Here is a 56,877-nt window from a genome sequence, read left to right on the forward strand (position 1 = left end):
GGTTCGTTGGCACCTGACCGGGATCGGGTCGGGCCGCAGTCACTGGCCGCGCGTCGCCGAACTCGTCGGTTCCGGGACACCGGTGGTGCTGATGCCGGACGGCCACCACTGGCCGGGCGACGACCATGAAGGCAAGGAGCACTACCACCACCACATGGTGCTGGCCCACCGGATCGACGACCGGGGGCTGCACGTCCTGGACACCGACGCCCCGGCGAAGGACGGCCATCGGCGGGTCCTGCCCGTCACCGACGCACTGCGCGAGGCGTGCACCCGGTACGCGGTCGTGGAGCGGATCGCGCCGCCGGACGCACGGCGCCCCGAGGAGACGGCCGCCGCGCTGGTGCCGCCTTCCCTGGCCCCGCTCGGCGAGGACGTCGCCGAACTGCGCGCGTTCCACGGCGAGGTGTGGTCGGGGGCGCGCCTGCCCCTGCTGCTGGCGAAGGGGATGGATGTATGGGTGCTCGGGGACGTGCAGCCGCAACTCTTCCTGCTGGGGCATGCCCTGGCCGGTGCCGAGGAGTCGCGCACCGTCGAAGTGTCCCGTGCGGCGCTCGCGGCGGCGGGGCGGGCCCAGAAGCTGGGCCTGTTGCTGCTGGGGCTGCACCGCTACCGCTCGGAGGGCGTCTACGCGATGGCCCATGAGGAGATCGCCGCGCTGGCGAACGCGCTGGAGGCACTGCTGGAGGCGATGTGCCGGCACGCCGGGACCGGGCACCCGCACGCCGAGGGGGACGGCACCCGTCTCGCACGGCGCCTGCGGGGCGAGGCCGAGTGGTGCTTCGGGGAGGGCAGGCCGCTGCCCGAGCTGTCCTTCGCCTGAGCCCCCGCAGGCACGAAAAGCCGCCCGGAAGACAACCTGAGAAAAAGCGAAAAACCCTGCGGACAATCGCCCGGGAGGCGTCCGGCCGCAGGGACGGAAAACTATTCCCCGAATAGGGGAGAAAAAATTGGACGGAGTTTTCGAAATAATTGACAGTCTTGATCGATGGTTTTAGCGTGTGGCATGGATTTCGCGTTTCCGCACGGTAAGGCACGGCAAACAGAGGGGTGGGCTTGCAGATGAGCAGCGTAAACAGTCTCGGATCCACGGACCGCACGGAACTGTTCGACGAGGTGCGCACGATTCTCGTCGAACAGTGCGAGACCCCGCCGGAGGTCGCCGGAAAACTCACCGAGAACGACCCGATGAGCCGACTCGGGCTCGATTCCATCACGCTTGCCTATGTCTTCACCTACTTCGAGCAGAAGCACGATCTGACTTTCGAGAACGACGACATCGACCCCCTGCGCTACACCACGGTCGGCGCATTGCTGGACATCCTCACCGCGCGCATCTCCGAGGCTGCCGCGGAGGCCCGGTGACCGCAAAGACCCTCGCCCCGTCCGGCGTCCCGCCCAAAGCCGCTACCCACGCGTCGGGCCCGGACGACCGGCTGCTCATGGACACCTTCATGTCGCAGTACCGGCTTCCGGCGGTCGCCGCCGCGGACCGCCTCGGTCTCTTCCCGACGCTCGCCGGGTCCCCGGCCGACGCGGCCGAACTCGCCGCGTCACGCGGTCTGGACCGGGCCGGGACGGCGGTGGTGCTGGAATTCCTCGCCGCCCTCGGATACCTGTCCGTGCACGGCGGCCGATACCACCTGACCCCGGACGCCCACGCCTTCCTGCTCCCGGACGGCGCCCGCTACTGGGGGCCCATGCTCGGACTCGGCTGGGACGAACGCTGCGCCGCCGTCCGCGGACTGATCACCACCGGCGCCGCCCACGGCTACCGGGGCAAGGACATCTGGGAGACCCATGAACGCTCCCCCCACCACGGCGAGCAGTTCGCCCGTGCCATGCACGCGCACTCCGTCGGCCCTGCCGCGGCCCTCGCCGATCGTCTGGACTTGACGGACTGCGTCGCGCTGCTGGAGGTCGGGGGCGGCGTGGGCACCTTCGCGATGGCGCTGGCGCGCCGCAATCCGCGCCTGACGGCCACTGTTGTGGACCTGCCCGTGGTGGAGCGCGAGGCGAACCGACTGCTGGAGCGGACGGACCTCGCCGAGCGGGTCCGGCTGCGCACCGGCGACATGTTCGCCGACCCGTGGCCGGGCGACCAGGACCGGGTGCTGTTCGCGGACGTGCTGAGCGACTGGGACGACGCGCACTGCCGAGATCTGCTGGAACGCGCCCGCGCGGCCCTGTCCGCCGAGGGCCGGCTGCTCGTGCACCAGGTGCTGCCCGACGACGCGGCCCGCCGCTCCCCCACCGTCACGGGCTACTCGCTCGCCCTCGCGGTCATGACCGGCGGCCGACTTCGCACATGTCCCGAACTCGTCGCGCTGCTCGACGCATCCGGCTTCACCGACTGCGACGTCACGCCGGTCTACGGTCACTACTCCCTGCTCACCGCACGCCCCTCCTGACACCGGCCCGGCCCTGCCGGACCGAAGCCCATCGGACGTCCGCACCCGAACGGGAGACCACATGGACAGCCCGCCCCGCGTCACCGCCGTCATCACCAGCCGCGAGCGCTTCTCGTACGCCGAGGAGTCCCTCAAGAACTTCTTCGCCCACACCGACGTTCCGTGCCACGTCGTGTACGTCGACGTCAACTCGCCCAAGGACCGCTGGGAACGGCTGCGCCGACTGAGCGACATCCACGGCTTCACCGCGGTGCGCGTGAACAAGTACGTCTCGCCGAACTGCGCCCGCAACATCGGACTGCGCTATGCCGAGGGCGAGTACGTGGTCTTCCTCGACAACGACGTGGAGTACACGGACAACTGGCTGGAGCCGCTGATCGCCTGCGCCGACGAGGAGAAGGCCGCGATGGTCGGCCCGCTCTACCTGCACGGACCTCTGGAGGAGCAGACGGTCCACATGGCCGGCGGCGACATGGAGTTCTCCGGTGTCTGGGGCACGCGCGACTTCACCCAGACCCAGCGGTACTTCATGAAGCACGTCTCGGAAGTACCCGCCGAGAAGATGCGCCGCCAGGCGTGCGACATCATCGAGTTCCACTGCGCGCTGGTGCGCCGCTCGGTCTTCGACCAGGTCGGCGGCATGGACGAGGGACTGCTGACCACCCGCGAGCACCTCGACTTCAGCCAGCGGGTGCTGGACGCCGGCGGCACGGTGTGGTTCGAACCGAGGTCGGTGATCACCTACCGGATGCCGCCGCCCTTCGCGCTCGGCGACCTGCCGTACTTCATGCTGCGCTGGAGCGACGCGTGGACGGCCGAGACCCTCAAGCATTTCGCCACCAAGTACGGCATCAGGCCCAGTTACGTGGAGCGGGTCGTCAAGAACCGCAAGGGCCGGCAATGGCTGCTGTTCGAACAGATCAAGCAATACCTGCCCGACGCACTCGGCCCGGCCGGTACCAAGGCCGTCAAACGGGTCTTCCAGAAAGTGGAACCGGTCGGCAACCGCCTGCTGGTGGAACTCATGACCTTCCGCGAGCCCCCACTGCGCTGGCAGGTCCACCGGGGAGGCGAGGCCGTCGCCCCCGAGCCGGCCACCGCGGGCGCCGCCCGGTGAACGCCTGCCCCCCGTCCGGACCTCGCGTCGTGGTGGTGACCGGCATCCCCGGCAGCGGGAAGTCCACCGTGGGTGCGCTGCTGGCACGCCGGTTCGACCCCTCGGTGCTGATCGAAGGCGATGTGCTGCGCCGCATGGTGGTCACCGGCCGTGCGGAAATGGCCCCCGCCCCGTCGCCGCAGGCGCTGCGCCAGTACGAACTGCGCCTGCGCCACCTGGCGATGCTGACCCGTTCGTACGCCGCGGAGGGCTTCACCGTGATCGCCGAGGACAACCTGCTGGGCGAACACCTGGAACGGTTCATCGGCATGCTCGGCGACGTCCGCCCCTGCCATGTGGTGGTGCTGGCCCCGCGGCCGGAGACGGTCCTGTCCCGGGACGCGGGCCGCGCCCACCAGGCGTACGACGGACAGGGCTGGGGGGCACGCGAACTGGACGAGGTGTTCCGCCGCGACACCGCGCGCATCGGCTTGTGGCTGGACACGACCGGCCAGAAGGAGGAGGAAACCGTCCGGGACATCCTGGACCGCCTCGACGAGAGCGCGCTGTCATGACCGGTGCGGCCCCCGCCCCGTCGCCGTGCTCCGGGACTCGGGCAAAATCCGGCGCCACGGTCCCGGACGGCCGGGTGGTCTGCGTGTACCAGGCGCTGGTGACTCCCGAGGCCGTCCGCCGCTGCGCCGGGCTGCTCGACGCCGCCGAGCGCGAACGGGCCGGCCTGCTGCCGAAGCGGGACGCCGCCCGGTTCACCGTGGCACGCGGACTGCTGCGCTCGGCGCTGTCCGGACGTCTCGGAGTACCGCCGGGCAGCGTCGCACTCGCGGCGCGCTGCCCGGCCTGCGGAGAAGCCGGCCACGGTCCGGTGCGGCTGGCCGGGGGCGGCGGCGCGGGGTGGACCGTGTCGATCGCCCACTCGGGGGTCCTGGCCGCGGTGGCGCTGGGGCGCGGGGCCGGGCCGGTGGGGGTGGACGTGGAGACCGCGGACCGCGCCGCAGAGGTCGAGACGCTGACCCCCCGGCTGTTCGGCCCGGAGCACAGCGGTCGGCTCACCCGGCTGTCCGCGCCGGTGCGGCGGGCCGTCCTGCTGCGGGTCTGGACGAGCGCCGAGTCGTACGCGAAGGCCACCGGCACCGGACTCGGTCACGCCCTGGCCCGCATGAGCGCGCGAGTCGACACCACGGGCCGGGTGACCGTGGCCGGCCCCGAGGAACTGGCGGGCTGGTCGGTGCGCACCGTCCCGGCTCGCGCGCCGGGCTACGCCGCGGCCGTGACAGTCCGGCACGGCGCACGCGTGCACACGCACGTACGTACGGATCTGACGGCCGGCACGCCGATCGGCTGAGGCACCGCCCGCCTTCCGCCGACACGGCGGTGGTGGTTGCGCACACGAGAGGACACGGATGCGGCACACCGACGACGGCCCGGCGGCACCCGCCGCCGCGCTGGAAGACCTGGTCCGCGAGCGGCTGGCCGAACGGGTCGGCAGGGATCTGGCCCGGAGCATCACCCGGGAGGACAAGTTCTTCGAACTCGGCATCGATTCGCTGGACATCGTGACCGTGCTGGCCACGCTGGAGCGGGAGTGCGCCGTCGAGCGGATCGCCGACGGCGAACTGTGGGACATCGCGGACTCGGTCGGCGCCCTCGTCCGCCACCTGTCCGCGCACGGCCGGCTTCCCTGGGAGGCCCGATGACCGCCCCCTCCTCCGTCGTCGTGACCGGCCTCGGGGTGCTCTCGCCCGGTGGCGCCGGCGTCGACGCCCTGTGGCGGGCGTGCGCGGGCGGCGTGGTCGCCTTCCGGCCGGTGGAGCACTTCGACGTCTCCCGCACCGGCGCGCACCTGGTCGGCCTCGTGCCCGAGGAGGCGACCGGGCGCGGGGTCCCGCCGCCCGGACACCCTGCCCGGCTGCCGTACCTGGTGCACCGGTCGACGGACGATGCCCTGAAGGACGCCGAGGCGCGCACCGGCCGGGGCCGGGACCGCGTCGGCCGCACGGCCCTGGTGCTGGGCACCACCGACAGCGGCGGCTTCCCGTCCGCCACCGCCTGGCGGGCGTGGCACGAGGGACGCGCCCCCGCCGCCTGGAGCCCGTACGCCCCTCCCGCGTGGGACGGGCCGGTGGTGCAGGTGGGCAACGCCAGCGCCGCGGGCGCCACCGCTCTCGGGGTCGGCGCGGACCTGTTGCGCGACGGTCTCGCCGACCGGGTGCTGGTGTGCGGGGTGGACACCATCACGGAGACCGCCTTCCAGGGCCTGGCCTCGCTGCGCACGCTCAGCCCCGGCGGCTGCCGCCCGTTCGCCGCGCGCCGCTCCGGCATCCGGATCTCCGAGTGCGCCGCCACCGTCGTGCTGGAGCGCACCGCGGACCGACCGCTCGCCCACCTGCGCGGCTGGGGCAGCAGCAACGAGGCGAGCCAGGCCGCCCGGCCGGACTTCGAGGGGGTCGCCAAGGCGGTGCGGCGGGCCCTGGCGGACGCCCGTACCCGGCCCGAGGAGATCGGATACGTGAACGCGCACGCCGCCGGAACCCGTCACGGCGACGTGGCGGAACTGCGCGCGCTGGCGGACGTGTTGGGCGACCGCCTCCCCCGCATACCCGTCGTCAGCAGCAAGGCGGCGCTCGGCCACTGCCAGGGCGCCGCAGGCACAGTGGAGGCCATCGTGACCGTACTGACCCTGCTGCGCGCGGAGGTGCTGCCGACGCTCGGCCTGCAGGACCGCGACCCGCGCTGGGACCACCTGAACCTGGGGGACGAACAGCCCGACCGGCCACCGCGGGCGGCACTCACCCTCTCGTGCGGTCTGGGCGGCTCCAACGTCGCGGTGGTGTTCGGCCGTGACGCGTGAGACCGCGCGGATCGCCGCGACCGCCGTGCGCCTGACCGAGCGCGAGTTCCCCCGCGTGCCGAGCGAGACCGCCGACCTCCCCCGGATGCCGCTCGCCGTGCGCGACGTGCTGGGCCCCGAACTCCTCGCCGCCGCCCGGGAGGCGCTGACCGCCGCGGGCATCGCCCCCGACGAGGCGCACGCCCTGGGCTGTGTCACCGCCTCCCACCGCGCCACCTGCGCCACCTCCGCGTACATCGCCGAGGTCCTGGACTCCCACGGGCCCCGCTGGCTCGCTCCGGAGTGCTTCCTGCACTACTCGGCCCACTCGCTGACCGGGCGGCTGTGCATCGAACTCGGCCTGGACGGCACCGCGGTCACCCTGACCGGAGCCTCCAGCGGGGTCGACGCCCTGGGATACGCCGCCGCCATGATCGCATCGGGCCGGCTGCGCCGGGTCCTGGTGGCCGCCGCGCACTGGCCGCCGCCCGAAGATCCGCGGGACACCGGACCGGTACGCCTGCGCACCGCCGCCGTGGTGCTGGACGGTGCCGGCGGCTGGGGGGACGTCGGCGGCTGGCGCCCGGGCGGCAGCCACCCCGCCGTGCGGGACGCGGACGACGCGGACCAGGGGCGGACCGACCCCAGCGAGGCGTTCGCCGCCCTGGCCGACTGGCACCACCGACGCCCCGCCGAGCCCGCCGAGCTTCACGGGGGCGGCTCGCTCCTCGTCCTGCGCCCGGGAGGCACCGCATGAGCGCGGCCATGCCTCACGACACCCTGCCGGGCCTGCTCGCGGCACGGGCCGCGGCCACGCCCGCGCGGCCCGCCGTGGAGTACCGGGGCACCACCGTCACATGGACCGAACTCGCCGACCGGGTGCGGCGTGCCAGGGCCCGGCTGCGCCGGGACGGCCAGGCACCCGGGGCCCGGCTCGGGATACTGGCGCGCAACGACCCCGACACGCTCGTCGCGCTGCTGGCGGCGACCGCCGAGGGACGGGAGGCCGTTGTGTACGACGGCCGGGCGACAGCCGCCGAACGGGACCAGGTGGCCGCGCTGGCCGGGCTGGCCGGATGGCACACGCCGTCGGCCGCCGACCACGCGGACGGCCCCGTCGGCGCCGAGGCCCCCGCGCCCGGCGGTTTCGCACCGGCTCTCCACCTGGGCCTGGTGACGTCGGGCACCGGCGGACTGCCGAAAGTGGTGCGCAAGCGGTGGCACACGACCCTCGCGAACGCGGCGGACTTCGCCGCACTCGCCGGCTACCGCGAGGGCGACCGCGTCCTGTGCACGACCCCGGTGCACCACGCCTATGCGTTCGGCGTGGCCGTGCTGCCGGCGCTGGTCACCGGCTGCACCCTGGTGCTGGCCCCGCATCCGGCCTCGCCCATGGCGCTGGCCCGGCTCCTTCGTGACAGCCGCGCCACCGTGGTGCAGAGCGTCCCGTTCCTCTACCGGGCCGTGCTCGACAGCGGCGAGCCGCCCGCACCGTCCGCCCTGCGGATCTGCGTCAGCGCCGGCGAGCCGCTGTCCCCCGCGCTGGCGGAGGACTGGCACGCCGCCACCGGCGTGCCGTTGCGCGACCAGTACGGCTCCACCGAGTTCGGCCAGATCGCGTACACCACCGGTGTCCCGGGCGGACCGCTGCGCCTGCTGCCCGGTGTCACAGCCCGCCTGCGCGCCGCGGACGGCACGTGGCTCGCCGCGCCGGGCCCGGACGTCTCGGGAGAACTGCACCTGCGCCAGGCCGGCGCCGGTCCCGTCACCTACTGGGGGCTGCCCGAACTGACCGCCGCCTCCCGCGCCGACGGCTGGTTCCGCACCGGTGACACCGGGCGGCTGCCCTCCCCCGGGTACGTCGTCGTGGAGGGCCGCACCACGCGGCGCATCTCGGTGGCGGGCCGCAAGGTCGACCCCGACGAGGTCCAGCGGGCCGTGCTGCGGGTGCCCGGCGTCCGCGAGTGCTGGGTCGCCGCGCCGCCCGAGGGCAGCGCCGGACACGGCGACCGGTTCGCGGCCTTCGTCGCCGTCGAGGAGGGGGTCACCGAGTCCGGTCTGCGCCGACACGTGGCGCGCTTCCTCTCCTCGTACAAGGTCCCCACCCGTTTCCACCTGCGGGAGGCACTGCCCCGCACCGGAACGGGAAAGGTGCACGCCGCCCGGCTGTGGCAGGAGGCCGCGCAGGGGGCCGTCCAGGCCCGTGGACAGGAGGACGCCCCGTGACGACCACCGTGCTCGACGCCGTGTCCCGCGGCCGGTACGCCCTGCTCCTGCCTGGTGCGGGATCGCAGCTCCCTTCCATGGCCCGGCGGCTGTGCCGTTCCTTCGACTGCGCGCGGGACGTGCTGGAGAGGGCGGCGAAGGCCACCGGGCTCGACCTCGTCCGCCTCTGCCAGGAGGGCAAACCCGCCGAACTCGCCACCGCGGAGATCTCCCACCCCGCGATCGTCGCCACCGCGCTGGCGGCGACGGCCGCGCTCCGTCGGCACCTGGGCGACCGGTGGGCACCGCCGGCCGTCGTCGGCGGCCACAGCCTGGGTCACTTCGCCGCCCTCGTCGAGGCGGGTGCCCTGGAGTTCGACGACGCCCTGCGCCTGGTGGCCCGGCGGGCGCGGCTCATGAGTGAGCAGACGCGGGCGCGGCCCGCGCTGATGACGTCCTTGGCGGGGGTGTCGCCCGAGCGGGTCGCCGAGTGGTGCGCCGCCTGCCCGTCGGAGCACGGCGTGGTGGTGCCGGCCTGCTTCAACGGCCCGCAACAGACCGTGGTGTCCGGTGACGCGGCCGCCGTGCGCTGGGTCGGCGGTCGTGCCGGGGCGCAGGAGGGGGTACGGGTGAAGGAGCTGTCCGCCGGTGTGGCGTCGCACTCCCCGCTGATGGAACCCGTCCAGCAGGCGCTGCGGCCCGGCCTGGCCGCGGTGTCGCTGTCACCGCCGGCCGTTCCGCTCCTGCTCAACAGCACCGGACGGATCGCCCGGGAGGTGGGCGCGGTGCGCCGGGACCTCCTGGAACAGCTCGCCGTTCCCGTGCGGTGGAACGACGCCATGCGCGCCCTCGTCGCCTCGGGCGTCACCACCGTCCTCGACTCCGGCCCCGGCCAGGTCCTGGCACGGGCCGCCGCCCTGCACCCGGAACTCGCCCCGGTCGCGCTGAACTTCATGCATCCGCTCGAGAAGGCGGTGCCCCTGTCATGACCCGAGGTGACCGCACATCGGGCCGCTCCGCCCTGGTGTTCGGCGGAAGCCGGGGCATCGGCCTGGCCGTCGCGCGCGCCCTGGCGGACCAGGGCCACCGGGTGACCGTCGCCGCCCGCGGCGTGACCACGGGCGGGGCGGGACCGGCGGGCTTCGAGTCGGCGCGTTGCGACGTGACCGACGCCGGCCAGGTGGACGCCGCCTTCGCCCGCACGGAGGCCCGCCAGGGGCCTGTGGAGATCGTCGTCGCGAGCGTCGGCGTCCGCTGCGACGGACTGCTCCAGCGCACCAGCGAGACGGCCTTCCGGCAGGTGACCGACGCCAACCTCACCGGGTCCTGGCGGATCGCGCGGCGGGCGGTGTCCGCCATGGCCGAGCGCGAGTGGGGCCGGCTCGTGTTCGTCTCGTCCGTCGCGGCGGTGCTCGGCACGACCGGGCAGGCCGCCTACGCGGCGGCCAAGGCCGGCCTGATCGGGCTGTCCCGCAGTGCCGCCCGGGAGCTGGGTCCCCACGGAGTCACCAGCAACGTGGTCCTGCCCGGGTTCGTCGACACGGCGCTCACCTCGGACCTGCCGCCTCGCCGGCGCGCCGCGATCCTGGCCGCCACTCCGCTCGGCCGGGCCGGGCGCCCCGAGGAGATCGCCGCCGTCGTGGCCTTCCTGGCCTCCGAGGCGGCCGGTTACGTCACCGGCGCCGTCATCCCCGCCGACGGGGGGCTGGCCATGGGTCACTGAGCGCCGCCCGCCCCCTTTCGGCATCCCGTCCGACGCCCGTCCTGGAGCCCCCATGCGCACACTGCTCGTGGACAACCACGACTCCTACAGTCACAACCTCTTCCAGCTGATCGCCCGCACGACCGGCACCGAACCCGTGGTGCTGCGCAACGACGCCGCGGCGCTGCGGTGGCTCGACCCGGAGGACTTCGACGCCCTGGTCGTCTCCCCGGGGCCCGGGCACCCGGGGCGGGACCGGGACCTCGGGCTCGCGGCGGGCCTGCTGACCGCTCCGTCGCTGCCCGTTCTCGGGGTCTGCCTGGGCCATCAGGCGATAGCCCTGGCCGCGGGCGCTCGTGTGAGCCCCGCGCCCGCGCCCCGGCACGGCCACCTCAGCACGATCAGGCATCTGGGCGACGGGCTTTTCTCCCTCGTCCCCCAGGACTTCACCGGCGTCCGCTACCACTCGCTCGCGGTGCCAGAGCCGCTTCCCAAGGTGCTGCAGGCCACGGCATGGGCGGAGGACGGTGTCGTGATGGGCGTGCGCCATCGGTCGTTACCGCGCTGGGGCGTGCAGTTCCATCCGGAATCGGTGGCCACGGAGTACGGCGAGCGGCTCATCGCCAACTTCGCGCGGCTGGTCCGCGCCCATCAGAGGTCGCGCCCGTCGCGCGCCTCGGTGGGGCACCGCGGGAGCCCCGCCGAGCCGTCGGGCGTGGGCGGCGGCCGGGCGGGGTCCGCCGACCGCGCGGTCGGTCACGGACGGGGCGGCGCGCGGCAGGGCGGTTCCCCGGAATCGCCGGTGCCGGCCGTTCGCCCCCCGTTCCGTCTGCACGTGCGCAAGCTGCCCCTGGCGCCGGACACCGAGGAGTTGTTCCGTGCGCTGTTCGCCCGTGCGAGCCACGCCTTCTGGCTGGACAGTTCACGGGTGGAGTCCGGACTCGCGCGTTTCTCCTTCCTGGGGGACGCCGAGGGCCCCCTCGCGGAGATCGTGCGCTACCGCGCGGGTTCCGGCCACGTCGAGGTGACGGCCCGCGGCGGCACGACCACCGTGCCCGGCACCGTCTTCGACCACCTGCGCGCGCAGTTGGCCCGACGCCGGATCGAAGCGCCCGCGCTGCCCTTCGACTTCCCGTGCGGGTATGTCGGCTGGTTCGGCTATGAGCTGCGCGCCGACTGCGGTTCGCCGCTGACACGGCCCTCGGCGGGGGACGACGCCGCCTGGATATTCGCCGACCGGCTGGTCGCCGTGGACCACGAGCTGGGTGAAACGTATCTGCTGTGTCTGGCGCGCGACGGCAGGTCGGACGGGGCACGCGCCGAGGCATGGCTGCGGCGGACGGGCGCGGTTCTCACCGCGCTGCCGCCGGGCGGCGACCTCCCGGCACCGCCGTCCGGCGGTTCCCCCGTGATCCGGCCGTCCCGCGGCGAGGAGCGGTACCTGGCCGACATCGGGCGCTGTCAGGCGGAGCTGCGCGCGGGCGAGAGCTACGAGGTCTGTCTGACCGACACGGTGCACGTGCCCGTGGACGCGGACGGGCTGGCCGCGCACGCCGTCCTGCGACGGCTCAACCCGGCACCGTACGCCGCGTTCCTGCGCTTCGGCGACGTCGAGGCGGTCTGTTCCTCCCCGGAGCGCTTCCTGCGGATCGCCCCGGACGGCCGGGTGGAGAGCAAACCCATCAAGGGCACCGCGCCGCGCGCGGCGGACCCCGTCGAGGACGCCCGGCTGCGGGAGGCACTGACTCTCGACGCCAAGACCAGGGCCGAGAACCTGATGATCGTGGACCTGCTCCGCAACGACCTGGGGCGGGTGTGCGAGATCGGCAGCGTGCACGTCCCGAGGCTGATGCACGTGGAGACCTACGCGACGGTCCATCAGCTGGTGTCCACCGTCCGCGGCACGCTGCGGCCCGGACTCGGCGCGATCGACTGCGTGCGCGCCTGCTTCCCCGGCGGCTCCATGACCGGTGCGCCCAAGCTGCGCACGATGGAGATCATCGACCGGCTGGAAGGCGCCCCGCGTGGCCTGTACTCGGGTTCGATCGGCTACCTGGGGCTGACCGGGGGCGCCGACCTGAACATCGTCATCCGTACCGCCGTCCGCTCGGGCGGCCACTGGTCCGTGGGGGCGGGCGGGGCGATCGTCCTCGGCTCCGACCCCGCCGAGGAGTACCGCGAGGTGCTGCTCAAGGCCGCCGCTCCGGTGCGGGCCCTGCTGCACGCGGCCGGCGGAACGGACGCACCCCCCATCACCGTGCCGGCCCTCGACGTTCCCGCCCTTCCGGGCTGATCCGCCGACGTCCGGACCGGAACGCCAGCACACCCGCAACTCACCGAAGGAGAACACCATGCCCGTCGACAGCCGCCTGCTGAACATCCTCGCCTGCCCCGTGTGCACCGCACCGCTGCGGGCCGATGACCGGGAGACCAGCCTGACCTGCACAGGAGCGCGTTGTGGCCGCTCCTACCCGGTCGTCGGAGGCATCCCGGTGCTCATAGCCGACGAGGAGCTGGCAGCCGCGTCGGTGTCCGGTTCGCTGGACAGCTGACCACGCCACGCACGCCGTCGACGGCCGAAGGAGTGAGGGGCGACATGGTGAAGACGGAGGAAGCGGCACGGGCCCGCCCGACCGGCGGCCGCCACCCGCGCGGTCTGCTGACGCTGTGGAGCGTCGAGATGTGGGAGCGGTTCAGCTTCTACGGGATGCGGGCGATTCTCGTGCTCTTCCTCGCCGCGCCCGTCGGGAACGGCGGCCTCGGCCTGGCACCGCACACGGCGGCCGCCGTCTTCGGCGTGTACGGCGCGCTGGTCAACCTGCTGGCACTGCCGGGCGGCTGGCTCGCCGACCGGCTGTGGGGCTCGTACCGGGCGGTCGTGCGGGGCGGTGTGGTCATCACTGCGGGGCACACGGTCCTCGCGATACCGGCGGGCGCCGCCTTCACGTACACGGGCCTGGTGCTCGTCGCCATCGGTACCGGGCTGCTCAAACCGGGCATCTCCACGCTCGTGGGCCGACTGTACGACGCCGAGGACGTCGGCGAGGGCCGGGCGGCGCGGCGCGACGCCGGCTTCTCGCTGTTCTACATGGGCATCAGCCTGGGCGCGTTCGCCGCTCCGCTGGTGACCGGCTTCCTCGGAGAGCGTGTCGACTGGCACGCCGGGTTCGGCGCGGCCGCGGTCGGCATGCTGCTCGGTCTGCTGCTGTGCGTGCGCGGACGCGACCGGATGCCCGACGCGCCGGACCGGCCGGTGGCCTCCCCGGGGGCACCGCGCCGTGCCCTGCTCGCCGTGGGCGGGGCGGTGGTGTTCCTCGCCGGTGTGTCCGCCGTCGCGGTGCTGTGGGGGCAGCCGCTCACCCAGGCGGTGGTCCAGGCGGTCACGCTGCTGACGATCGCCGTTCCGGTGGTCTGGTTCGCGGTCATGTTCCGCGCTCCCGGCCTGGCCCCGGTGGACCGCCGCCGGCTGACCGCCTATGTGTGGATCTTCCTGGCGGCCACCGTGTTCTGGATGATCGCCGAGCAGGGCGGTTCGCTGATCAGCCTGTTCGCGCGCGATCACGTGGACCGTACGCTGTTCGGCTGGGAGTTCCCGACCAGTTGGTTCCAGTCGCTGGGGCCGCTCTACAGCATCGTGCTGGCCACCGCGTTCGCGGCGCTGTGGCTGCGACTGGGCGAGCGCCAGCCCAGCACGGCGGCCAAGTTCGCCCTGGGTCTGCTCGGGCTCGGCCTGGCCACCTTGATCATGGCGGGGGCGGGGTGGGCCGCCGCGGACGGCGGCCGGGTCAGCCCCCTGTGGCTCGTCGTGGCCTTCTTCGTGCAGATCATGGCGGAAATGTGCCTGAGCCCCACCGGGCTGAGCGTCACCACCCGGCTGGCGCCGACTCGGTTCGCCAACCAGATCATGAGCCTGTGGTTCCTCTCGGTGGCGCTGGGCAGTGCCCTCAGCGCCCAGGTGGTGCGGCTGTCCACGGTGTGGACGCCCGGGACCTACTTCGCGATGCTGGGAGCCGCCGCCATGCTCTGTGCGGCGGCCCTCGCCCTGTCCCGCGCGCGTCTGCGCCGTCTCATGCGGGGGGTCGGCTGATACACCTGGCACCGCCCTGGCGCCGGGCACCCATGGCGGCCCCGCCCGAGGCGGCCCGGGCGGCGCCGCCCGCTCACCGCGCCCCGGCCGCCCCGGTCGCCGACATCCACGCCGCGTACAACTCGGCGTACCGCCCGGGCCGGGCGACCAGTTCCTCGTGGCTGCCCTGCTGGACGATGCGGCCCCGGTCGAAGACCAGCACGTGGTCGGCGGCCTCGGCCGTCGACATCCTGTGGGCCACGGAAACCGCCGTGCGGCCGCGGGTGGCGTTCTCCAACGCCCGCTGCAGGCGCTGTTCGGTGGCCGGGTCGACGGCCGAGGTGGCCTCGTCGAGCACGAGCAGGTCGGGGTCGGCGAGGTAGGCCCGTGCCAGCGCGACGAGCTGGCGCTCACCGGCCGACAGGGCTTCGCCGCGCTGCCCGACCGGGGTCTCCAGCTCTCGCGGCAGCCCGGCCAGCCAGTCGCCCAGATCGAGGTCGTGCAGGGCCCGCCGTACGTCGTCGGCGGTGGCGCCCGGCCGTCCGTAGGCAATGTTCCTTCCGACGGTGGTGTCGAAGAGGAAGCCGTCCTGCGGGACCATGACGACCCGTCGGCGCAGCGACGAGAAGGGCACGTCGGTCAGCGGCACCCCGCCCAGCGCGATCCGCCCCGAGGTCGGATCCGCCAGCCGGATCAGCAGCTTGACGAAGGTCGACTTGCCCGAGCCGGTCTCGCCGACCACGGCGACCCGGGCGCACGGGGCGATGTGCACGCAGACGTCACGCAGGACCGGCGGGCCGCCCGGGTACGCGTAGCCGACGTCCTCGAACCGCACCTCCACCGGCCCCCCGTCCAGGAGTGTGCCGGCCGGCCCGGGATCGGGCACGTCGACCGGCGTGTCGAGCACCGCCAGGGCACGGCGCCAGCCCGCGAGGGCGTTCTGCAGTTCGTTCAGCACCTCGGTGCTCATCTGGGCCGGTCCGATGAACAGGGTGACGAGGAACAGGAACGCCACCAGCTCGCCTGCGGTCAGTCGGCCGCCGACGCCCAGCAGCACCCCCAGGCTCACCACGCCGCCGATGGCCAGCGCGGCCGCGACCTCACCACTGGAGAGGGTGACCGCCACCAGCCGCTGGGCCCGGCTCTGTGCCCGCCGGTGCTCCTCCACCGCCGTGTCGATCCTGCGCCCGATCAGGTCGCCCGCGTCGTAGGCGTGGATGACGGCGGCGCCCACAACGGCCTCGCCGGTCGCGGCGAGCATGTCACCGCCTCGGGTACGCACCCGGCCGTACGCCTCGGACAGTCGGCGCTGCAGGCCGGGCAGGACCAGGACGAGCGGCACGAACACCGCCCACACCATCAGGGCGAGCTGCCAGGAGTAGACGAACATGACCACGCTGCCGACGAACAGCTGGCACAGGCTGACCAGGAACATGCCGCCGAACTGCAGGAAGGTGCTGAACTGGTCGATGTCCGCGGTCACCCGGGCCACCAGGTCACCGCGGCGTTCGCCCGTCAGCGCTGGTGCCGACAGGTCGTGCACCCGGCGGAACGCCCTGACGCGGAGCGTCGCGAGTCCCGCCTCGACGCTGCGGTACAGGCGGTGGTTCATCCGGGAGGTGATCCAGGCGGTGGCCAGGACGGCGGCGGCGCACACGCCCGCGATCACCAGCACCAAGCCGGTGCGCGGGCCGCCGTCCGCCTGGAACCCCTCGTCGAGGGTGAGTTGCACGGCGATGGGGACCACGACCCGGCCGGCCGCGGCGAGAAGGGCCAGGAGCAACACCGTCAGCAGCCCCTCGCGCAGCCCGGGCGAGACCTCCAGCGCCCGCCGGAGCGTGCCCAGGCTCCCCCGCCGCTCGCCCACGACGCGGCTGTCCCTCCGGTCCTCGACGCGGTTGTCCGTCCGGTCCTCGACGCGGCTGTTCACGCGGTCCTCTCCTCGGGGTGCTGTTGCTGTTCCCGTCGTTCGTAGGCGGTCACCAGGCCGCGGTAGCCGGGACAGCGCTTGCGTAGTTCTTCATGCGTGCCGCTGTCGACCACCCGGCCCCGCTCCACGTACACGACGCGGTCGGCGAGCGCGATGGCGGACTGGCGGTAGGCGACCAGAACGAGGGTGGACGGTACCCGCGCGTCGCGCAGACCACGCAGGATGCGGCCTTCGACCTCGGGATCGATGCTCGACGTGGCGTCGTCCAGCACCAGCAGGCGGGGACGGCGCACCAGCGCCCGCGCGAGTGCGATCCGCTGACGCTGGCCACCGGAGAGCGTCGCGCCGCGCTCCCCGACGCGGGTGTCGAGGCCGTGCGGCAGCGCCCGGACCACATCGGCGGCCTGGACCGCCTCCAGCGCCTCCCAGACCCGGTCGTCCGGCACGTCCAGCCCGAGCAGGACGTTGCCGCGGACCGTGTCGTCGAACAGCAGGGTCTCCTGGGGGACGAACGCCACCGCCGACGACACCTCTCCGGAACGCATCTCGCGGGCGTCGAGACCGTCCATGAGCACGTCGCCGCTCACCGGATCGACGAGCCGCACCATCAGTGTCGCCAGGGTCGACTTGCCCGCGCCGGTGGGCCCGACGATGGCGACGGTCCGCCCGGATTCCACGCTGAGGCTCACGTCGTGCAGGACTGCGTTGTCGTCGTAGGTGTAGCTGACGCCGCGGGTGTCCAGGCTGATCGGGCCTGCGTCCGACAGCTTCAGCCGCCCGGTGGGCAGGTCGCCCTCGGCGTCGAGGACGTGCCTCACCCGGGCCCAGCCGACGGAGCTGCGCGGCAACTCGGCGAGGACCCATCCGAACGCGCGCACCGGAAAGGCGATCATCGTGAAGAGGTAGGAGATCTGGACGAGTTCGCCGACGCTGACGGCTCCCGCGGCCAGCCTCGCCGTACCGACCGCGAGCACGCTGAGGATGCCCAGGTTGGGGAGCGCGTCGAGCAGGGGGTCGAAGGACCCGCGGGTGCGGCCGACCGCCACGTTGGCGTCGCGCAGGCGGGCGGCGGCATCCGCCATCCGGGCCGTCTCGTGCTCCTCCAGACCGAGCGTCTTGACGACCAGGGCGCCGTCGAAACTCTCATGGGCGATGTCGCTGGTCTCGGCGCGCAGGCTCTGGGCGCGCGCCGCGAGTGGTGTCAGCCTGCGCTGGTAGAAGACGTTGAGGAGCCCGATGGCGGGAAAGACGAGCAGGGCGACGGCGGCCATCACCGGGTCGACGGCGAACATCGAGACGATGGCGGCGGTGAGCATGACGACGACGCCGATGGCGGTGGGCAGCGGCACGATGGGCGCCCAGGCGGCCTCCACGTCCGCGTTGACGTTGGACAGCAGTTGGCCGGCCGGGTGGCGCTGGTGCCAGGAGACGGGCAGTCGCAGATAGCGGTGGGCGACCCGGCGGCGGTACGTCGCCTGGAGCCGGAACTGCATGATGCCCGCACCGACACGGCGTCCGATCACCCCGACGACCCGGAGCATCGCCACCCCGAAGACGGCCAGGCCGGCGGCGACCAGGGCGGCCGCGGTGGTCCGGCCCTCCTGGAAGGCGGGCAGGATGACGTCCTCGGTGATGCGGCCCAGCGTCCACGACGTGGCGACCGGCGCCACGCCGTACAGGGCGCTGGCGAGCAGGGCCGCGCAGAAGATCCAGGGTTCCTCCCGTACGGCGACGGCAAGGACCCCCAGGCCCCGGCGCAGGGTCGACCGGTCGGTTGCAGGCACGGGCGAGGTTCCTTTCGTGCGGATCGTGCGTTGTCCGCCCGACGATGCGACCGCGGGCGGGGCGTATCAGGGCGAGACGCCCGGTGTCACTGGCGCGCTCCGCTCGCGGCCGGCAGCGCGTCCAGCAGGTCGAGGTCGTCGTCGTCCAGCCGGACGTGGGCGGCGGCGACGTTGTCGTTCAGATAGCGGATGTTCTTGGTTCCCGGGATGGCGACGACGTGCGGGGCGCGGGACAGCACCCATGCGAGCGCGGCCTGGGCGGGGGTGATGCCACGCCGGTGCGCCACGGTGCGGACACCGTCCAGGAGACAGAGGTTGGCCGCGAAGTTCTCCTCCTGAAAGCGCGGGTTGTGGCGTCGGTAGTCGCCGTCCGGCACGTCCTGGGCGGAGTCGAAGCGGCCCGCCAGGAAGCCGCGGCCGAGCGGCGAGCAGGCGATGAGCGCGATGCCCTCCCGCGCGGTGAAGGGCAGCAGTTCGGCCGTGGCGTCCCGGCTCCACAGCGACAGTTCCGTCTGAACGGCGGCCACGGGGTGCACGCTCTGGGCGAGGCGTATCTGAGGGATGGTCACGTCGGGCAGGCCGAGCATCCGGGCCTTGCCGGCCGTCACGGCCTCGGCCATGGCACCCCAGGTGTCCTCCAGCGGCACCTCGGGGTCGACCCGGTGCAGTTGGTAGAGGTCGACGTGGTCGGTGCGCAGCCGGCGCAGGCTCGCGTCGATGGCCGCGCGGACGTGCTCGGGCCGGCCGTCGCGGCGCAGCCGTGTCTCCCCGGTGACGAATCCCACCTTCGTGGCGAGGAACGCCTTTTCGCGGCGGTCGGCGAGCGCCCGACCCACCAACTCCTCGTTGGTGCAGGGCCCGTAGACATCGGCGGTGTCGATGAGGTCGGCGCCGAGGTCGAGGGCGCGGTGGAGCACGGCGATCGAGGCGTCCTCGTCGCGGCCTGCGGGGTCGTAGGCGTAGGTCATGCCCATGCAACCGAGGCCGACGACTCCCACCGAAGCGTCTCCGGGGCCGATCCGTAGGGTGCGCAACGCGTGTCCTTCCTTGGCTGTCGGGCAGGGCGGGTCATGAGCCGGACCGGGCTCCCGGGGCGGCGCCGCGGGAGCCCGTCGGCGTGATCAGGAGACGGCGCCCTCGCCCCAGGCGCGCTTGAGGATCTCGTCGACGGTCTCCTCGACCGTCTGGTGCGAGGTGTCGAGCCACAGCCCGATGCGGGGCGTGCTGTCCCGGAGCACCTTGTCCAGGTCCTTGGGCTGCCAGTCGGGCCCGTAGCCGGTCTTGGAGCGCTTCTCCTCGCGCCGGGCCACGACGTCCGGATCGGGAGCCAGCATCACCACGGCGAGCGGACGGCTCCTGATCATCTCGGTGATCTCCCGCAGGTGCTCGCCGAGGAGGATGTCCTGGAGGACGACCGTGAATCCGGCCTCGACGTAGGCGTCGGCCGTCGCGGCGGCCAGGCGGTAGCGCAGGCGCAGCTGCGCGACGGCCTCCGGCGGGGCCTCGGCGGTCATGTGCACCTGACCGTTGACGACCATGCGGCGGAATGTGTCGCCACGTACGTGCGCAGAACGGGGCAGGCGCTCGGCGAGGGCCTGCGCGACGGTGGACTTGCCCGCGGCGGAGATGCCCGAGACGACGATGACGCCGGGCTCTCCGTCACGGGAGACGGCGGTGGGGTTGGTCCTGTCGGTCATGGACGGATGGATTTCCTCTCTTGTGCGGGGATGCGGGTGCCGTTGCGGCACCCGGGTCGTCTCAGGCTCGTTCGAGGACCAGCAGGTCCATCGAGGCCGGACGTCGTGTGGAAACACCCCAGGTACCCGGTCGGGGGTCCCGGCGCATGCGCAGACCATGCCGTGCCGCCACCGACAGGATGTGCTCCAGCCGGTAGGCGATGGCGTACGTGGGTTCCTCCTCGGAGTGCACGTAGTAGTCACCGTGGTCGTGCGTGAACTCGAAGGCGGTCGCACCGCGCGCGATGTTCGCGGCGACCGTGTCGTCCACCAGGTAGGCCGTGGCGAAGCACTGCCCTCCGGGCCGCAGGACCCGGGCGGACTCCGCCAGGTAGTTCTCCAGCTCGGCCGGGCGCAGATGGCTGATGAGCCCCACCAGCGCGGCGGTGTCGAAAGCCGCGTCCTCGGCGGGGAACCGGAAGTCGGCCGCGGAGAGGGTCCCTTGCGGGTTGTAGATCTCCTGGCGGATGTCGACGTGGGCGAAACGGAAGTTCGGATGGCGGGGGGTGATCGTGCGGGAGCACCACTCGACGGCGTGCGGCACGATGTCGAAGCCGAGATAGGAACCTTCGGTGAGCACGTCCGTGAGCGGCACCGCGATGCGTCCGGCACCGCATCCCGCGTCCAGGACGTCGTGCCCGGGGCCCACACCGAGTTCGTCCCGCATGTACGCGGTGATCTGGCGGCCCACTTCGAGGAAATCACCATTACCGATGAAGCGACGGTGGCGTCGGGGCGGCAGCAGTGGGTGATTCCTGCCGCGCAGCGTGTCCCACAGGTCCAGCGCCTGCAGTCCGGCGTTGTACCCCAGGCGGCGTAATCGCTCCAGGCTTCCGGCGGTACGCGTCGACGAGGTGTACTTCGTCGCCCTGAGCGACTTCAGATCCGGCTTGGTGCCTGGCAAGGGCTGCCCCTTTCAGTGGTGTGCGCGGTGGGTGTGTACGTGCGGTTCCGGCCGGGACGGGGGCCCTGGGCCTCGGGGTGTCCCGGTGCTGTCCTGCGGCCGGCCCGGCCACGGGGTACGCCGCGGCCGTCTTCGAGCACGCCGAAGAACGGGGCACGGACACTTCGGCGCCTCCCCCTGCCTGCGTTCAGCATGTCGATCACCCAGGAGACGGTCAACCGGACTTACTCGGACAGCGTGTCTTTCCAGCCGCCGGCAGCGGGCAGACGGTGCGTCAGCCGTCCCACTCTGTCCTAAAGCAACACCGGCAGTCGTCGCAACATCGCGCGCCCCAACGGCCATGCGGGCGTCCATGCGGGGCGGTCGCCCGCAGCGGTCCGTCCCAACGTGACGCGAACACGGCGAGCTCCGCTCCGGTCCCACCGGCGGCCCGCCTGTTGCGCGCACCGCCAAGTCGTCGTTGCGGTTTGAGCCGGTTGCGGACGAGGACCTCCAAACGGTCCAGGGCGACGACAGCGCGGTTGGCCAGGCTGCGCTTGAGGTGGGCCCACACGCCCTCGACCGGGTTCAGGTCGGGCGAGTAGGCGGGCAGCAGGCGAACAACTCGGCCGCCTGCCGCCGTAGGGCCTCCCGACGCTGCCGCCCCGCAGCGGTCAGCCCGGCGTCGATTCCCGGGCGGCGGCGGTGGAGCCCGTGAACGAACTGCCGGGCGGGTCAGACGGACCATGGCGCGGTAGGGGGTGGCGTCCGGGGCTCCCGTCACGGTCAGGTTCCTAGCATGTGCGCATGGTCGCCCGTGATACGCAGCAGTCCGATTCGGGAGGGGAAGCAGTGTCCCGAGACGACGCCGAAGCCCGCAGTGTCTCTTCCCCACCGACGGTCAAGGGACGCGACTCGACCGGCCTTTCCTCGGGGTCTCAACGAGACGGGGCCGCCGAGGACTCCCGCTCGGTGGCCGACTTGGTCGAGCGGACAGCCGGTCTGGTGGACCCGATCAAGCCGAGGCTGCGCGGCTGGCTTCACACCGGCATGGTCCCCGCATCGCTGGCAGCGGGTATCGTCCTCATCTGCCTGGCAGGGACGCCACAGGCCGTGCTGGCCTGCACCGTGTACTCCGTCACGGCCTGGCTGCTGTTCGGGACGAGCGCCATCTACCACCTCGGCACCTGGGGACCGCTTGGTGAGGCCGTTCTGCGCCGCCTCGATCACGCCAACATCTTCCTGATCATCGCCGGCACGTGCACCCCACTCGCCATGCTCCTCCTCTCCCCGGACCAGTGGTCCGTCCTGCTGTGGATCGTGTGGACGGGCGCGCTGGTCGGCATCGCGTTCCGTGTCCTGTGGGTCGGAGCTCCCCGCTGGCTGTACACGCCCTGCTACCTGGCTCTGGGCTGGGCGCCCGTGCGCTACCTGCCCGACTTCCTGCACAGCGGCGGGGTGGCCGTGGTCTGTCTGATCGTGACCGGCGGGCTTCTCTACAGCGCGGGTGCGGCCGTCTACGCCCTCCAGCGCCCCAACCCCTCACCCCGCTGGTTCGGCTTCCACGAGGTTTTCCACGCGCTGACGGTGGCAGCCTTCGCCGCCCATTACAACGCCGTCTTTCTTGCCGCTCACTGAGCGGTCGAGGTGCGGGCCGCCTCACCCACTCACCGACCGTCCGGAGGGCCGCGCGAGGTCGGCCCCCACCGTCAGAACGCGGTGGGCCTGCCTCGGCGCGAGCGCAGTATCGAGCGCGCCAGCAGGTACATCACGGCGACGACGAGAAGCAGCACCCCGGTGGAGAGCAGGTACAGCACGTCCACGACAGCGCCGATGACGATCAGTGCGATGGCGCTGCTGAGCAGAATCAGGAAGAGGACCATCGCGCTACGCCTCCCTGAGGCAGGACGGCCTGGTGAAGACTCGACCACGGGTGCTGCGTCGGCTCGGGGCCGAGCCGCCTACCAGTAATGACGGCGTCCGCCGACCGCGTGACCGACCGCTCCGAGGATCCATAGGATGACCCCGATCACGACCAGGACGATCCCGATCGTCCACAAGATGGAAATGCCGGCCACGAACCCGATGACGAGCAGGATAACCCCGAGAATGATCATGGCGACCTCCGGCCTTGCAAATACCGCAGCTCCAGAGTAGGCGCACCCCGCCGAGGTGGCCTGTCAGGCTGTCAGGCTCCTGTCCTTCCAGCGGGCATGAACAGAAGCCGTCTGATCGGCAAGCCGATCAGGTGCGATGTGACGGCCGTGGCGGCTGGAAGCCGGCGGGCCGGATTCCGTCCCTGGATACGGCGCAGAATTCTCAGTCGACCCGATGGGCGCGGTGACGGACTTCCCGAAGGCTTACCTCCGACGGGAGACGGTCCAGGCCTGCCGAGTCCCGTGCGTGTGCGAGCGTGTCCCGGTCGAGTCGGTCCAGGATCCGCTCCGGTTCCGCGTGAGGCTCCAGCCACAGCCGCCTTCTCCGAGCCCTTCCCCTCCGGTGCCCTCCGCACCACCGCCCTCACGTGCAGTGTGCGGTGGCCAGGAGGCACGTGACCGGCCGGCTCGGAGAAACGACTCAGCGCTCCCGCGTCACCAGCAGGAAGGCCCAGAAGCCACCGAAGTACGCGGCGAAGCCCAGCGCCATTCCGGCGGGGCCAAACCCACCACGGATCTGCTCATCACACGCTCCTTCACCTGGTAGCCGACTCCGTTCGGCTACTGGAGCCGCTGCCGCTCCTGCCCCTCGTCCTCCTCGTCGGGCAGCTTCACATCACCGACCATGATGTTGACTTCCACGACTTCCCGACCCGCCATCCGCTCCACCGCGGAGATCACGTTCTCCCGCACTGCCCCGGCCACGTCCGTGATCGAGACGCCGTAGTCGACGACGAGCTCCAGATCGATGGCCGTCTGCACCTCTCCGACCTCGACGCTGACCCCGCGGGTGACGGACTTGCCACTACCGGCGCCAGGCATCCGCTCCCGCATGGATCCCATCGTGCGCGCGAACCCGCTGCCCAGGGCATAGACGCCGCGCACGTCCCGTGCCGCCATCCCGGCGATCTTCTCCACCACCACATCGGCGATGGATGTCCGGCCACGAGAACCGGGCGCGCCGCCGTACTTTGCGCCGGTGTGCTCAGACATCAGGCACTCCTCCCTCGAGAAGTCAGCCGCGCACCCCTTGTCGAATTATATTTCGCTATAGACCGTTTTATCCGGTCGTCGTGAGTCGAGGGAGAGGGTGGAAGAGGTGAAGACCGAGGCGTTGATGCAGTCAGTACGCGGTGCGTTCAGCCTGGGGCGACTGCTGCCGCTCGGAGGGCCGGATGACGGCACGTGGATCACCGAACAGGCGGCCGTCCGGGCTCTCTGGCGCAAGGCCGCCGGGGTTCCCGGCGTTCGACTGGAGAGCATGCGCATCGGACCGGTCCCGCACGCACCCGTGCTCGAATCGGCCGTTCGCCCGCCTGCCAGCGCGCTCCCGTCCGGCCCGCTCAGGATCGAGGCGGCCTTCACAGGATCCGTGACACTGCCCGTACCTCAAGCCGCCGAACAGTTGAGGACGACCCTGCTCAAGGCAGCCGACGAAGAACTCGGCCTGAGCGCTGTGACAGTCGATCTGCGCGTCACGGATCTCCATGAGGACGCGGAGGCAGACGCAGGATCGCAGACCGCGGAGAACGTCATGACGCCCCCGTCCCAAAATGCGCCCACGCGAAGCTCGGCCCCCGCGACCGAGACAGAACCCCTGCGGGGGCCGCTCAGAGAGCTGGCCGACGTCGCGTCGGCCGTGCCGGGCGTCGCCCGCCTCACCGCCCCACTGGGCGGCCACCCCGTCAGGGTGACGCAACAGGACGATCCGTCCACCCGACACATTCAGGTCCAGCTCGCGGTCGTACCCGGCCGCCATCCCCTGGAAGTCGCCCGGGCCGTCCGGGACGCCGTGACCGTCGCGGCCACGAGTGACGTCCGGGTCCCGACAACCGCTGCCGTCCTCATCACCGAGACCGCGGCGTAGCCGCATCGACATGGAAGGTATTCAGACGGGCGGCCTTCTGCAGCCGCTCGGAGTGCGGCGGAGAGTCGGTGGAGCAGCCGCTCGGGCGCGGACCTGCGGGTGCGGTCCGGTTTCACGGCGCGCCGGAGCCGTCCGGCGTGAACGGCGAGGGCCGGCGCGGGTCGAACTCGATGTGGCTGAGGTCGACCAGCCAGCTCCCGGGGATCTTTGAACTTCGGGCCGACGAAGTGGTCGGGGGCGGACAGGCCGACGACCAGGCGGGCCGCGGCGGCGAGGAACGCGGTGTTCAGGTCCATGCCGACCGCGAAGGGCAGGGTGCACTCCTCATCGCTGAGCATGTCCACCGGCCGCACCCACTGGTACGCCTCCTCATGCAGAAACCCGCCGCTCCGGCCGCTGTTGACGGCAAGCGGGGTGATGAGGCCGGAGGCGGGGAGGAAATACGAAAGTGCCTTCTGAGCTGGGACGATGAACCTTCTCGAGGGGTTCTGTCGGTCCAAGCGCAAGGCACTTTCTGCGTGCAGGGTATCGAGAACACGAGCTGCGCGATCGACTCGATCCTCCGGCGGGCGTAGGGTCGCCGCGGCGCGGGCCCCTCGCATAGGCTCAGGCTAAAGCGCGTCCCGGTGCCCTTCGGCGAGCTGCCCGGCGCCACCGAGGCCGAGATCGCCGACGCCGTCGCCGCACTGCTGACCCGCGCACACGCAGGGCCGGGCCGGCCGCGGACGGGCAAGGCCGCGAAGAGGGACCGCCGGGGCGCGGCCCGCACCAGGGCAGCAGGCCCGTCCACGCCTCTGCCTCCGGCGGTTGCTGAGCCCGAGCCGGTCGACGAGGCCGCCACCGAGGAGCCGGCCGAGTCGGAGGAGCTGGCAGAAGTGATCCACTCGGCCTGTTCGACCCGCTGGAGAACCCCTGGAGGCGTTCATGACGATGGCGGACACGGTGGACACGGACGCCGCCCGGCACCTGACCACCAGGGAAGGCTGCGCGCGTTCGCCTCGCAGCGGCCCTCGCCGCCCGCGCTGCTGAGCGAGGACCGCCACACCGGCCGCACTCGCGTGGTCCCCCGCGGCAAACATGCGGGACACCGACGACGCCTACGTCATCGAGGCGGAACTCCCAGGCGTCGAGCGGGACGACGTCGACATCGACATCGAGATCAGTGGCCGGGAACTACGCATCAGGGGAGACCTCAAGGAGCGGGAGCGTGAGGGGGTACTGCGCCGCAGCACCCGGCGGACCGGCCACTCCGAGTACCACACGCTCCTGCCGTCCGACGTCAGGTCGGACGACGTCAGCCCGACCCTCAGCGACGGCGTGCTGACCGTCACCGTGCCCAAGGCGCAGACCGGCAGGCTGGCGGGCATCGTGAGCCGTGGTGACCTGCTGCGTGTCTTCCTGCGGCGCGACCCGGCGATCCGCGAGGAGATCACGACAGACGTCCTGACTCGAACTCTTGGCGTGGCTCCCGGCGCGATCACCGTCCAGGTCACCGGCGGACGGGTGACGCTCAGCGGCACCATGCCGCATGGCGGCCTCATCCCCGTCGCGTTACGCCTGTGCGAGAGCGTCGACGGTGTCGTCGACGTCACCCATGACCTCGGCGCGGAGTCCGACACCGCAGTCGGCACATCGCCGCGGTGACTGGGAGTCTCGTTCCTGGTCGTCACCCTCGCGACTGCAGCCGTACGGACACGGCGGCGCGGGCGCTCGCGCACCGAGCGCCCCTCATGGTCACCCACCTGCCGCTGACGACGGCAGGAGACGGCAGCGATCCGAACGTGGCTCCGTCGCCGTCGTCCGGCACGACTGAGCCCAGTCCCCCACAGGCAGCCCGCTTCGTACTCCGGCTCGGAAGGAGACCCCGTACGAGGGGCCTCCTACGGGATGCCAGGGCCGGCCTCTTGCCCTGGTGGGCCGGGAAGCTCTTCCAGGACGCTCCAGGCGATGGGGCCGCCGAGCAGGTCGGCCATCCGGCGGAAGACGTCCATGAGCATGTCGTCGACGGTCAGGACCCCGATGACCTGCCGTTCGTCCAGGACAGGCAGGCGGCGCACACCACACCGGCGGAAGATCCGGTACGCCTCCTGGGCCCCGTCATTCACATCCACCGTGATCACCGGGCTCGACATCGCACCGCTGACAGGAGACTCGGGGTCCAGACCGCTGGCCAGGGCGCGCAGAGCGAGGTCGCGGTCGGTGACGATGCCGGCCGGGAACCCACTCTCCGTCATCACCACGGCACCGACGCCATGCGCGTCCATCAACCGAGCCACATCCCGCAGGGACGTTGCAGGCGCGGCGGTCACCGCCGGTGAACTCATCAGTTCGGAGACCCTCATCACCGGGCTCCCCTCTCACGTCGTCCGACCGTCTCGGCGTCACCTCGCCCGCTCCTCCCGGAGGCTCGATGTGCCCGTATGGTCCGCCGGTCGAGCGGGCAGAGCGGCCAGGCCAGGCGAATCAAGGCCGCTCTCGGCGACGGCCACCGCGGTGCTCACATCGATGGATGCCATCGGGGATGCGAGCTGTCTCCTTTGCGAGCTTTCTCCTCGAGGGGCGAGGGATACGGCACGGAGTGGGCGCCCGAGGCAGCCGCACGGGCGCGCGCCCCGCCGGATGGAAGCGCATCAAGGACCCCCGCCATCGCGGCACGGGGTCTCGTGTTCAGTCCTTCGCCCCGAGTCTCCCTCCGGGAGGAGACCCTGTCGCGCCGGGCGGGCGGGCCTGCGGGCTGCCGCATCCGCCCGGCGGCAGGCTGATCGGATCGGTGTGACACTGGCCGGGTGGGTGACGGGCCCAGTTCATGGGGAGGTTGCCGTGTGCGACTTCGCACGTCGGTCCACCAGTTCGACGTGGGAACGCGGTCGTCCTCGCCCGGGAGATCGACGGCCTACTCAGGAGCGACCATGAGGCTTTCGTTTCTGGAGCCCCTGTACAAGCAGCCTGGCCCCTTCGCCTCGGTGTATCTCGACACCTCCCGCGACAGCGCTGTCGAGGATCCCGAGGCCGCCGTAGAACTGCGCTGGCGGCATCTGCGGGACGCGCTGACGTCCGAGGGAGCGGACCAGGGCTCCGTCACCGCGGTGGCACGCGTGGTGGGCAGCGACGCGGACGTCCCCGGCACCCACGGGCAGGCGGTGTTCGCGGCGCACGGCCGACTGGCTCTGCTGGATGAGCTGCCCGCCCCGCCCGCACGGGACACGGCGCACTTCGGACCACTGCCGGACACCATGCCGCTGCTCGTTCAACACGCGCCCGGTATCCCGTACCTGGCGGTCCACGTCCACTACAGCGGCCGTCACTCAACGTGCGCCACCGGCACTGTGCGCATCGACGCCGAGGCGGGTATCTGGCCCCTGACCAAGGTCGCACCGGAGCACCTCCTGCACGAGGAGACCCCCGCGGCCGACTGGCTGCACGCTGCCGGGGTGATCGGGAGGGTGCTGGAGGGCCACGCACGCGGCATCGACGCCGAAGCGGTGGTCGTAGCGGGAGATGTCTGGGCCCGCGGCATCCTCGTCCACCGGCTTCCCGCGTCCCTGCGCGGACAGGTCACCACCGCGGAAGGCGTGGGCAAGTCCCGGCCCGGGAGGGCGCTCATGGAGCAGCGGCTCGAAAGCCTCTTCAGCGGACGCATGGCCGCGCACGACCGGGCCCTGCTGGATGCTCTCCTCGCTCAGCAGGCTCGCGCTGGAGCAGCGGCCGAGGGCCTCTCCGCCGCCATATCAGCCCTGCAGCGCGGACAGGTCAAGGCCCTCTTCCTCAACAACCATCCCGAGTCGACGCTGCGCCTGCGGGTCGGCCCTCGCCCCGGCCAGCTCGCCCTCACGGAACGGGAACTACGCTCCTTCGGCGTACAGGACGTCCGTGAGGAACGCGCCGACGCGGCCCTGACCCGCGCCCTGGTGGGCACGAAGGCCGAACTCGTCGTGGTACCCGAACAACAGGTGCAGTTGCGTGAGGGCGTGGCCGTACTGCTGCGCTACAGCGAACCCAGAACACGCGGATGACCATGGGCTCTTCCGGGGGCGACCGGCCGTCGATCGGGGATGTCTGCTCGCTCCCCGGGCCGGGGTACGGCGCGGCTGGCGCCGTACCGCACGGCTTCGTCCGCCACTTGATGCAGGCTCCGGCTGACCTGTTCTGTACGGCAGGGCGCCGGACGTCCGACCAGCGTGAACCACCGGGAGGTGCCGCTACCCCGAACCGTCACGTCGGCTGCCTGCCCTCCCAGGTGGTGTGGAAAGTCAGGTCGCCGGTCACGGTGCCGGCCTCGTCGGTACGGATGTCTCCTCGCTCGGCGCCCCCTGTCGTCGTCCACGAGCCCGCGCCATGACCATCAGCCTTTCATCCTGACTACGGGCGCTTCTTCCCCCGACGCCCTGTTCTCGAGTGTCGTCGGCGTGCGCACGCGAAGGGCCAGAGGCCCGGATCTGCGACCCGTCAGCCCCGGACCCAGCGCCTACCAGGGCTGTTGCGCCATTCTCGGAGGCCGCGAATGCCACGAGCAGCGCCCCGGGAACTTGTCCCGTCCCGCCTCGCTCGGACATCGACAGAGCTGGCCCTTGCAGCCGGTTCTCTGCGCGGGCCGCGCGTGCCCAGTTCCGGCACAGGTGCGGTCGCCTTTCCGGAGGACTGACCGTGCCGCCGCAGAAGCCCCGCACCGGCCCGCCGGTTCGAGGGCACGGCCAAGGTGGAGTTGCACGAGCGCTTCGCCGACGAAGCGGTCCTGGCCGGACTGGTCCGCACCACAAAGACGAACCTGCGCAAGGCCATCACCGGGGAAGCACACCGAAGGCGACCGGTCCGTACCCGGGATTCGCCGAGCGGGCCTCCGTCGACGGCGACACCGCGGCTGCCCGCTGCTTCCGGGACACGGCCGCCGACGAGGCCAAGCACGCAGCCGCCTTCCAGCAGGCACTCGACCAACTGCACCGACTCCCTGGCCAAGCCGCGAGATCGGCCGCACACAACGCAAGAACGTCCGGCCGGTTCGACGCACCACAGGGGCTCAGCCGGGCTTCCGCGGTTGTTTCCGCGTTACCGCCTACCGCCCGACTCGCTCGCTGAGAAACGGCCGTGCCAGACCGCCTTCGCACCCGAGTCACCGATCCGGTCCACATCGATGACCGCGCCGACAGCCACAAGCAGGGCGATCGTCAGCGCCGCAACGTGCACCGGAAGAGAGGCAGCCAGCCGAGCCACGCTGTCCGCGCAACGCCCCGCCGCGCGGTGTCGGTCAAACCTTGCACTTCGGGCACCCGGGAAGCGCGTGGCGAGACCGGCGCGCACGCCGATCCCCACGAGACGAAGCCCGGTGGGAAGAGGTCGGGGAAGCCCCCGGCGAAGAAGCGAGCAAAGCCGAAACGCACCTCCAGTAGGGCGCGTTTCGAAAGTCCCGTCTGGCCCGCGACGCCTGGCACGGCGCCTCGCCACGTTGTCGGGATCGTCCACGTACGCCCCGTACGAGGACGACCCTCCGCCTTGCGATGCACCGCACCGGACGCCGCGGGCGCCGCCCTTCGGGCGGACGACGCCACTTTCGAAACACGCCCTAGCCGTGCCGGGTGAAGACTTCGCGAACGCCGGGCAGGTCCGCTTCCTTCTCCTTCTCGTCCTTGTACAGACCGTCCTCCTCCCGGATCGCCACCACGGTCTCCGGGGTGAAGTCCTGGCCGAAGCGGTACACGTCCAGGCAGTAGTCGAAGCCGGACTCGCCGAAGAGGTCCACATCCTCGCGGCGACAGTACTCCGCCAGGCCGTCGGACACGTGCCAGCGCGTGCCGTCGTACCAGAAGACACCGCCTGCGTAGTGAATCGTCCGGCCCGTCGCGGAGTCCGTGAGGTTCAGCGACTCGTAGTTCTCGGGACGGTCACGGACCAGGGCGACGAGGGATTCGGGGACGCCCTTGTAGAAGGACTCCTGAAGGGCGAAATCCTCCTCGGCGTACAGATTCAGCGCCGACTCGTGGTCGAACGTCAGCAGCAGCACGCGGCCGTCCTCCGCGAAGTACCAGACCGCGGACTGGCCGCCGCCGTCGTTCCAGGCCAGACGGCGTGCGCCGGTCACCGTCACCGGTTCGACCTCGGCGAGGTCGTCCACGACGGCCGCGCGGCGCCGCACTTCCGGGAGGGGTGTCGCTGCCAGGGCATCCCACATCGCGTCACTCATTCCCGCAGGGTATCCACTGCCTATGACAAAGCCGGTGTCGTCGAGGCCGTACGGGACGCGTGGTGCCGTGCACCGGTGACGATGAGCGAGACGTTCTGCCCACCGAAGCCGAAGGAATTGCTGAGCACGGCCTCCTGGGTGACGTCTCGTCGCTCTGCGACGACATCGAGGTCGATGTCGGGGCCGACACCGGCCGCGGTGAGGTTGCGGGTCGGGGGGATGACGCCGTGCTCCACACTGAGGACGGCGACGAGCGCTTCGATCGCGCCGGCTGCGCCGAAGAGATGACCGAGCGCCGCCTTGGGGGCTGTCACGGTGGCGCGGCCGAAGACCTTCCCGATCGCGTGCGCCTCGGCGACGTCACCGACCGGAGTTCCGGTGGCATGGGCGTTGATGTGGCTGATCTGCTCGGGAGCCAAGCCGGCTTGCGCGAGAGCCTTCCGCATGGCCGAGATCTGACCGGAGCCGTCGGGAGCGGGCGCGGTGATGTGGTGGGCGTCGGCGGCGATGCCGGCGCCTGCGAGTACCGCGTGGACGCGCGCGCCTCGGGCACCGGCATGCTCGGCGCTTTCGAGCACCACGACAGCGGCGCCTTCACTGAGGACGAATCCGCTGCGGTCCGCGGCGAACGGCCGGGAGGCTGAAGCGGGTTCGGCGGTGTATCGCGACAGTGCTTGCGCCTGGGCGAACCCGGCAACGGTGATCGGGGTGATCGCGGCCTCGGTCCCGCCCGCGATGACCACGTCCGCCTCGCCGGCGCGGATGAGCCTGGCCCCCAGGGCGATCGCCTCGGCACCGGAAGAGCACGCCGAGACAGGCGTGTAGACCCCGGCCCGTGCACCGTATTCGATACTGATCAGCGCCGCCGCCGCATTGGGCATGAGCATCGGGACCGTGCGTGGCGAGACGCGCCGCGCCCCGGCCGCCTCCAGTACGTCGTCTTCCTTCAGCAGCGTCCGTACGCCCCCGATGCCCGTGCCGATCGCTGATGCGAGCCGGTCCGGGTCCACCTCCGGGGCGCCGGCATCGGCCCAGGCTTCGGCCGCCGCGGCGAAGGCCGCCTGCTGCGAGCGGTCGAGCCGTCTGGCCTGCACCGGCAGCAGCAACTCGGCGGGTTCGATCGCCATCGTCCCCGCGACGATGTCGGTAAGGCCGGCCTCCTCGTGACCACGCAGGACGCCGCCACGGATGCCGGACTCGCCGGCCAGCAGGGCGTCCCAGGTGGAGGCCACGTCTGCCCCGAGTGGTGTGATCGCGCCGAGTCCGGTCACGACGACTTCAGTCCGGTGCATGAGCTTCAACCTTTCTTGTATGCGATACAAAAGTGAACAGGCCCTTGTTGTATCACATACAATTTGGGGGTGGAGAAGAAGCGAACCGAAGCTCGGTCAACGTCGGCTCGGTCGCGTGACCGCGGTCGCGCGACGAGGCGCCGGCTGATTGAGGCAACTGCACGGCTCTGCAAGGAGCGACCCGGCGCCGAGGTGAGCGTCGCGGAGATCGCGAACGCGGCAGGCGTCTTCCCCAATCAGGTCACCTACTACTTCGGCTCCAAGGACTCGCTCCTCGTGCACGCCGCCTTTCTCGGCTTGCTGCACGACGCCCGACGGATTGAGCGCATCGGTCGCCAAGCCCCCGACGCGGCGACATTTCGGCGCAACATCGCCCGCGCCGTACTGGCCATGCCCTCGCTCCCGTCAGTCGCGCGAGCACTCGCCGCCGGGATCTCCAAGCCCGAACTCGCCCCCGTGGTCGACCAGCACCTCCAGTTGCTGTTCCAGCAGTCCGAGCGCTTCGTGAGTCAGCTCGTCGACCGTCGCGGCTGGAGGGCCCGTCGACCGCTCAACGTGGAAGCCAGGACGTTCTGGAGCACCGCGCTCGGCGCAGTGCTGCTCGTCCGCGCCGGGGCACACGGCACCGTCGCCGACCTCGACCTCGCCGGAGCATTGACCATCCACGACGAACCCGATCCCGGTTGGTCCAGTTGACGAACAGGTGCCGTACCCGGCGCAGGACGGCCTCGCTCTCGCCGTGCCTGCCGGTGACCGCGACCCGCTTGATGCCCATGTTCGTGCCCAGCGCGAACAGCACCAGCAGCAGCCGGCGCCGCAGCACTGCCTTCGGGACCGCCTCTCTGTCTGTCGATTGGCGTTGAAGACTTCCGTACCGCAAGACAGGGCCTTCTCCAGGTCCTTCAGGAGCTCCGGGTCGACCGCCATGCTCGCCACGTGGCGATGCGCGCGGGCGACGGTGGAATCCGCGCTGACCAGGCTGAGATCGACGTCGTCGCGTGCCGCGGCCTCGGCGATCACCGCTTCCATGAGCGTCTGGAAGACCCGCTGCATGCCCAGATGTACCTGATCGTGTGAATATTCGCATGACGGCCCGCACGGAGATCCGTTAGGGATAACCCATGTCGATTCGTGTGAGCCTTGACGACCTGTGCCGGGAGACCTGGGAGGAGGTGGCCGACCTGACGGTGGCTGACGACCAGCGCGACCTCATCGCGTCCAACCTGTACTCGATCGCGGAAAGTCGCTTCTTGCCGGGCTTCGTGACCCGTGCGGTGATGCGTGATGAGCACGCCGTGGGCTTCGCGATGTACGGTCCCGATCCCGACGACGGTCAGATGTGGCTCTACCGCTTGATGATCGACAAGGATCACCAGGGAATGGGTCTGGGACGAGCCGCTCTCCAGCAGGTCATCGCCCACGTGCGGGACGCGTTCGACGCGCCGGTGCTGCGGCTGGGGGTACGCGCGGACAACATCGCGGCCAGGGCGCTCTACACCTCTGCCGGGTTCGTTCCCACCGGGCAGGTCCTCGGCGATGAGGACATCCTGGAGTTCCGTCTGTCCGCCACCGACTGAGCGGCGCGAAATCTCCGTTACCGACTTCGGGTCGTCAGCGTGACGTTGGGGTGTCGAGGGCCAGGCCGGTGCCGGCTATGAAGCCGTCGAGAAATCAACCGGGAGATCGCCATCACTCTCCTGTGACGTAACTCTGGGTGATGGGGGCTCGTGAGCGCGCTCGCAGGGTGCACACCGCGGTGCCCCGCCGGCCAGGCGGGTACGGCTCCCCGCCAGTCGGCGCCTCCGCCTGGATCCCGGCTCGCCGCGAGGCTCAAGCAGCGTCGCGCTGTACCCGAACGAGATGTGGGCGGCTCTGGTCGCCGTCGCCGGCCACGACCGGCCTTGGCCCGGCGGGTCTCGGGGCCTGTGCCGCGCCGGCCGGGGCCGGCGCCATGGAAACGGCCGCGCACACGGCGGCCACGAGCCCGGCACATCGCCCGCTGCACCTTCGGCGTCGTCCTGGACACCTCCGGCTCGATGAGCACACGCCTGCTCGGAAGGCTCGGCGCCATCGCCTCGTACGCCGAGGCCCGTGACGTCCCGGCCGCGCGGGTGGTCTTCTGCGACGCCGCCGCGGGGTACCTGCCGCAGGCGGAGATCGCCGGCCGGGTCCGTGTACACGGTCGTGGCGGCACCGTCCTCCAGCCGGGCATCGGCCTCCTCCAGCACGCGGACGACTTCCCGCCGGCGGCGCCAGGATGCTGCGGCGGTCCGCGGCCGTGGTGGTGCGGGTGTGGCGCGTCGGCTGGATCGTCGTCGCCGAGCTCACTTGTCGCCGGATGCCTGTTCACGGCGGTTCTCTGCAGCCTCACCGAACGTCGAGCCCATACACGGGCCCGGTGACCTGAGTCACCGGTGACCTGAGTCAGTCGAAGAGGGCAACGAGCCCGTTTACCCAGATCGCGAGGAACGCAAGGACCGCCACCAGACATCCGGCCCCTGCCAGGAAGTCGGCGATGCCACTTCCCCTGCTGTCTGCCTCCTCGCCAGAAGGCACCATGTCCCAGTCGACAGGGTTCCCCATGACATCGGAACAGGCTGCTCGTACTGTTGCCAGTTGCTCTTTGGCGAAGATGGTGCGGGCAAGCGACTCCGAGCCCTGCCAGGCAAGCGCCCGCATGCGCTGCGGAGCCGTGTGGTACCTCGCCTCGAAGGCGGAGGTCTCAGCTGCCTCCCGGTCCTGCTCGAGGTACATCCAACGGCCCGCTTCTGCAGGCTCTCCGTACAGGCGGTAGACCTCGGCCAGGCGCCGGCGAAGCATCAGGTCGTTCGGAAAGGACGACACCAGCCCGCGCAGGCGCTGGCGCGCGACGGGGACCCGGCCGGCAGCCAGGTCTGCATCGACTCGGGCAAGGGTGTCTCTCAGAGGCATGAACGCATGATCGAGTACCACAGTGACCACCGTCGACCTGGTTTTTCGCTCCGCACTCGCTCGCCCCCGATGACATCGGCCGACCTCCACCGGGACGAGACACCAACAGGCGGACGGCCCTACGAGGCGGTACGGCAGAACCAGACCCACGGAAAGCCGCTGACCGTCGTGTACGCCGTTCTCCCTGGCAGTTCGACGTGTCGTGGGGAGCTGCGTCCGATCGTGTGAGCGGGGGCTCTTCCTCGCGTCTCTGCGGCCGTCGTGATCGTTGCGAAACGTTCCGGAAGGAGTGGAGGAAGCCGTGCGGGCCTTTCGCGTGCAACTGCTGTCGGGAGCCGGGCACTGGACGGTGCTGGACGAGGACCCGGCGGCGGCGCCTGCGGCGGATGCGTTCTTACGGTCCGTGCGTTTCGGCACCAGGCGGAGAGGTGAGCGGCGGGCAACGGTTACATACGTGGTGAATCAGGGCTAATGTTCTGGAAGACGTATTCAATGCCCATCGGAAGGAAGTCCGCCGTGAGCAACCTCTTCGCAATCGCCTACCCGGATGTCGCCACCGCGCAGACGGTCCGTGACGAGCTCATCGGCCTGCAGAAGCAGAAGCTGATCGACTTGGAGGACATCGTCGTGGTGGAGCGCCGCGAGGACGGGAAGGTCAAGCTGCACCAGGCGGTGTCGAACACGGGGATGGGCGCGGCCTCGGGCGTGCTGTGGGGCGGTGTGATCGGGCTGCTGTTCTTCATGCCGTTCCTGGGCGCGGCGGTCGGCGGCGCGACCGGCGCGGCCGTGGGCGCGTCCACGGACACGGGTGTGGACGACAACTTCATGCGCCAGGTCGGGCAGAAGATGACGCCGGGCGGTGCCGCGGTGTTCGCGCTGGTGCGCTCCGCGACGCAGGACAAGGTGATCCCGGCGGTGGCGCAGTTCGGCGGCGAGCTGATCCAGACCTCGCTGAGCCACGAGGAGGAGGAACACCTGCGGCAGATCGCCAGGGCGGCGAACCCGGCTTCGACGCTCTGACGCTTTCTCAGGTATCCGGAAGGGTGCTGTTTCGGCTTGGCGAGGACGGCTGGTGGCCATGAACTCGGCGAACCGGGCGGCCCTGATGCCGGCGTGTGCCGGCAGTGGCCCCGGCGTCAAGACGCGGTCTTTCGAACACACCCTCACGAGCCGGGAGCTCGAGCCGGTCGAACCGATCCACCATCAGGTCGAAAGAGCATCGCCCGCTATGGCCGCGTCGATCTCTTGTACATCGATGAGCTCGGATACACGGAAGCCGGACCGGCACGGCGCCGCGCTGCTGTTCCAGGTTCTGACCGAGCGCAAGGAGAAGGACAGCGTCGCCATCGCGTCCAACGAATCTTTCGGCGGCTGGACCAAGACATCAACGGATCCTCGCCTCTGGGCGGCCGTCGTCGACGGCCGGAGCTTCAACGGCGCGATGATCGGCACGGACTCCTACCGCCTCGCCGGCACCCGGGCCCGAGCCGAGGAACCGGCCAGGCAGGCTGATTCACTCCGGGGTCTGCCTCGCCGGCCCGCCACCTTCCGGGCGCCGGGCCGGCACCATGCTCTGCTGCCCGAAACGCTTACACACGTCTGCCCCGGGGGGCTTGCCGTCTTGTCAGCCGTGCTCGGACTCCACCGGGAGCCACACGGCGCGCAGCGGAGCGCGTCAACCCGTCCCAAAGGCCGAAGCGGCCTGTCGGACGCGCCACTCCTCCACTACACCCTGCTGTCGCCGAGCCCGGTCGATGAGGTCGTCGAGCAGTTGCGGATCCAGGCGCTTCTCGGTGTCGGTAAGCCGGCGGAGGGTCTGCCATCCGGCTGCCTTGCCTTCCACCGCCAGCCGTAGCATCTCCAATTCGAGAAAGGTGCTCAGCCGAGAACGCCGCGCGAGGCGGCCATTGCTCTTCAGGCGCGCCATCTTCTCGGCCGTCCAGCCCGCGCAGACCTTGTAGCGCCGCACCGGGATGCCCAGGTCCCTCATGATGCCGAGCAGACTCGTCCGGTCCTGGACGATCTCGGCGGCGACGGGTCCGAGCGCCCCGGCGAGCGCCGAACCGCGAACGGCGCGCACCAGATGGCGCACCCGCTCCACCCCCGCGGTTGCGCCCATCAGGTGGTCGTTGAGGTAGATACCCAGCATGGCCGGGTCGGTGCTGCGGGCGTGTTCGGGCCGAGCCGTGCCGGAACTCGGTCGGTCATTCATCACGTGCCACCTTTGTCCGTCCGTCTGCCAGAAGACGGGTTCGCACCCGCCACTCACCGCTGCGGATACCCGCCCTGGGCGCTTCGCGCACCCTGTCCCCGACCGGACCACCAATTCGGCCGAGGGCGGGCAGCCTGTCGCCACGGCCTGGCCGAAGAGCCGGGTATGGCCGTCGTTGGGGAGCGAGGCCGGCGGGACCTGTCCCCGAGTGGTGGACACCTCTGGCGGCCCCGGCAGGGGCCGGGGAGGAGGGATCTCTCATGGCTGTTTGTAAGCACTTCCTTGGGCTCCACCGCACGGACGGAAAGTGGCTCCACGGCGTAAGAAGTTGATCTGGCTCCACCCTCCGTGCATGGCCGCCCGCCATGCCCTCTTTGGAGTGAATGCACTGCTCCGTCCGCCGTGCGACGGCAGGGTTTGTGAGTCGATCACGGTCTTGTCGGAGGCTGTGCTGGTTTGTGGTCACGGTCATGTCGGGAGGCCGGGATGGGTTTGTCGCGGGCGGAGCTGTATGCCGCAATCCGGAGAGACAAGCGTCTTGATCCGGAGGTGTCGCAGCGGACGCTGGGCGAGAAGTACGGGGTTCACCGCAGGACGGTTCGTCAGGCGTTGAACTCGGCGGTTCCGCCGCCGAGGAAGAAGCCGGCGCCTCGGGCATCGGTGCTGGACCCGGCCAAGGGCTGGATCGACGCGATGCTGCGGGAGGACCTCGCGGCGCCGCGCAAGCAGAAGCACACCGCCCGCCGCATCTTCCAGCGGCTGGCCCAGGAGCACGATTTCGACCTGGTGTCCTACTCAACCGTGTCGGACTACGTCGCGCTCCGCCGGCCGCAGATCCAGATTGAGGACCAGGAGGGACGCCGTCACCTGGCGGGGATGGTCCCGCAGGTCCATCTGCCTGGCGAGGAAGCGGAGGTGGACTTCGCGGACGTCTGGGTGCGGCTGGCCGGTGAGGTCACCAAGTGCCACCTGTTCACGCTGCGGATGTCCTACTCGGGCAAGGCCGTCCACCGGGTCTATGCCTCCCAGGCCCAGGAATCGTTCATGGAGGGCCACGTCGAGGCGTTCAACGTTCTGGGCGGTGTCCCGTCCCGGCACATCCGCTACGACAATCTGAAGCCCGCGGTCAACCGGGTCTGCACCGGCCGCAGCAGGGTGGAATCGGAGCGGTGGACCTCGTTCCGGTCGCACTACGGGTTCGACGCGTTCTACTGCATCCCGGGTCAGGAAGGCGCCCACGAGAAGGGCGGGGTCGAGCAGGAAGGCGGCCGGTTCCGGCGCACGCATCTGGTCCCCGTCCCCGACATTGCCTCGCTGGAGGCCCTGAACGACCGGCTGCGGGAGATCGACGCCGAGGAGGACGAGCGCCTTCTGTCGGGGCGGCTGACCAGCGTCGGGTTCAACTTCGTCTCCGAGACCGATCTCCTGCTGCCGTTGCCGTTCGAGGAGTTCGAGTGCGGCATCACGCTGACGCCGAAGGTCGACCGCAGCAGCCGGATCACCGTCCGCCAGTGCCACTACTCCGTTCCGGCTCGCTTCATCGGCCAGAACGTGCGGGTCCTACTGCGGGGCAACGAGCTGCTGGTGTTCGAGAAGCGGAAGATCGCCGCCCGGCACCCGCGGCTGACCCGGCGCGGGGAGTTCCGCGACGAGCTGGACCACTACCTGGAGATCCTGCTGGCCAAGCCAGGAGCCATGGCGGGATCGACCGCGCTGGTCACCGCGCGGGAGAACGGCTCGTTCACCGAAGTGCACGAGGCGTTCTGGGCGGCGGCCCGGGCGGCGCACGGGGACGCGGCCGGGACCCGGGCGCTGATCGAGGTGCTGCTGCTGCACCGGCGGATGCCCGCGGCGGCCGTCCAGCAGGGCATGGCCGCCGCGATCCGGGCGGGCGCCACCACTGCGGACGTCGTCGCCGTCGAGGCCCGCAAGGCGGCCGCGCTGGTCCCCGAACCGGCCGAGGACAGCGACGAGGAGGCGGAGCCGCCGCCCTGGGCGGAGCCCAGCGGGGTGGTCTCCCTGACCGCCCGCAGGGCCCAGCTGCCCGAGGACAAACGACCGTTGCCGACGGTCTCGCACTACGACCAGCTGCTGAAACGCCAACCGAAGGACACCGCATGACCACGACCGAGACCGCCACCCAGATCCCCTCGCCCCGCCGCGACACCGGCCCGGAGGAGGCGGTCGACACCGCCATTGACGAGGCATGCCGCACCCTCCACCTGCCCACGATCCGCAGCCGGGTCCAGGACATGGCCTCCGAGGCGATGCGCCAGCGCTCCAGCTACAAGGACTTCCTGGCCGACCTGCTGGAGGCCGAGTGCGCCGAGCGCGAGGAGAGGCGCAAACTGCGGCTGGTCAGGGAAGCGAACTTCCCTCGGCCCAAGCGGCTGGAGGACTTCGACTTTGAGGAGAACCCCAACGTCACCCCCGAGCTCGTCGGCACCCTGTAGGACCCGGCCTGGGTCAGGGCGGGCCAGCCGCTCTGCCTGATCGGTGACTCCGGCACCGGCAAGTCCCACCTGCTGATCGGGATCGGCACCGCCATGGCCGAGGCCGGGCTGAAGGTCCGTTACACAACCACGGTCAACCTGGTCAACGAGCTGGCCGAGGCCGCCGACGAGAAGAAGCTCTCGCGGACCATCGCCCGTTACGGGCGGGTCGATCTGCTCTGCCTGGACGAGTTCGGCTATCTCGACCTGGACAAGGCAGGGGCGAAGCTCCTGTTCCAGATTTTCACCGAGCGCGAGGAGCGGCGCGCTATCGCGATCGCGTCGAACGCACCGTTCTCGGAGTGGAAGCAGACCTTCACCGACCCCCGCCTCTGCACCGCGATCGTCGACCGCGTCACGTTCAACGCGCACATCGTCGAGACCGGCACCGAGTCCTACCGGTTCACCCAGACCCAGCGCAAGCGGCGCCGCAGCTGACCATGCCTTGGTCCTCGGCAAGGATGTGTCCCGGAGTCTCCGTCTGAGACCGCCGGTGATCGCCCGATGGGAGGATCGTGTCCATGACGATCGGGCCTGGGGACTTTGAACTGACCATGGACGAGTTGCGCGTCGTCGCGCACTACGTGCTGGAGAGTGCTGAGGAGGTTCTTCCGGTATTCGAGGATGCCAACCCCGGCGATCCTCGGCCTCGTGCAGCCGTCGACGCCGCACGGGAGTTCGTGAACGGCGCCAGAAGGACCAAACTGCAACGCGTCACCTCCTTGGATGCCCACCGGGCGGCAAAGGACGCGCCCACGGAAGCCGCACGACTGGCTGCACGCGCTGCCGGAGACGCCGCCTCCGCGGCCTACCTGCATCCGATCGCGAAAGCCACTCAAGTGGGTCACATCCTCAGAGCCGCCGCGAGCGCCGCGCGCATTGGAGAATTGAACGCGGACGATGACTTCGGCGTCGGGCTCCGACTGATCGAGGAGGCTCGACAACGCGCTACACCCGTCCTGATCGATGTCCTCAACAGATACCCGCTTGCGCCGACTGGGAAGAGCCGTGCTGCACAGCTCATGGCCATCCTGGACGCGTCCTTGCGCACGTCCCGCCAGGGTTAGCTACGGCAGCACAGCTAACCCTCGTGGACAACTGCGGCCGGCCTCCCTGTCGAGAGGCCGGCCGCAGCCGTTCCAGGTCCGGCCGCCGGGTCCCAGTGCCAGCCGGACCAACGCCCGTTCTCGTCCAGCCACCGCGGACACTGGGCGGTCCACGGTCTGAGTCGAGCCGGGTCGGCAGCCTCCACGCACCTGTCGGGGGCACGCTCACGAGAGCTGGCCGAGACTCCCAAACTACCGCGAGACCCCACCCCCAGAGCCACCGGAACCACTCGATCGAAGTGGGGCCAAATCACCTTGCTACAGGGGCGTGAATCACACCGCTTCACGCCCCCTCCAGCCCAACCATGGAGCCAGAAAACTTCCGTCGACTGGGGCCCAAAAACGTCCTTAGAAACACATGGCGATCCATGCCGGGCGGGTGGCCGGTCCGGGGTGGATGCGGTTCCACGCCGTCAGGCGGGCGGCGCCGTACCGGATCCACGCAACCGGGACGGGCTCGCGCATGCCACCGGCCCCGCGGGGCCAAGCCGGTCCGGCTCGCTGGGAAGTAGTCGTGTCGAACCCCTTGTCGGGCCGACCCGGTCTCCCTAATGTGATCCTTCAAATTCCTTGAAGTGCACCACCAAGCACCGTTAGGCAGATTTTTTGAACGATCAAATCCATGGGGCACCCGAAGCCGCCATCCCCGCGGCCTCCGCTCGAGCTCCCGCCCACGGTCCGAGGGAGGGCTACCTCGACTACGCCAGGGTCGGCCCGCTCTCCGGCCCGGCCGCCGCCGCGCTCGCCGCCGCGACCGCGCTCGCCGCCCGCGTCGACCCCGCCGACCTCGACCGGCTGTTCGCCCTCAGCGACGCCGCCCGGACCTCGGCGGCCCGGCTGCTCGCCGCCCACCGGCACGAAATCGCCCTCGCCCCGTCGACCAGCAACGGCCTGTTCACCGTGGCCGCCGCACTCCACGGCCCCGGTACCGTCCTGGTGCCCCGCGGTGAGTTCCCCGCCAACCTCTACCCCTGGCTCCGCTTCGCCGACCGCGGCGGCCCCGCGGTCCGCCTCGTCGAGCCGGCCGGGCAGCGGCACATCACCCCCGACCTCCTGCGCCGCCACCTCACGCCCGACGTCACCGCCCTCACCGTCAGCGCCGTCGACTCGCTCACCGGCCACCTGGCGCCGCTCGCCGCCCTCAAGGAGATCCTCGGGCCCGAGCGGCTGCTGATCGTCGACGCCATCCAGGGCCTGGGCGCCATCGCGCTCGAAGCGGACGCCGCCGACATCCTCGTCAGCGGCGGCCAGAAGTGGCTACGGGCCGGCTGGGGAGCCGCATTGCTGCTGATCCGCGACCGGTGCGCCGAGCGTCTGGCTCCCGGGCTCGGCGGATGGGCCGGCGTCCAGGAGCCCTTCGCGCCTCGTCACCCGGCGCCGCCGCTGCCCGGGGCCGCCGCCCACCTCGCCACCAACCCGGACTTCCCGGCCGCCGCGGCCATCGGCGCAGCCATCGACGACCTGTTCGACCAAGGTGGCCCGGCCGCCGTCGGCGCCCGTATCCGCGCCACCCTTGCCGACCTGCTCGACCGCGCACGGCGGGCAGGCGCCGACATCCTCCTGGACGGACTCGGCTCCCACGAGCGCGCCGGAATCGGCACCTTCCGCCTGCCCGGCCACGACCCCGCCACCGTCCACCACGCCCTCGAAGCGGCCGGCCTGATCACCACCCGCCGCGACGAGTGGATCCGACTGTCTCCCCACGCCTCCACCCCGGCCGCCGCGGCGGACCTACTCGCCGAGGCACTGCACACCCTCACTCACCACACCACCCACTAGCCCCAGGAGCCGATATGTCCCCTCAACTGAGCCGCCGCCAACTGCTCCAGCTCGCCACCGCCTCCGCCGCCGGGCTCGGCCTGGCCGCCTGCGGCGGCAACGGATCGGGCGGCAACGTCGGCGCCGACGGCGACAGCGGCCGGATCACCGTCTGGAGCTGGACCACCGCGGCCGAAGCCCTGCGCGGCGTCGTCCCCTCCTTCAAGCGGGACAACCCCGGCATCGAGGTCGACATCCAGGACGTCGGCGAGCCGGCCATCTGGGACAAGATCACCGTCGGCCTCGCCTCCAGCGGCAAGGGACTCGCCGATGTCCTGCACATCGGTGTCGACTACCTGCCCGGCTACCTGGAGAAGTTCCCCGACGGCCTCGCCGACCTGTCCAAGCTCGGCGCCGACCGGTACAAGGACGCTTTCGGCAAGGGACTGTGGCCGACCGTCATAGGCGAGGACAAGGCCGCCCACGCCCTCCCCTGGGAGGTCAACCCGCTCGGGCTGTTCTACCGGCAGGACTACTTCGACAAGGCCGGTGTCGACCCCAAGGACATCGGCAGTTGGGACGACCTGATCGCCGCCGGACCGGAGATCCTCGCCGCCACCGGCGCCCAACTGCTCGGGCTCGACAAGCCCGGCACCACCCCGGACATGGACTTCTTCCAGAACCTGATGCAGCTCCAGGGCGCCTTCTACTTCGACCGGGAAGGCAAGATCACGCTCGCCTCCCCGGAAGCCGTCCAGGCCCTCACCGTCATCAAGCGGCTCAACGACGGCGGCCTGCTCGCCGACACCGCGGGCCAGGGCACCATGAAGCGCCTGCTCGGCCAGGGGAAGCTCGCCACCTCCCCGGACCCCGCCTGGGCCGTCGAGTACCTGGCCACCAAGTTCCCCGGCCAGAAAGGGAAATGGCGTGTCATGCAGCCTCCCGCCGCCGTTCCCGGGGGCGGGCGCAGCGCCATCGTCAACTCCACCTACCTGGCCGTCGCCGCCTCCAGCAAGCGCCGCCGGGCCGCCTGGCGATTCATCGAGTACGCGCTCACCAAGCCCGCCGAGATCAACCGGATGTTCACCTCCGGCGGCGTCTTCCCCGCTCTCAGCGCCGCGTACGACGATCCGAGGTTCAGCGCGCCCCACCCGTTCTACGGCGGCCAGAAGGTGCTGAAGACCTTCGTCGACACGCTCTCCTCCGGCTCCGAAGCCACCAACTTCACCGCCGACTACGCCCGTGCTCTCAAGCTCGCCAGCGACGCCCAGAGCCAGGTGCTGGTCAAGGGCGCCGACCCGGCCCGCGCCCTCAAGGACGCCGCCGAAAGGCTCGCCCAGCAGACCGGCCGGCAGCAGGCGGCCTGACCACCATGTCCCTCGCCCCGCCCGAACGCGCTCCCGCCACCGTCACCCAGGCCGGCCGCGGCACCTCCCCGCGCACCGGTCGCGCCCGCCCGCGCCGCCGCCGGCTGCTGACCCGCGGCTCCGTCCCGTACCTGCTGATCATGCCCGCCGTGCTGGGCTTCGCGATCTTCAAGGCGTACCCCATCGTCTCCTCGCTCTGGATCAGCCTCACCACCGGAAGCGGAGACGACCGGAACTTCGCCGGACTCGCCAACTACCGGCGCCTGCTGGAGGATCCGCTGTTCTGGACCGCGCTGAAGAACACCGCGCTGATCCTGATCGTCCAGGTGCCGCTGATGCTCGGCCTGGCCCTGCTCGTCGCCCTCGCCCTCAACTCCACCAAGGTCTGGCTGCGCCCGCTCTGGCGACTCGGCGTCTTCGTCCCCTCGCTGACCGGCCTGGTCGCCGCGGGCGTGATGTTCTCCGTGATCCTCAACCGCGACGCCGGGCTGCTGAACTGGGTCCTCTCCCTGTTCGGCGTCGACCGGGTGAACTGGCTCGGCAGTCCCTTCTGGGCCCGCGTGGGCGTCGTCCTCGTCATCACCTGGCACTACACCGGCTACAACGCGGTGATGTACCTCGCCGGCCTGCAGGGCATTCCCAAGGAGTTGTACGAGGCCGCGATGGTCGACGGCGCGGGACCGGTCCGCCGCTTCGTCTCCATCACCCTTCCCCAGCTGCGGCCGATCCTGCTCCTCACCGTGGTGCTCTCCACCATCGGAACCCTGCAGCTCTTCGACGAGCCGTACGTCCTCACCGGCGGCGGCCCCGACAACGCCACCTTGACGGTCACCATGTACCTCTACAACAACGGCTTCAAGTACTTCGACTTCGGTTACGCCTCGGCCATCGCCTACGCACTCGCGCTGATCGTGTCCGTGCTCGGCATCCTCCAGGTCCGCCTGATGGGAGAGCGTCGGTGAAGCCCCGTGGCCCCCTGCTCACCCTGCTGCTCGCGGGCGCCTTCGCGCTCTGCGTCGGCCCGTTCTACTGGCTCGCCGTCGCCGCGACCCAGGAGGACAAGGACGTGTTCTCCTGGCCGCCGAAACTGCTGCCCGGCGGTCACCTCATGGAGAACCTCCGCGGACTCGAGGAGTCCATCGGGCTGACCCGGGTCCTGCTCAACACCCTGCTGGTGGCGGGCATCCAGACGATCGGTGCGGTCGCCGTCTCGCTGCTGGCCGGATACGCCTTCGCCAAGTTCGAGTTCCGCGGGCGCAATCTGTTCTTCGTCCTGCTGCTCAGCACCCTGGTCATCCCCGACACCGTGATGCTGATCCCGATCTTCCAGATGATGATGGAACTGGGCCTGATCGACTCCTACCAGTCCATCATCCTGCCCGGTCTGGTCACCCCGTTCGGCATCTTCCTGATGCGGCAGGCACTGCGCTCCATGCCCGACGAACTCCTCGACGCGGCCCGAGTCGACGGCGCCGGTGAACTACGGGTGCTGTGGCGGATCGTCATCCCGGTCAACCGGCCGATCATCGCGGCACTCGCGCTGTTCGTCTTCCTCGGCAGCTGGAACCAGTTCGTCTGGCCACTGATCGCGCTGCGCAGCCCCGAGATGTACACGCTGCCCGTGGCCACCGCCACCCTGCAGGGGCTGTCGACCACCAACTACGCGCAGGTCCTGCTCGCCGCAGGCATCGCCGCCATCCCTGTGATGGCCCTCTTCCTCGTCCTGCAACGCCAGTTCATCTCCGGCCTGTTGGCCGGGGCCACCAAGGAGTGACCACCGTGCCCACCGAACCGCGCCCCGCCGACGAGCTCATGGAGAGCCCGCAGGCGCCCACCGAGCCGGATGCCGCCTCGCAGGACGTCACCCCGCAGCAGCCCGTCCCGGCCTGGCGCCCGAACACGCCGACCATGGCCACCCCCGACACCGTCGTCCACCGGCGGCTCGCCACCGGCCTGCTCGACTCCGCCGACGCCCCGCTCACCGTCCACCTCACCGGGCTCGGCTGCGACCGGCTGGAGACCGCCGTCACCCCGGTCGGCGACAACGTGGTCCTGATCGAGGTCACGGCGTCGGCCGCGGCCACCGTCCGCGCCGAATGGCGGGTCCCCTGCGTCGCGGCCACCGCCTACTGGACCCCCGACACCAACGCCTCCCGCTGGCTGCCACCGTCCTGGATCGCCCCCCGGACCGTCTCGCTCGCTCTGGGCGCCCCCCTCGCCAGTCTGATCGGCGCCGACGACCGCGCTCTGTGCACCGCAGCCGTCGGCGAGACCTCCGCACCCGTACGCGTCGGCGCCGGCGTGGTGGAGGAGAGCGGCGAGTTCGCCTTTACCGTCGAACAGGACCTCACTGCGGACGGGCCGCCGCTGCGGCTGCGGATCGACCTCAGCGGCCGCCACTTCGCCGCCACCCTGCAGGCCGTCACCGCCTGGTGGGGCGAGGGCCTGCACCACCCCGGCACCGCCCCCGCCGCCCGGATGCCCGCCTACTCCACCTGGTACAGCCTCCACCAGAACGTCGACACGGCCGCCGTCGAACGCCAGGCCGCCCTCGCCGTGACCGTCGGCTGCGAGAGCATCATCGTCGACGACGGCTGGCAGACCACCGACCGCGCCCGCGGCTACGGCCACTGCGGCGACTGGGAGCCCAACCCGGCGGCCTTCCCCGACCCCGCGGCCCACGTCGCCGAGGTCCACCGGCTCGGCCTCGCCTACCTCCTGTGGTACGCACTGCCGTTCATCGGCAGGCACAACGACGCCTGGGACCGCTTCAAGGACATGATCCTGCGCGAGGAGCCCGACCTGGAGGCGGCCGTGCTCGACCCCCGACACCCCGAGGTCCGCGCGTACCTGGTCGAGAAGGTCTCCCGCGCCGTCGAGCAGTGGGACGTGGACGGTCTGAAGCTCGACTTCATCGACCGTTTCGCCGTCACCGACCCCCCGCCCGCCCCGGCCGGCGCCGACCACACCGCCGTCCACGAGGGCGTGCTCCAACTGCTCGCCGATCTCGACGCCCGCCTGCGCCGCACCCGGCCGGACATCATCGTCGAGCACCGCCAGCCGTACGTCAGCCCCGGGCTGTGGCCGTACGCCACCATGATCCGCGCCACCGACTGCCCGCTCAGCCCCGCCGAGAACCGCCAGCGCACCGTCGACTGCCGGCTCACCGCGGGCCCGCTCGCCGTCCACGCGGACATGATCATGTGGAACTCCGCCGAGACGCCCGAGGCCATCGCCGTCCACCTCGTCAACGCCCTGTTCTCGGTGCCGCAGATCTCCGTCGACCTCGCCGCCCAGAGCCCCGACCAGCTCGCCGCCCTGCGCTTCTGGCTCGGCGTCTTCCGCCAGTACGCCGACGTCCTCCAGCTCGGCGTCCTGGAACCCACGCGACCGGACCTCGGCTACCCCCTGGTCCGCGCCCACGCCCCCCACACCACCGTGGTCGCACGCTACGCGCCGCTGCCCGTCGCCCTCCCCGACCGGCACGCCGCGGACGGCCCGCAGACCCTGCTCGTCGCCAACGCGGACGGCGACCCTGCGGTGCTCCTGACCGCCACGCGACCGGAACAGGCCCTCGCGCGCGTCCAGGACTGCCGTGGTGAGATCCTTTCCGAGACCGTGCTCGACCTCGTCGCCGGGGTGAACTCGGTGACCGTGCCGACCGGTGGCCTGCTCACCCTGACCCGCGAGCACTGACAGCCGCGGCCTGGGGGCAGCCACCCGCCGCCCTCAGCCCGCCGACCACAGAGGAACGATGACCGCTCGACAGGTGACCATCGAGGATGTCGCACACGCGGCCGGCGTCTCCCGCCAGACCGTCTCGAACGCCCTCAACGCACCCCACCGACTGCGCGCCACCACCCTCGCCCGGGTCACCGCCGCCATCGACGAACTCGGTTACCAGCCCGACCAGTCCGCCCGCAGCCTGCGCACCGGCACCCGCAAGGTCATCGGCTATCCCGCCCCCGCCGACAACCCCGCCGACCCGAACCCTCTGATGGGCGGCTTCCTCCAGGCGCTGGTGACCGCCGCCGACGCGGTCGACCACCGCATCCTGGTGTTCCGCTCCGACCCCCAGCAGGGCGCCGGAGCGGTCGCCAGGTCCTTCAACGGACTGATCGCGGCCCGCCAGGTCGACGGGTTCGTCCTCTCCGACGTCGTCCACGACGACCCCCGCGTCGACGTGCTCACGGAGGCCGGTTTCCCGTTCGCGGCCTTCGGCCGCACCGCCCCCGGCCGCCCGCAGAACTGGGTGGACATCGACTCCACCGCCGCCACCGCCGCCCTGGTCGGACTCCTGCTCGACCAGGGCCACCGCCGGATCTGCTACCTCAACTCCGCCGCGTCCCTGCCCTGGCTCGCCGACCGCAGGGCCGGCTTCCTGCAGGCCGCGGCCGCCGCCCCCGACGGCGCCTTCGAGGTCGGCGTCCCCGACGACGACCCGGCCGCGCTGTCCCACGCCGTCCAGCGCCTGCTCACCGGCCCCGACCGCCCGACCGCCCTGGTATGCGCAAGCGACTGGCTCGCTCTCACCGCCTACCAGGCCGTCCGCGCCGCCGGCCTCACCGTCGGCGAGGACGTCGCCGTCACCGGTTTCAACGACATCCCGCTCTGCACGCTGCTCCAGCCCGCCCTCACCAGCGCGCGCCTGCCCCTGGCCGCCATCGCCCACGCCCTCGTCGACCGGCTGATCACCGCCGTCGAGGACCCCGCCGCCGCCCCGGCGAGCGGGCTACTGCTCCCTGCGGAGCCGGTCGTGCGCGACAGCACGCCGGGGCGGTAGCAGCGGCCGTCGGCCGTCACGCCGGTGCCCGCCGCCGCGATGGGCCACGCCTTCGATGCGCACCCGCACCGGCCGGCGTGCAGCCGGAGTGCCTCGCCATCGCGCAGTGCGCCGCGCCGAGCGCACCGGGTGGGGGCCATCGCGGTCGCGGTGCGCCGCGTCGCGTGTCGTGGTGCAGCACCATCGCACCGCCGCACCGCACCGCACCGGGTGCCGACATCACACATGTCCTCGTCCGCGGTCTGATCGGCAGTCGAAACGGGGGCTGTCAAGGCATCTCAGGGGCTTTACAGGGGCACGTTTCCCAGGTCACCTCCCCGGCCACCGGAGGCGTTCCATAGGATCCGACCGTGACGACAGAGACAGGGGCACCGTGGGCGGGCTGGGCGCCGCCGACCGAGACGGAGCGGCTGCTCCACGAGGCGGCGATGGCCGGCAACCGGGACGCGCTGCTGGACGCTCTGGCCCGGACCAGGCTCTTCGTGCTCGTCGCCCGGCTGCACGCGGACACGCCCGGCTTCGATCCACCGCTCACCGCACAGCCGGATCCCGCGTCCGGCCGGATGTGTGTCACGGTGCTGACATCCGGCGCGTTGCCGCCCTGGCACCCCGACTGGGTGTTCGAGGCGACCGGTCTCGACGAGCTCGCGCGCCGCTGGCCGGACGGAGTGCGGTGGCTGGGAATCAATCCGGGCACTCCGTACGCCGTCACTCTCGAGGCCGGTCCGGGACGTCGCCGGGTGTGGCTGAAGGCCCACGAGCGGTCGGGCGGGCCCCGGGCCGGCCTGCTGTTGACCCATCGGGCCGGTCCGCTGTACGGACCGGTCGCACACGGCCTGGCTCTCGGAGCCCATCTCGCCGTGCACAACAGCCTCGTCTGGAACGACCTGGGCGCCGCCTACGAGGGGTACGCGGCGGATCGCGCCCGGCTCCGTCATCCCTGGGGCGTACTGGACCGCGCCGCCTACCGGGAGACTCTCGAAGCACTGCTGGCCACCCGGCTCGTCGGCCGTACCTACGAGTCGGTGCTCCGGATCCGTCGCGCCCTCGCCGGGCGGCTGGGCCGCACCCCCGCGGTCCCGGAGTGGTCCGCAGCGCTCACCGATGCGCTGACGCGCCGCCAGTCCACACCGTCCGAGGCGGCCGAGGCCCGTGAGGCACTGCGGCTGGCCGTCACGTACGAGGACAGGTTCCGCGCGGATGGCGTCCTCGGCCCCGGCGAACGGGTCGACACCCTGGCCGCCTTCGACTACGGGAGGGCGGTCAACGTCGTACGGCTGGCGCTGGGCGCCCGCCTCTGCGATCCGCGCGAAGCCGAACAGGCCGTGCTGCGGATCGGCGCCCTGGCCAGGCAGGCATACGGCGCCTGGGCGCATTTCTCCCTCGGTTATTCGCTCGCCCGCGTCATGCATTTCGACGCGGACGACTCGTCCGGAGTGACATACGAGCAATCGCTCGCGCAACACCACACCCTGACGCAGGACCCCAACAGCCCCTACCGGAACATCGCCTGGTCATGATTCCACTGCCCCTTCACCCCAGCGACCCGGCCCGTGGCGCCGCCTGGGCACCGCCGTCGATAACGGAGCACCTGCTGTACGAAGCGGGGGCACGCGGTGACACAGAGGCCCAACTACGTGTGCTGGCCGGCGAGCAGTTGTACATCGCCGCCCCGAAGGCCGAGGTGGACGCGGCCCCCGACATGGTCACATGGCGCTCGTACCGGGACCAGGGCGGACGAAGCTGCCGACCGGTGCTCACCCGGGGGATGCTGCCGCTCTGGCATCCGGAGTGGGTGTTCCACGCCGTCTCTCTCAAGTGGATGGCGGAGTTCGACTGGCGCGACCCGTACCAGCTGCTGTCCGTGAATCCCGGCACTCCCGCCCAGTTGATCTTTCCGGCCACGCCCCCGCACCGCGCGATGTGGGTGCGCTACCACGCGGAGAACGACCGCCCCAGGAACGACCGGCTGATCGCGTTGCGGCACGGGGCGTTGCACGGTCCACTGGCCTACGGGCTGGCGTGCGGGGCGCACCTGGCAGTCGGCAACGGCGTGCCGTGGAACGAGGTGGGTACCGCCTACCACGAGTACTCGTGCGAGCGGGAGCTGCTCCGCGACTCATGGGGCATCACCGAACCCACCGGCTGGCGAAAGCAGTTGGACATCCTGTTGGAAGCACGCAACAGTCCGCCCGAGCCCGATTTCGTACTCCGGGTGCGTGAGCAGCTCGGGGCCGGGCTCGGCGAGCAGCCCTCCGCGGAGCTGTGGCGCGAAACGGCCGCCGGGCACGCCCAGGACATCGGGCTGGGCCACAGCACGGTCAGGGACATCGAGGAGTTGGTGAGGCGCATCGTCAGGTACGAGGCCCGGTTCCGCGCCGATGGGCTGCTGCCGCCGGACGGCAGGGTCACCACGACGGTCGCCTACGACTACGGGCGTGCCGTGAACCTGGCCAGGTGGGGGCTGTCCGCCCGCTTCTGCGCCCCGCACGAGGCGGAGCAGGCCGTTGTGCACGCCGGTGCGTTGAGCAGATCGGCCTACCGCTCCTGGGAGGATTTCTCGGCGGGATACGCGCTGGGCCGTGTGCTGCGGTTCGACGGCGAGGACTACGGCGACTACTACCGGAGCAATGTCACGGCGCACCGTCTGCTGACGGAGAGCGAAGGCAGCCCGTGGCGGAACCTGCCCTGGCGCTGACCACTGGCGCGCCTCTCGCCGTTCGTGCTCCCGGCCGGCACCGTACGGGTCTCCTCGGCGGCCCGGACCGGATCCGGGCACTGTAGGGATGCCTTTGGTGCAGCGTGGCACCGGGCGCGCCGGGGGCAGCCAGTCCGGTGGTGCCGAGGGCGACCAGGTGTGCAGCGGAGGGTGGGCGGCGGCGGGAGGGTGTCGTGCCGCGGTCGGTGCAGATGCCGTGGAGGACGAAGCCGTATTCCGGGCCGTCGGCCACCGTCAGGGCCTGTGGGACGGCGGTCAGGGCGCGCTCCGGGTTCGCCGCTGTGCGGCAGGCGAGGGCGTCGGCCGCCCGGCGCCGGGGGCCGGCCGGCGCGGTCGGCCCCCGGGAATCGGGCTTCCCCGAGCATCCGCGGGTCCTGCCGCCCCGGACGACGGCAGGACCGTCCGCGACGGCCTCCGACGGTTCAGCCGCCTCACCCGGTCACCAGTCGGCCGGAAGATGCAGCGGGCTCCGCGTGATGGTGCCGTGGCGCCATGCGACCGTGTCCGCGGGGGCGGTGAGGCGCAGGTGCGGGAAGCGGACGGCCAGTCCGTGCAGTCCCAGGCGCAGTTCTGCGCGGGCGAGCCAGGTACCCAGGCAGTAGTGCCGTCCTCCGCCGAAGGCGAGGGTCGGTTGATCCAGTGGTGCGAACATGTCGCCGAAGGGGTCGTCCGAGAACGCTTCCGGATCCCGGCCGGCCGCGCCGCGGTCGGCGGTGGCGATCTCACCGGTCCGGACGGTGACACCGCCGACCTCGACGTCCTCCATGGCCTGGAGGGGGTTGGTGTGGGCGGCGGGATCGCCGAGCGGGATGAGGTGCAGCAGGCGCTCGGTCAGCCGACCGGCCGCGTCCTCGTCGGACGCGCCGAGTCGGGCCCAGACCTCGGGGCGTTCGTGGAGCAGGTAGAAGAGGGAGTTCCCCAGCATGGTCATCGCGGTGTCGTAGCCGCCCACCACGAGGGTGCTGACCAGGTTGACGAGCTGCGGTTCGGGGATGCCGCCCTCCCCGTCGGCCGCCTGGACGAGGGAGCTGATCAGGTCCGGGCCGGGAGTGCGCCGCCGGTCGGCCAGCAGGCCCCTGGTGAAGTCGGTGAACTCCCTTGTGACGTCCGCGACTTCCGCAGGGTCCTTCGCGTCGGTGGCGAAGGCGTGTTCGGTCCAGCGGAGCAGGCGCGCGTCGCTGACGTCGTGCACGCCCGTCAGCCTGTTCATGACCGCGATGGGCAACGGGCGGGTGTAGTGGGCGACCAGGTCCGCCGGGGGGCCGTGGTCGGCGAGCGCGTCGACCAGCTCGTCGACCACGTCGGCGACCCACGGCGTCATGCGCGCGACCGCACGGGGTCCGAACGCGCGCTGGACGGTGCGCCGCACGCGCAGATGTTGAGCGTCGTCCAGCTTGCCCACGGCATCGGGTGAATCCACGAGGGCGGAGGTGGCGTCCTGCGGAGTGCGGAGCAGCGTCCGCCTGAACCTGTTGTCGTTGATGACCTGATGGACGTCGGCGTAACGGGTGAACGCCCAGGCGGGACGGCCGTCAGGCAGGGTGGTGCGCCGGGGCGGACCGGGCCGGGCGAACGTCAGACGGTGCAGGGGGACGCGTTCTTCGGTGATGGGCATGATCCTCCTGCCCTCCGCTGCAGAGCGGAGGGCTGCGACATCGACTCGGCTGTTTGCTCGGGGGCTCGCTGTGGGGCCGGCTGCCGGGCCCGCAGCGGGCGTCCATGGGTGCGCGGATGCCGCGCGCCCGTCTCGGGGCAGGGGGTGGTGGTCTGTTCACGCGGCCTCGTACGACCGCGGCTGACGCCTCGGGCCGGAGTTCGTCTTCCGGACCTTGCGCAAGCCTGTGCAGATCCTCGGCCATGGTGATGGCCGTCCTGTTCAGGTGATCGTGGATCACGGGCGAGTTCACCCGCACGTGGTGGGCCGCCGGGACGAGATGGTCGGCCGTGGGTGTCCCCGTGCGCGGGGCCGGTCCTTCCGCGCGGGCCGGCGAACGGAGCCCACGGGTGGCGCGTTGCCACCCGGTGGGACGAGGGGCGTGTCGGCGGTGTCGGGGCCTTGGCCGTGGCCCGACGGTCATTCCGGCCAGTCGGAGTTCAGGACGACGTCGACGAAGTCTCCGCGTTCGAATCCGGGCACGTAGTGGGCGAGGACGTCCGCCTTGACGTTGCCGAACGTCGCTCCGGGGCGGTCCTGGAGGCCCTCGGTGAACGCGGCCGGGCGGGGCGAGGGGGTGCCGGGGCGGCGCGCTCCCCCGGCATCTCTTCGGCGGGTGCCCCGGTCCGTCCGCCTGCCCACCACCCGGTCTCGGGCACGGGCGTCGGCGTCAGATGCCCGCCGCTCGCGCCGCCTCGTACACCTCGGCCGCCACGTCGACGAGTTCCGCGGCGTCGCGCGGCGTGCTCTGGAGCTCCAGGACGAACGCCGTCACGTGCGGTCCGGCGTGTGCCACGAGGTCCTCGACGATCTGTGCCACGCTGCCGTGGAACGGCTGCCGTCCTTCGCTCCCGACCGGTTCGGGGGTGTGGCGCGCGTTGACACGGACGCGGATGTCGACCGGGCGTTCCCTGCCGCGTTCGGCGGCCATGTCCTGTACCCGCCGCCACTGCTCGGCCAACTGGGCGGGGCCCGCCGCCACGGGCATCCAGCCGTCCGCCCGGTCCACGAGACGGCGGGTGGCTCGCGGGCTGTTCGCGGGCAGGTACACCGGGATGGGGTTCACCGGCTTGGGGCCGACCACGGACGGGGCGATGGTGGTCAGTTCGCCCTCGTACGCCACGGGGTCCGGGCCCCAGACGGCCGCGCACACGTCGAGCAGTTCGTCCAGAACCGCGCCGCGCCTGTCGAAGGGGGCGACCGACGCCGCCGCGTACTCGTCCAGTGACCATCCCGTGCCGAGGCCCGCGATCACGCGCCCGCCACTCGCGACGTCCAACGAGGCGAGTGAGCGGGCCAGTTGGAACGGCACGTGCAGGGGCGCGACCAGGACGCTGGTGCCGAGCCGGGGCCGTTCCGTGACCGCTGCGGCCAGGGCGAGCGTGATGAGCGGGTCGGCGACCGCGCGGTACTGGTCGGGCCACGGCAGTCCCGGTACGCCGTAGAGCCCCTGTGTCGCGGGCTCGGGGAACAGGATCCGTTCGAAGACCCAGAGACTCTCGAAACCGGCCTCCTCCGCGGCACGTGCGACGGTGGCGACGTCGCGGCCGATGTCGTACTGCTTCATCTGCGGGAGGCCGAGACCGAGCGGGATCGGCATGGGTGCGCTCCTTCACGACGGCGGGGCAACGTCCTCGAATCACCGGGTTGTTCCGTGTTCGATGACAGTCGAAACGTCGTCGGGGTTCCGCGCGGCGGCACGGTACGGGCCGAAGCGCCGGCGGGCCGTACCGTCGGGTCTCCCCCGGCGTCGGCGCCCCGGCACGCGTCGTCATGACGGAGCCCCCGCCCATCGATGACAGGCGGGGGCTCGTGGGAGGTCCGGAACGGGGCTTCGCGCCTTCCGGCGTCTCCCCGGGCTCCCGGGCCGCTCCCCGCCCTCGTCGGCCGGCACGCCGGGAGGGACGGGGCGGGGCAGGGCAGGGCGGTCCGGGTATCAGGCCGCCGGCGCCGGGTAGGTCGGGTACTCCACCCCGGAGACGTGCTGGACGACCCGGATGACCTGGCAGGAGTAGCCGAACTCGTTGTCGTACCACAGGTAGAGGATCGCGTTGTCGCCGTCGACCTTGGTCGCGCCGGCGTCGACGATCGAGGCGTGGCGCGAGCCGATGAAGTCGCTGGAGACCGCGTCGGGCGCCGTGATGAAGTCGATCTGGCGCTTGAGCGGCGAGGTCAGCGACACGTTGCGGAGGTAGTCGAGGACCTCTTCCCGGGTGGCCTCGCGGCCGAGTCGCAGGCTGAGGATCGCGATCGAGACGTCCGGGACCGGGACCCGGATCGAACTGCCGGTGATCGGCGCCTTCAGGTCGGGGAGCGCCTTGGCGACCGCCGAGGCGGCGCCGGTCTCCGTGATGACCATGTTGAGCGGTGCCGAACGGCCGCGACGGTCCGCCTTGTGGTAGTTGTCCAACAGGTTCTGGTCGTTGGTGAACGAGTGGACGGTCTCCACGTGGCCGCGCAGCACGCCGTACTCGTCCTCCATCGCCTTGAGCGGCGGGACGATCGCGTTGGTGGTGCAGGACGCGCAGGACAGGATCTGCTCGTCCTGCTTGATGGTGTCGTGGTTGACGCCGTGGACGATGTTGGGGACATCGCCCTTTCCGGGAGCGGTCAGGACGACCTTGGCGATGCCGGGCCGCAGGTGCTGCGACAGGCCCTCGCGGTCACGCCACTTGCCGGTGTTGTCGATGAGGATGGCGTCGTCGATACCGTACGCCGTGTAGTCGATCTCCGACGGGTCGTTGGCGTAGATCACCTTGATCGCGTTGCCGTTGGCGACGATCGTGCTCTTCGCCTCGTCGACGGTGATGGTGCCGTGGAACTGGCCGTGGATGGAGTCACGGCGCAGCAGCGAGGCGCGCTTGATGAGATCCTCGACGGCCCGGCCGCCGCCGCTGCGGACGACGATGGCGCGCAGCCGCAGGCCGTTGCCGGAGCCGGTCTTCTCGATGAGCAGCCGGGCGACGAGGCGACCGATGCGGCCGAAGCCGTAGAGGACGACATCGCGCGGCTCACGGCGGTCGATCTTGTTCTCGCCCGTGGCACCGGCGACGGCCTCGGCGGTGAACTCCGCGACGGAGAGGCCGCGGTCGTCGGCCCTGTACGTCGCGGCGAGCATGCCGATGTCGATCTGGGAAGGACCGAGATCGAGGGTCGTGAGTGCCTGCAGGAACGGCAGCGTCTCGGTGACCGAGAGTTCCTCGCCCGCGATCTGGCGGGCGAATCGGTGGGTCTTGAGGATGCTGACCACCGACTTGTTCACCAGGGAGCGGCTGTGGACCAGGACGGTGACGTCCCGCTCCCGCTGCAGCTTCCCGATGATCGGGATCATCGACTCCGCGATTTCCTCACGGTTCTTCCAGTTAGTGAACGAGTCGTCGTTGACAGTCACAGATTTATCTTTCGAGCTAGGCGGCGCTCATATGCTAACCCGACCGCGTTTCGGCCCTTCAAGGGGTGCCGTACGGGTGGCACGTCGAGGCCCGGGACCCCGCCTCCGGTACGGATCCGGGCGTTCCGCGCGCCCGTGCGGTCGCGGTCGCGCTCCCGAAGTGGTCGGCCGGGCGGCCGACGACCGGGCCGCGACCGCCCCCGCGCTGCTGGACGGGCCCGGGGCCGGGCGTTCGGCGGCGCCCTCGCCTGAGCGGAGCCCCTGACGGGTGGTGGCCGCGCAGGCGGCGTGCCGCCGGGGCGGTGCGCCGTGG

At 71.3% G+C, this 56,877-nt stretch carries 49 protein-coding genes and 6 pseudogenes (1 of these 55 cut by a window edge); 36 read left to right on the top strand and 19 right to left on the bottom strand.

Annotation, left to right across the window (positions count from 1 at the left end; all coding sequences use genetic code 11):
* The 15 genes from ACGF2V_RS07720 to ACGF2V_RS07790 all read left to right on the top strand — a co-directional run.
* A protein-coding gene (locus ACGF2V_RS07720) for a hypothetical protein (protein ID WP_362704555.1) crosses the window boundary here: on the top strand, positions 1–823 show its 3' portion. 233 nt of this gene lie to the left of the window's left edge; 823 of the gene's 1,056 nt are visible here — the last part of the coding sequence; its start codon lies off the left edge, out of view; the stop codon is at positions 821–823.
* A 239-nt stretch (positions 824–1,062) separates the two neighbouring features.
* Positions 1,063–1,365, top strand: a complete 303-nt coding sequence (locus ACGF2V_RS07725; protein ID WP_362625319.1) for an acyl carrier protein — start codon at positions 1,063–1,065, stop codon at positions 1,363–1,365.
* Positions 1,362–2,411 (top strand): methyltransferase, encoded by a 1,050-nt coding sequence (locus ACGF2V_RS07730; protein ID WP_362704558.1) that lies wholly within the window; start codon positions 1,362–1,364, stop codon positions 2,409–2,411. The genes ACGF2V_RS07725 and ACGF2V_RS07730 overlap by 4 nt, the downstream gene beginning before the upstream one ends.
* Positions 2,412–2,472: 61 nt before the next feature.
* Positions 2,473–3,528, top strand: coding sequence for a glycosyltransferase (locus ACGF2V_RS07735; protein WP_362704561.1), 1,056 nt, complete (start codon positions 2,473–2,475; stop codon positions 3,526–3,528).
* A gap of 35 nt (positions 3,529–3,563) precedes the next feature.
* Positions 3,564–4,082 carry an AAA family ATPase gene (locus ACGF2V_RS07740; protein ID WP_362625323.1) on the top strand — a complete coding sequence of 173 codons (519 nt, stop codon included), beginning with the start codon at positions 3,564–3,566 and terminating at the stop codon, positions 4,080–4,082.
* Positions 4,083–4,165: 83 nt separating this feature from the next.
* Complete coding sequence (locus ACGF2V_RS07745; protein ID WP_362704564.1) at positions 4,166–4,870, top strand: 4'-phosphopantetheinyl transferase superfamily protein; 705 nt, start codon at positions 4,166–4,168, stop codon at positions 4,868–4,870.
* Positions 4,871–4,928: 58 nt separating this feature from the next.
* Positions 4,929–5,222: an acyl carrier protein gene (locus ACGF2V_RS07750; RefSeq protein ID WP_362625327.1), complete on the top strand. Its 294-nt coding sequence runs from the start codon at positions 4,929–4,931 to the stop codon at positions 5,220–5,222.
* Positions 5,219–6,376, top strand: coding sequence for a beta-ketoacyl-[acyl-carrier-protein] synthase family protein (locus ACGF2V_RS07755; RefSeq protein WP_362625329.1), 1,158 nt, complete (start codon positions 5,219–5,221; stop codon positions 6,374–6,376). The genes ACGF2V_RS07750 and ACGF2V_RS07755 overlap by 4 nt, the downstream gene beginning before the upstream one ends.
* Positions 6,366–7,112: a beta-ketoacyl synthase N-terminal-like domain-containing protein gene (locus ACGF2V_RS07760; RefSeq protein WP_362625331.1), complete on the top strand. Its 747-nt coding sequence runs from the start codon at positions 6,366–6,368 to the stop codon at positions 7,110–7,112. Before ACGF2V_RS07755 ends, ACGF2V_RS07760 begins: the two co-directional genes overlap by 11 nt.
* Complete coding sequence (locus ACGF2V_RS07765; protein WP_392911161.1) at positions 7,109–8,581, top strand: class I adenylate-forming enzyme family protein; 1,473 nt, start codon at positions 7,109–7,111, stop codon at positions 8,579–8,581. The genes ACGF2V_RS07760 and ACGF2V_RS07765 overlap by 4 nt, the downstream gene beginning before the upstream one ends.
* Positions 8,578–9,549 (top strand): ACP S-malonyltransferase, encoded by a 972-nt coding sequence (locus ACGF2V_RS07770; RefSeq protein ID WP_362704567.1) that lies wholly within the window; start codon positions 8,578–8,580, stop codon positions 9,547–9,549. The genes ACGF2V_RS07765 and ACGF2V_RS07770 overlap by 4 nt, the downstream gene beginning before the upstream one ends.
* A complete protein-coding gene (locus ACGF2V_RS07775; protein WP_362625337.1) occupies positions 9,546–10,283 on the top strand; it encodes an SDR family oxidoreductase in 738 nt (245 codons plus the stop codon). The genes ACGF2V_RS07770 and ACGF2V_RS07775 overlap by 4 nt, the downstream gene beginning before the upstream one ends.
* A gap of 52 nt (positions 10,284–10,335) precedes the next feature.
* Entirely contained in the window at positions 10,336–12,555 is a 2,220-nt protein-coding gene (gene pabB, locus ACGF2V_RS07780) for an aminodeoxychorismate synthase component I (RefSeq protein ID WP_362704570.1), read from the top strand.
* A 58-nt stretch (positions 12,556–12,613) separates the two neighbouring features.
* On the top strand, positions 12,614–12,814 hold the full coding sequence (locus ACGF2V_RS07785) for a Trm112 family protein (RefSeq protein WP_362704573.1): 201 nt from the start codon (positions 12,614–12,616) through the stop codon (positions 12,812–12,814).
* Positions 12,815–12,858: 44 nt separating this feature from the next.
* A complete protein-coding gene (locus tag ACGF2V_RS07790) occupies positions 12,859–14,349 on the top strand; it encodes an oligopeptide:H+ symporter (protein ID WP_362625343.1) in 1,491 nt (496 codons plus the stop codon).
* Positions 14,350–14,422: 73 nt separating this feature from the next.
* Here the strand turns inward: ACGF2V_RS07790 and ACGF2V_RS07795 are convergent, their stop codons facing one another.
* The 6 genes and pseudogenes from ACGF2V_RS07795 to ACGF2V_RS07820 all read right to left on the bottom strand — a co-directional run.
* Positions 14,423–16,258 (bottom strand): ABC transporter ATP-binding protein, encoded by a 1,836-nt coding sequence (locus tag ACGF2V_RS07795; protein ID WP_362625345.1) that lies wholly within the window; start codon positions 16,256–16,258, stop codon positions 14,423–14,425.
* Positions 16,255–18,042 (bottom strand): ABC transporter ATP-binding protein, encoded by a 1,788-nt coding sequence (locus tag ACGF2V_RS07800; protein ID WP_362625346.1) that lies wholly within the window; start codon positions 18,040–18,042, stop codon positions 16,255–16,257. Before ACGF2V_RS07800 ends, ACGF2V_RS07795 begins: the two co-directional genes overlap by 4 nt.
* A gap of 86 nt (positions 18,043–18,128) precedes the next feature.
* The gene (locus ACGF2V_RS07805; protein ID WP_362625347.1) at positions 18,129–19,076 is read right to left on the bottom strand and encodes an aldo/keto reductase; all 948 of its coding nucleotides are present in this window, start codon (positions 19,074–19,076) and stop codon (positions 18,129–18,131) included.
* An 87-nt stretch (positions 19,077–19,163) separates the two neighbouring features.
* Entirely contained in the window at positions 19,164–19,739 is a 576-nt protein-coding gene (locus ACGF2V_RS07810) for an AAA family ATPase (protein ID WP_362625348.1), read from the bottom strand.
* A 61-nt stretch (positions 19,740–19,800) separates the two neighbouring features.
* On the bottom strand, positions 19,801–20,682 hold the full coding sequence (locus ACGF2V_RS07815) for a class I SAM-dependent methyltransferase (RefSeq protein ID WP_362625349.1): 882 nt from the start codon (positions 20,680–20,682) through the stop codon (positions 19,801–19,803).
* A gap of 466 nt (positions 20,683–21,148) precedes the next feature.
* Positions 21,149–21,274 (bottom strand): annotated as a pseudogene (locus tag ACGF2V_RS07820) (transposase); the annotation flags it as partial.
* Between the two features lie 194 nt (positions 21,275–21,468).
* Between ACGF2V_RS07820 and ACGF2V_RS07825 the strand changes: the two are divergent.
* Positions 21,469–22,299: a hemolysin III family protein gene (locus ACGF2V_RS07825; RefSeq protein WP_362704576.1), complete on the top strand. Its 831-nt coding sequence runs from the start codon at positions 21,469–21,471 to the stop codon at positions 22,297–22,299.
* 71 nt (positions 22,300–22,370) lie between these two features.
* Here the strand turns inward: ACGF2V_RS07825 and ACGF2V_RS07830 are convergent, their stop codons facing one another.
* The 3 genes from ACGF2V_RS07830 to ACGF2V_RS07840 all read right to left on the bottom strand — a co-directional run bounded on the left by ACGF2V_RS07830 (position 22,371) and on the right by ACGF2V_RS07840 (position 23,810).
* Entirely contained in the window at positions 22,371–22,544 is a 174-nt protein-coding gene (locus ACGF2V_RS07830) for a hypothetical protein (protein WP_362704579.1), read from the bottom strand.
* A 78-nt stretch (positions 22,545–22,622) separates the two neighbouring features.
* Complete coding sequence (locus ACGF2V_RS07835; protein ID WP_321184346.1) at positions 22,623–22,778, bottom strand: DUF6131 family protein; 156 nt, start codon at positions 22,776–22,778, stop codon at positions 22,623–22,625.
* Positions 22,779–23,378: 600 nt separating this feature from the next.
* Complete coding sequence (locus tag ACGF2V_RS07840) at positions 23,379–23,810, bottom strand: Asp23/Gls24 family envelope stress response protein (protein WP_362625350.1); 432 nt, start codon at positions 23,808–23,810, stop codon at positions 23,379–23,381.
* A 97-nt stretch (positions 23,811–23,907) separates the two neighbouring features.
* Here ACGF2V_RS07840 and ACGF2V_RS07845 point away from each other — a divergent pair, with 97 nt between their 5' ends.
* Entirely contained in the window at positions 23,908–24,684 is a 777-nt protein-coding gene (locus ACGF2V_RS07845) for a hypothetical protein (RefSeq protein WP_362625351.1), read from the top strand.
* A gap of 124 nt (positions 24,685–24,808) precedes the next feature.
* On the opposite strand, the pseudogene ACGF2V_RS07850 reads toward ACGF2V_RS07845, so the two are convergent.
* Positions 24,809–25,155, bottom strand: a pseudogene (locus ACGF2V_RS07850) (transcriptional regulator); the annotation flags it as partial.
* A 606-nt stretch (positions 25,156–25,761) separates the two neighbouring features.
* Between ACGF2V_RS07850 and ACGF2V_RS07855 the strand changes: the two are divergent.
* Positions 25,762–26,328 carry an Hsp20 family protein gene (locus tag ACGF2V_RS07855; protein WP_362704583.1) on the top strand — a complete coding sequence of 189 codons (567 nt, stop codon included), beginning with the start codon at positions 25,762–25,764 and terminating at the stop codon, positions 26,326–26,328.
* A 236-nt stretch (positions 26,329–26,564) separates the two neighbouring features.
* On the opposite strand, the gene ACGF2V_RS07860 is transcribed toward ACGF2V_RS07855, so the two are convergent.
* A complete protein-coding gene (locus ACGF2V_RS07860) occupies positions 26,565–27,026 on the bottom strand; it encodes a CBS domain-containing protein (protein WP_362704586.1) in 462 nt (153 codons plus the stop codon).
* Between the two features lie 567 nt (positions 27,027–27,593).
* Here ACGF2V_RS07860 and ACGF2V_RS07865 point away from each other — a divergent pair.
* Entirely contained in the window at positions 27,594–28,697 is a 1,104-nt protein-coding gene (locus ACGF2V_RS07865) for a hypothetical protein (RefSeq protein ID WP_362704589.1), read from the top strand.
* Between the two features lie 1,544 nt (positions 28,698–30,241).
* Here the strand turns inward: ACGF2V_RS07865 and ACGF2V_RS07870 are convergent.
* Positions 30,242–30,859 (bottom strand): hypothetical protein, encoded by a 618-nt coding sequence (locus tag ACGF2V_RS07870; RefSeq protein ID WP_362704592.1) that lies wholly within the window; start codon positions 30,857–30,859, stop codon positions 30,242–30,244.
* A gap of 20 nt (positions 30,860–30,879) precedes the next feature.
* Entirely contained in the window at positions 30,880–32,151 is a 1,272-nt protein-coding gene (locus ACGF2V_RS07875) for a beta-ketoacyl-[acyl-carrier-protein] synthase family protein (protein ID WP_362704595.1), read from the bottom strand.
* Positions 32,152–32,220: 69 nt separating this feature from the next.
* Here ACGF2V_RS07875 and ACGF2V_RS07880 point away from each other — a divergent pair, with 69 nt between their 5' ends.
* From ACGF2V_RS07880 to ACGF2V_RS07895, 4 genes and pseudogenes are all read left to right on the top strand, one after another.
* Complete coding sequence (locus ACGF2V_RS07880; RefSeq protein WP_362623194.1) at positions 32,221–32,847, top strand: TetR/AcrR family transcriptional regulator C-terminal domain-containing protein; 627 nt, start codon at positions 32,221–32,223, stop codon at positions 32,845–32,847.
* Positions 32,848–33,087: 240 nt separating this feature from the next.
* Positions 33,088–33,228 (top strand): hypothetical protein, encoded by a 141-nt coding sequence (locus ACGF2V_RS07885; protein ID WP_362623191.1) that lies wholly within the window; start codon positions 33,088–33,090, stop codon positions 33,226–33,228.
* Positions 33,229–33,272: 44 nt separating this feature from the next.
* Complete coding sequence (locus ACGF2V_RS07890; protein WP_362704598.1) at positions 33,273–33,728, top strand: GNAT family N-acetyltransferase; 456 nt, start codon at positions 33,273–33,275, stop codon at positions 33,726–33,728.
* 324 nt (positions 33,729–34,052) lie between these two features.
* Positions 34,053–34,406 (top strand): annotated as a pseudogene (locus tag ACGF2V_RS07895) (hypothetical protein); the annotation flags it as partial.
* A 169-nt stretch (positions 34,407–34,575) separates the two neighbouring features.
* Here the strand turns inward: ACGF2V_RS07895 and ACGF2V_RS07900 are convergent.
* A complete protein-coding gene (locus ACGF2V_RS07900) occupies positions 34,576–35,082 on the bottom strand; it encodes a DUF6584 family protein (RefSeq protein WP_362704600.1) in 507 nt (168 codons plus the stop codon).
* A gap of 516 nt (positions 35,083–35,598) precedes the next feature.
* Between ACGF2V_RS07900 and ACGF2V_RS07905 the strand changes: the two genes are divergently transcribed.
* On the top strand, positions 35,599–36,102 hold the full coding sequence (locus ACGF2V_RS07905; protein ID WP_362623184.1) for a DUF1269 domain-containing protein: 504 nt from the start codon (positions 35,599–35,601) through the stop codon (positions 36,100–36,102).
* Between the two features lie 192 nt (positions 36,103–36,294).
* A pseudogene (locus tag ACGF2V_RS07910) lies at positions 36,295–36,583 on the top strand (ATP-binding protein); the annotation flags it as partial.
* 174 nt (positions 36,584–36,757) lie between these two features.
* Here ACGF2V_RS07910 and ACGF2V_RS07915 read toward each other — a convergent pair.
* Entirely contained in the window at positions 36,758–37,294 is a 537-nt protein-coding gene (locus ACGF2V_RS07915) for a hypothetical protein (RefSeq protein WP_389047165.1), read from the bottom strand.
* 486 nt (positions 37,295–37,780) lie between these two features.
* Between ACGF2V_RS07915 and istA the strand changes: the two genes are divergently transcribed.
* The 11 genes and pseudogenes from istA (at position 37,781) to ACGF2V_RS07970 (ending at position 51,498) form a co-directional block, all read left to right on the top strand.
* Entirely contained in the window at positions 37,781–39,415 is a 1,635-nt protein-coding gene (gene istA / locus ACGF2V_RS07920; protein ID WP_362704603.1) for an IS21 family transposase, read from the top strand.
* Between the two features lie 131 nt (positions 39,416–39,546).
* A pseudogene (gene istB, locus ACGF2V_RS07925) lies at positions 39,547–40,224 on the top strand (IS21-like element helper ATPase IstB).
* An 83-nt stretch (positions 40,225–40,307) separates the two neighbouring features.
* Positions 40,308–40,853, top strand: a complete 546-nt coding sequence (locus ACGF2V_RS07930) for a putative immunity protein (protein WP_362704605.1) — start codon at positions 40,308–40,310, stop codon at positions 40,851–40,853.
* A 645-nt stretch (positions 40,854–41,498) separates the two neighbouring features.
* Positions 41,499–42,671: an aminotransferase class V-fold PLP-dependent enzyme gene (locus tag ACGF2V_RS07935; RefSeq protein ID WP_362704608.1), complete on the top strand. Its 1,173-nt coding sequence runs from the start codon at positions 41,499–41,501 to the stop codon at positions 42,669–42,671.
* 14 nt (positions 42,672–42,685) lie between these two features.
* Positions 42,686–44,017, top strand: a complete 1,332-nt coding sequence (locus tag ACGF2V_RS07940) for a sugar ABC transporter substrate-binding protein (protein ID WP_362704610.1) — start codon at positions 42,686–42,688, stop codon at positions 44,015–44,017.
* 5 nt (positions 44,018–44,022) lie between these two features.
* On the top strand, positions 44,023–44,979 hold the full coding sequence (locus ACGF2V_RS07945; protein ID WP_362623177.1) for a sugar ABC transporter permease: 957 nt from the start codon (positions 44,023–44,025) through the stop codon (positions 44,977–44,979).
* Complete coding sequence (locus ACGF2V_RS07950) at positions 44,976–45,791, top strand: carbohydrate ABC transporter permease (RefSeq protein WP_362623176.1); 816 nt, start codon at positions 44,976–44,978, stop codon at positions 45,789–45,791. The genes ACGF2V_RS07945 and ACGF2V_RS07950 overlap by 4 nt, the downstream gene beginning before the upstream one ends.
* A 5-nt stretch (positions 45,792–45,796) precedes the next feature.
* Entirely contained in the window at positions 45,797–47,713 is a 1,917-nt protein-coding gene (locus ACGF2V_RS07955) for a glycoside hydrolase family 36 protein (protein ID WP_362704613.1), read from the top strand.
* Positions 47,714–47,771: 58 nt separating this feature from the next.
* A complete protein-coding gene (locus ACGF2V_RS07960) occupies positions 47,772–48,800 on the top strand; it encodes a LacI family DNA-binding transcriptional regulator (RefSeq protein WP_362704615.1) in 1,029 nt (342 codons plus the stop codon).
* A 350-nt stretch (positions 48,801–49,150) separates the two neighbouring features.
* Positions 49,151–50,320 carry a DUF1266 domain-containing protein gene (locus ACGF2V_RS07965; protein ID WP_392911186.1) on the top strand — a complete coding sequence of 390 codons (1,170 nt, stop codon included), beginning with the start codon at positions 49,151–49,153 and terminating at the stop codon, positions 50,318–50,320.
* On the top strand, positions 50,317–51,498 hold the full coding sequence (locus ACGF2V_RS07970; RefSeq protein ID WP_362704617.1) for a DUF1266 domain-containing protein: 1,182 nt from the start codon (positions 50,317–50,319) through the stop codon (positions 51,496–51,498). Before ACGF2V_RS07965 ends, ACGF2V_RS07970 begins: the two co-directional genes overlap by 4 nt.
* Positions 51,499–51,958: 460 nt before the next feature.
* On the opposite strand, the gene ACGF2V_RS07975 is transcribed toward ACGF2V_RS07970, so the two are convergent.
* The 4 genes and pseudogenes from ACGF2V_RS07975 to ACGF2V_RS07990 all read right to left on the bottom strand — a co-directional run bounded on the left by ACGF2V_RS07975 (position 51,959) and on the right by ACGF2V_RS07990 (position 56,564).
* Positions 51,959–53,134 (bottom strand): cytochrome P450, encoded by a 1,176-nt coding sequence (locus ACGF2V_RS07975; protein ID WP_362704620.1) that lies wholly within the window; start codon positions 53,132–53,134, stop codon positions 51,959–51,961.
* A 459-nt stretch (positions 53,135–53,593) separates the two neighbouring features.
* Positions 53,594–53,743, bottom strand: a pseudogene (locus ACGF2V_RS07980) (diguanylate cyclase); the annotation flags it as partial.
* 100 nt (positions 53,744–53,843) lie between these two features.
* Positions 53,844–54,773 carry an LLM class F420-dependent oxidoreductase gene (locus ACGF2V_RS07985; protein WP_362704622.1) on the bottom strand — a complete coding sequence of 310 codons (930 nt, stop codon included), beginning with the start codon at positions 54,771–54,773 and terminating at the stop codon, positions 53,844–53,846.
* A 336-nt stretch (positions 54,774–55,109) separates the two neighbouring features.
* Positions 55,110–56,564, bottom strand: coding sequence for a glyceraldehyde-3-phosphate dehydrogenase (locus ACGF2V_RS07990; RefSeq protein WP_362623162.1), 1,455 nt, complete (start codon positions 56,562–56,564; stop codon positions 55,110–55,112).
* Between the last annotated feature and the right edge of the window lie 313 nt (positions 56,565–56,877).

Origin of the sequence: Streptomyces sp. NPDC047982 (assembly GCF_043204165.1) — a bacterium.
GTDB lineage: Bacteria > Actinomycetota > Actinomycetes > Streptomycetales > Streptomycetaceae > Streptomyces.

What these genes read in the sequence shown, in the direction of transcription:
- ACGF2V_RS07725 (WP_362625319.1), top strand. Translation starts at nt 1,063, where the DNA reads ATGAGCAGCGTAAACAGTCTCGGATCCACGGACCGCACGGAACTGTTC.
- ACGF2V_RS07735 (WP_362704561.1), top strand. Translation starts at nt 2,473, where the DNA reads ATGGACAGCCCGCCCCGCGTCACCGCCGTCATCACCAGCCGCGAGCGC.
- ACGF2V_RS07750 (WP_362625327.1), top strand. Translation starts at nt 4,929, where the DNA reads ATGCGGCACACCGACGACGGCCCGGCGGCACCCGCCGCCGCGCTGGAA.
- ACGF2V_RS07755 (WP_362625329.1), top strand. Translation starts at nt 5,219, where the DNA reads ATGACCGCCCCCTCCTCCGTCGTCGTGACCGGCCTCGGGGTGCTCTCG.
- ACGF2V_RS07765 (WP_392911161.1), top strand. Translation starts at nt 7,109, where the DNA reads ATGAGCGCGGCCATGCCTCACGACACCCTGCCGGGCCTGCTCGCGGCA.
- ACGF2V_RS07775 (WP_362625337.1), top strand. Translation starts at nt 9,546, where the DNA reads ATGACCCGAGGTGACCGCACATCGGGCCGCTCCGCCCTGGTGTTCGGC.
- pabB (WP_362704570.1), top strand. Translation starts at nt 10,336, where the DNA reads ATGCGCACACTGCTCGTGGACAACCACGACTCCTACAGTCACAACCTC.
- ACGF2V_RS07785 (WP_362704573.1), top strand. Translation starts at nt 12,614, where the DNA reads ATGCCCGTCGACAGCCGCCTGCTGAACATCCTCGCCTGCCCCGTGTGC.
- ACGF2V_RS07790 (WP_362625343.1), top strand. Translation starts at nt 12,859, where the DNA reads ATGGTGAAGACGGAGGAAGCGGCACGGGCCCGCCCGACCGGCGGCCGC.
- ACGF2V_RS07810 (WP_362625348.1), bottom strand. Translation starts at nt 19,739, where the DNA reads ATGACCGACAGGACCAACCCCACCGCCGTCTCCCGTGACGGAGAGCCC.
- ACGF2V_RS07825 (WP_362704576.1), top strand. Translation starts at nt 21,469, where the DNA reads ATGGTCGCCCGTGATACGCAGCAGTCCGATTCGGGAGGGGAAGCAGTG.
- ACGF2V_RS07830 (WP_362704579.1), bottom strand. Translation starts at nt 22,544, where the DNA reads ATGGTCCTCTTCCTGATTCTGCTCAGCAGCGCCATCGCACTGATCGTC.
- ACGF2V_RS07835 (WP_321184346.1), bottom strand. Translation starts at nt 22,778, where the DNA reads ATGATCATTCTCGGGGTTATCCTGCTCGTCATCGGGTTCGTGGCCGGC.
- ACGF2V_RS07840 (WP_362625350.1), bottom strand. Translation starts at nt 23,810, where the DNA reads ATGTCTGAGCACACCGGCGCAAAGTACGGCGGCGCGCCCGGTTCTCGT.
- ACGF2V_RS07855 (WP_362704583.1), top strand. Translation starts at nt 25,762, where the DNA reads ATGCGGGACACCGACGACGCCTACGTCATCGAGGCGGAACTCCCAGGC.
- ACGF2V_RS07860 (WP_362704586.1), bottom strand. Translation starts at nt 27,026, where the DNA reads ATGAGGGTCTCCGAACTGATGAGTTCACCGGCGGTGACCGCCGCGCCT.
- ACGF2V_RS07865 (WP_362704589.1), top strand. Translation starts at nt 27,594, where the DNA reads ATGAGGCTTTCGTTTCTGGAGCCCCTGTACAAGCAGCCTGGCCCCTTC.
- ACGF2V_RS07870 (WP_362704592.1), bottom strand. Translation starts at nt 30,859, where the DNA reads ATGAGTGACGCGATGTGGGATGCCCTGGCAGCGACACCCCTCCCGGAA.
- ACGF2V_RS07875 (WP_362704595.1), bottom strand. Translation starts at nt 32,151, where the DNA reads ATGCACCGGACTGAAGTCGTCGTGACCGGACTCGGCGCGATCACACCA.
- ACGF2V_RS07890 (WP_362704598.1), top strand. Translation starts at nt 33,273, where the DNA reads ATGTCGATTCGTGTGAGCCTTGACGACCTGTGCCGGGAGACCTGGGAG.
- ACGF2V_RS07900 (WP_362704600.1), bottom strand. Translation starts at nt 35,082, where the DNA reads ATGCCTCTGAGAGACACCCTTGCCCGAGTCGATGCAGACCTGGCTGCC.
- ACGF2V_RS07915 (WP_389047165.1), bottom strand. Translation starts at nt 37,294, where the DNA reads ATGAATGACCGACCGAGTTCCGGCACGGCTCGGCCCGAACACGCCCGC.
- istA (WP_362704603.1), top strand. Translation starts at nt 37,781, where the DNA reads ATGGGTTTGTCGCGGGCGGAGCTGTATGCCGCAATCCGGAGAGACAAG.
- ACGF2V_RS07930 (WP_362704605.1), top strand. Translation starts at nt 40,308, where the DNA reads ATGACGATCGGGCCTGGGGACTTTGAACTGACCATGGACGAGTTGCGC.
- ACGF2V_RS07940 (WP_362704610.1), top strand. Translation starts at nt 42,686, where the DNA reads ATGTCCCCTCAACTGAGCCGCCGCCAACTGCTCCAGCTCGCCACCGCC.
- ACGF2V_RS07945 (WP_362623177.1), top strand. Translation starts at nt 44,023, where the DNA reads ATGTCCCTCGCCCCGCCCGAACGCGCTCCCGCCACCGTCACCCAGGCC.
- ACGF2V_RS07960 (WP_362704615.1), top strand. Translation starts at nt 47,772, where the DNA reads ATGACCGCTCGACAGGTGACCATCGAGGATGTCGCACACGCGGCCGGC.
- ACGF2V_RS07970 (WP_362704617.1), top strand. Translation starts at nt 50,317, where the DNA reads ATGATTCCACTGCCCCTTCACCCCAGCGACCCGGCCCGTGGCGCCGCC.
- ACGF2V_RS07975 (WP_362704620.1), bottom strand. Translation starts at nt 53,134, where the DNA reads ATGCCCATCACCGAAGAACGCGTCCCCCTGCACCGTCTGACGTTCGCC.
- ACGF2V_RS07985 (WP_362704622.1), bottom strand. Translation starts at nt 54,773, where the DNA reads ATGCCGATCCCGCTCGGTCTCGGCCTCCCGCAGATGAAGCAGTACGAC.